Source organism: Acidobacteriota bacterium, from assembly GCA_038040445.1.
Classification (GTDB): Bacteria; Acidobacteriota; Blastocatellia; order UBA7656; family UBA7656; genus Onstottus_A; species Onstottus_A frigus.
Genome location: JBBPIG010000001.1, coordinates 88,073 through 145,743, shown reverse-complemented (window position 1 = coordinate 145,743; position 57,671 = coordinate 88,073). Strand labels below are relative to the sequence as shown.

General features: G+C 57.5%; 51 protein-coding genes (1 of these 51 cut by a window edge). 26 read left to right on the top strand and 25 right to left on the bottom strand.

Annotation, left to right across the window (positions count from 1 at the left end; translation table 11 throughout):
* Window positions 1-1,353, top strand: the 3' portion of a protein-coding gene (locus tag AABO57_00620) for an FdhF/YdeP family oxidoreductase (GenBank protein ID MEK6284224.1). 888 nt of this gene lie to the left of the window's left edge; 1,353 of the gene's 2,241 nt are visible here — the last part of the coding sequence; the start codon falls outside the window, past its left edge; its stop codon occupies window positions 1,351-1,353.
* A gap of 201 nt (window positions 1,354-1,554) precedes the next feature.
* Here AABO57_00620 and AABO57_00615 read toward each other — a convergent pair whose 3' ends face one another.
* The gene (locus tag AABO57_00615; protein ID MEK6284223.1) at window positions 1,555-2,358 is read right to left on the bottom strand and encodes an alpha/beta hydrolase; all 804 of its coding nucleotides are present in this window, start codon (window positions 2,356-2,358) and stop codon (window positions 1,555-1,557) included.
* A gap of 258 nt (window positions 2,359-2,616) precedes the next feature.
* Between AABO57_00615 and AABO57_00610 the strand changes: the two genes are divergently transcribed.
* From AABO57_00610 to AABO57_00585, 6 genes are all read left to right on the top strand, one after another.
* On the top strand, window positions 2,617-3,285 hold the full coding sequence (locus tag AABO57_00610) for a hypothetical protein (GenBank protein ID MEK6284222.1): 669 nt from the start codon (window positions 2,617-2,619) through the stop codon (window positions 3,283-3,285).
* On the top strand, window positions 3,282-3,989 hold the full coding sequence (locus AABO57_00605; GenBank protein ID MEK6284221.1) for a uracil-DNA glycosylase: 708 nt from the start codon (window positions 3,282-3,284) through the stop codon (window positions 3,987-3,989). Before AABO57_00610 ends, AABO57_00605 begins: the two co-directional genes overlap by 4 nt.
* 99 nt (window positions 3,990-4,088) lie before the next feature.
* Window positions 4,089-5,375 (top strand): amidohydrolase family protein, encoded by a 1,287-nt coding sequence (locus tag AABO57_00600; protein ID MEK6284220.1) that lies wholly within the window; start codon window positions 4,089-4,091, stop codon window positions 5,373-5,375.
* Between the two features lie 130 nt (window positions 5,376-5,505).
* The gene (locus AABO57_00595) at window positions 5,506-6,075 is read left to right on the top strand and encodes a hypothetical protein (GenBank protein ID MEK6284219.1); all 570 of its coding nucleotides are present in this window, start codon (window positions 5,506-5,508) and stop codon (window positions 6,073-6,075) included.
* Between the two features lie 150 nt (window positions 6,076-6,225).
* The gene (locus AABO57_00590; GenBank protein ID MEK6284218.1) at window positions 6,226-7,419 is read left to right on the top strand and encodes a thiamine pyrophosphate-dependent enzyme; all 1,194 of its coding nucleotides are present in this window, start codon (window positions 6,226-6,228) and stop codon (window positions 7,417-7,419) included.
* A gap of 34 nt (window positions 7,420-7,453) precedes the next feature.
* A complete protein-coding gene (locus AABO57_00585) occupies window positions 7,454-8,242 on the top strand; it encodes a hypothetical protein (GenBank protein ID MEK6284217.1) in 789 nt (262 codons plus the stop codon).
* Between the two features lie 73 nt (window positions 8,243-8,315).
* On the opposite strand, the gene AABO57_00580 is transcribed toward AABO57_00585, so the two are convergent.
* Window positions 8,316-8,987, bottom strand: a complete 672-nt coding sequence (locus AABO57_00580; GenBank protein MEK6284216.1) for a transglutaminase family protein — start codon at window positions 8,985-8,987, stop codon at window positions 8,316-8,318.
* Window positions 8,988-9,076: 89 nt separating this feature from the next.
* Here AABO57_00580 and AABO57_00575 point away from each other — a divergent pair, with 89 nt between their 5' ends.
* Window positions 9,077-9,358, top strand: a complete 282-nt coding sequence (locus AABO57_00575) for a hypothetical protein (protein ID MEK6284215.1) — start codon at window positions 9,077-9,079, stop codon at window positions 9,356-9,358.
* A 5-nt stretch (window positions 9,359-9,363) separates the two neighbouring features.
* Here AABO57_00575 and AABO57_00570 read toward each other — a convergent pair whose 3' ends face one another.
* From AABO57_00570 to AABO57_00555, 4 genes are all read right to left on the bottom strand, one after another.
* Entirely contained in the window at window positions 9,364-11,196 is a 1,833-nt protein-coding gene (locus AABO57_00570; protein ID MEK6284214.1) for a chloride channel protein, read from the bottom strand.
* A gap of 216 nt (window positions 11,197-11,412) precedes the next feature.
* Window positions 11,413-12,255: a BON domain-containing protein gene (locus AABO57_00565; protein ID MEK6284213.1), complete on the bottom strand. Its 843-nt coding sequence runs from the start codon at window positions 12,253-12,255 to the stop codon at window positions 11,413-11,415.
* 81 nt (window positions 12,256-12,336) lie between these two features.
* Window positions 12,337-13,503 carry an N-acetyltransferase gene (locus AABO57_00560; GenBank protein ID MEK6284212.1) on the bottom strand — a complete coding sequence of 389 codons (1,167 nt, stop codon included), beginning with the start codon at window positions 13,501-13,503 and terminating at the stop codon, window positions 12,337-12,339.
* A gap of 57 nt (window positions 13,504-13,560) precedes the next feature.
* Window positions 13,561-13,947, bottom strand: a complete 387-nt coding sequence (locus tag AABO57_00555) for an aspartyl protease family protein (GenBank protein ID MEK6284211.1) — start codon at window positions 13,945-13,947, stop codon at window positions 13,561-13,563.
* A 202-nt stretch (window positions 13,948-14,149) separates the two neighbouring features.
* Here AABO57_00555 and AABO57_00550 point away from each other — a divergent pair, with 202 nt between their 5' ends.
* On the top strand, window positions 14,150-16,603 hold the full coding sequence (locus tag AABO57_00550; protein ID MEK6284210.1) for a Smr/MutS family protein: 2,454 nt from the start codon (window positions 14,150-14,152) through the stop codon (window positions 16,601-16,603).
* Between the two features lie 94 nt (window positions 16,604-16,697).
* Here the strand turns inward: AABO57_00550 and AABO57_00545 are convergent, their stop codons facing one another.
* Together AABO57_00545 and AABO57_00540 are read right to left on the bottom strand one after the other, a co-directional pair.
* On the bottom strand, window positions 16,698-17,456 hold the full coding sequence (locus AABO57_00545; GenBank protein MEK6284209.1) for a hypothetical protein: 759 nt from the start codon (window positions 17,454-17,456) through the stop codon (window positions 16,698-16,700).
* A gap of 261 nt (window positions 17,457-17,717) precedes the next feature.
* Window positions 17,718-18,242, bottom strand: coding sequence for an ankyrin repeat domain-containing protein (locus AABO57_00540; protein MEK6284208.1), 525 nt, complete (start codon window positions 18,240-18,242; stop codon window positions 17,718-17,720).
* A gap of 283 nt (window positions 18,243-18,525) precedes the next feature.
* Here AABO57_00540 and AABO57_00535 point away from each other — a divergent pair, with 283 nt between their 5' ends.
* From AABO57_00535 to AABO57_00525, 3 genes are all read left to right on the top strand, one after another.
* Window positions 18,526-19,719: an acyl-CoA dehydrogenase gene (locus AABO57_00535; protein MEK6284207.1), complete on the top strand. Its 1,194-nt coding sequence runs from the start codon at window positions 18,526-18,528 to the stop codon at window positions 19,717-19,719.
* Window positions 19,720-19,822: 103 nt separating this feature from the next.
* Window positions 19,823-20,986: an acyl-CoA dehydrogenase family protein gene (locus tag AABO57_00530; protein MEK6284206.1), complete on the top strand. Its 1,164-nt coding sequence runs from the start codon at window positions 19,823-19,825 to the stop codon at window positions 20,984-20,986.
* A gap of 135 nt (window positions 20,987-21,121) precedes the next feature.
* Window positions 21,122-22,438: an AMP-binding protein gene (locus AABO57_00525; GenBank protein ID MEK6284205.1), complete on the top strand. Its 1,317-nt coding sequence runs from the start codon at window positions 21,122-21,124 to the stop codon at window positions 22,436-22,438.
* Between the two features lie 483 nt (window positions 22,439-22,921).
* On the opposite strand, the gene AABO57_00520 is transcribed toward AABO57_00525, so the two are convergent.
* The 5 genes from AABO57_00520 to cyaY are packed head-to-tail and all read right to left on the bottom strand — an operon-like array spanning window position 22,922 to window position 27,879.
* Complete coding sequence (locus tag AABO57_00520) at window positions 22,922-24,268, bottom strand: SpoIID/LytB domain-containing protein (protein ID MEK6284204.1); 1,347 nt, start codon at window positions 24,266-24,268, stop codon at window positions 22,922-22,924.
* Window positions 24,265-25,317 carry a DUF4922 domain-containing protein gene (locus AABO57_00515; GenBank protein ID MEK6284203.1) on the bottom strand — a complete coding sequence of 351 codons (1,053 nt, stop codon included), beginning with the start codon at window positions 25,315-25,317 and terminating at the stop codon, window positions 24,265-24,267. The genes AABO57_00520 and AABO57_00515 overlap by 4 nt, the downstream gene beginning before the upstream one ends.
* Window positions 25,317-26,798 carry a glycosyltransferase family 2 protein gene (locus tag AABO57_00510; protein MEK6284202.1) on the bottom strand — a complete coding sequence of 494 codons (1,482 nt, stop codon included), beginning with the start codon at window positions 26,796-26,798 and terminating at the stop codon, window positions 25,317-25,319. Before AABO57_00510 ends, AABO57_00515 begins: the two co-directional genes overlap by 1 nt.
* Window positions 26,786-27,532 carry an N-acetylmuramoyl-L-alanine amidase-like domain-containing protein gene (locus AABO57_00505; protein MEK6284201.1) on the bottom strand — a complete coding sequence of 249 codons (747 nt, stop codon included), beginning with the start codon at window positions 27,530-27,532 and terminating at the stop codon, window positions 26,786-26,788. Before AABO57_00505 ends, AABO57_00510 begins: the two co-directional genes overlap by 13 nt.
* A gap of 5 nt (window positions 27,533-27,537) precedes the next feature.
* On the bottom strand, window positions 27,538-27,879 hold the full coding sequence (cyaY, locus tag AABO57_00500) for an iron donor protein CyaY (GenBank protein ID MEK6284200.1): 342 nt from the start codon (window positions 27,877-27,879) through the stop codon (window positions 27,538-27,540).
* A 163-nt stretch (window positions 27,880-28,042) separates the two neighbouring features.
* Here cyaY and ndk point away from each other — a divergent pair, with 163 nt between their 5' ends.
* From ndk to AABO57_00485, 3 genes are all read left to right on the top strand, one after another.
* Entirely contained in the window at window positions 28,043-28,507 is a 465-nt protein-coding gene (gene ndk / locus AABO57_00495; protein ID MEK6284199.1) for a nucleoside-diphosphate kinase, read from the top strand.
* Between the two features lie 126 nt (window positions 28,508-28,633).
* Window positions 28,634-29,302 carry an HAD family hydrolase gene (locus AABO57_00490; protein ID MEK6284198.1) on the top strand — a complete coding sequence of 223 codons (669 nt, stop codon included), beginning with the start codon at window positions 28,634-28,636 and terminating at the stop codon, window positions 29,300-29,302.
* 38 nt (window positions 29,303-29,340) lie between these two features.
* Window positions 29,341-29,652, top strand: coding sequence for a hypothetical protein (locus AABO57_00485; protein ID MEK6284197.1), 312 nt, complete (start codon window positions 29,341-29,343; stop codon window positions 29,650-29,652).
* On the opposite strand, the gene AABO57_00480 is transcribed toward AABO57_00485, so the two are convergent.
* Both AABO57_00480 and AABO57_00475 read right to left on the bottom strand, forming a co-directional pair.
* The gene (locus AABO57_00480) at window positions 29,621-30,100 is read right to left on the bottom strand and encodes a peroxiredoxin (protein ID MEK6284196.1); all 480 of its coding nucleotides are present in this window, start codon (window positions 30,098-30,100) and stop codon (window positions 29,621-29,623) included. The genes AABO57_00485 and AABO57_00480 overlap by 32 nt on opposite strands.
* A gap of 53 nt (window positions 30,101-30,153) precedes the next feature.
* Window positions 30,154-31,305: a P1 family peptidase gene (locus AABO57_00475; protein MEK6284195.1), complete on the bottom strand. Its 1,152-nt coding sequence runs from the start codon at window positions 31,303-31,305 to the stop codon at window positions 30,154-30,156.
* A gap of 380 nt (window positions 31,306-31,685) precedes the next feature.
* Between AABO57_00475 and AABO57_00470 the strand changes: the two genes are divergently transcribed.
* The 5 genes from AABO57_00470 (at window position 31,686) to AABO57_00450 (ending at window position 37,831) form a co-directional block, all read left to right on the top strand.
* The gene (locus AABO57_00470; protein MEK6284194.1) at window positions 31,686-33,596 is read left to right on the top strand and encodes an ATPase, T2SS/T4P/T4SS family; all 1,911 of its coding nucleotides are present in this window, start codon (window positions 31,686-31,688) and stop codon (window positions 33,594-33,596) included.
* Between the two features lie 208 nt (window positions 33,597-33,804).
* Window positions 33,805-34,596, top strand: a complete 792-nt coding sequence (locus AABO57_00465; GenBank protein MEK6284193.1) for an SDR family oxidoreductase — start codon at window positions 33,805-33,807, stop codon at window positions 34,594-34,596.
* Between the two features lie 42 nt (window positions 34,597-34,638).
* Window positions 34,639-35,097 carry an N-acetyltransferase gene (locus AABO57_00460; GenBank protein MEK6284192.1) on the top strand — a complete coding sequence of 153 codons (459 nt, stop codon included), beginning with the start codon at window positions 34,639-34,641 and terminating at the stop codon, window positions 35,095-35,097.
* 484 nt (window positions 35,098-35,581) lie between these two features.
* A complete protein-coding gene (locus AABO57_00455) occupies window positions 35,582-36,829 on the top strand; it encodes a hypothetical protein (GenBank protein ID MEK6284191.1) in 1,248 nt (415 codons plus the stop codon).
* 141 nt (window positions 36,830-36,970) lie between these two features.
* Window positions 36,971-37,831, top strand: a complete 861-nt coding sequence (locus tag AABO57_00450) for a sugar phosphate nucleotidyltransferase (protein ID MEK6284190.1) — start codon at window positions 36,971-36,973, stop codon at window positions 37,829-37,831.
* 15 nt (window positions 37,832-37,846) lie between these two features.
* Here AABO57_00450 and AABO57_00445 read toward each other — a convergent pair whose 3' ends face one another.
* The 8 genes from AABO57_00445 to AABO57_00410 all read right to left on the bottom strand — a co-directional run bounded on the left by AABO57_00445 (window position 37,847) and on the right by AABO57_00410 (window position 45,255).
* Window positions 37,847-39,007, bottom strand: coding sequence for a cytochrome c peroxidase (locus AABO57_00445; protein ID MEK6284189.1), 1,161 nt, complete (start codon window positions 39,005-39,007; stop codon window positions 37,847-37,849).
* An 87-nt stretch (window positions 39,008-39,094) separates the two neighbouring features.
* Window positions 39,095-39,760, bottom strand: a complete 666-nt coding sequence (locus AABO57_00440; protein MEK6284188.1) for a hypothetical protein — start codon at window positions 39,758-39,760, stop codon at window positions 39,095-39,097.
* Window positions 39,761-39,880: 120 nt separating this feature from the next.
* Complete coding sequence (locus tag AABO57_00435) at window positions 39,881-40,549, bottom strand: DUF1326 domain-containing protein (protein MEK6284187.1); 669 nt, start codon at window positions 40,547-40,549, stop codon at window positions 39,881-39,883.
* A gap of 121 nt (window positions 40,550-40,670) precedes the next feature.
* Entirely contained in the window at window positions 40,671-40,904 is a 234-nt protein-coding gene (locus tag AABO57_00430) for a hypothetical protein (protein ID MEK6284186.1), read from the bottom strand.
* Entirely contained in the window at window positions 40,901-41,893 is a 993-nt protein-coding gene (locus AABO57_00425) for a xanthine dehydrogenase family protein subunit M (protein ID MEK6284185.1), read from the bottom strand. The genes AABO57_00430 and AABO57_00425 overlap by 4 nt, the downstream gene beginning before the upstream one ends.
* Window positions 41,880-44,027, bottom strand: coding sequence for a xanthine dehydrogenase family protein molybdopterin-binding subunit (locus tag AABO57_00420; GenBank protein ID MEK6284184.1), 2,148 nt, complete (start codon window positions 44,025-44,027; stop codon window positions 41,880-41,882). The genes AABO57_00425 and AABO57_00420 overlap by 14 nt, the downstream gene beginning before the upstream one ends.
* Window positions 44,020-44,667 (bottom strand): (2Fe-2S)-binding protein, encoded by a 648-nt coding sequence (locus AABO57_00415; protein MEK6284183.1) that lies wholly within the window; start codon window positions 44,665-44,667, stop codon window positions 44,020-44,022. Before AABO57_00415 ends, AABO57_00420 begins: the two co-directional genes overlap by 8 nt.
* A 102-nt stretch (window positions 44,668-44,769) precedes the next feature.
* Window positions 44,770-45,255 carry a hypothetical protein gene (locus AABO57_00410; protein ID MEK6284182.1) on the bottom strand — a complete coding sequence of 162 codons (486 nt, stop codon included), beginning with the start codon at window positions 45,253-45,255 and terminating at the stop codon, window positions 44,770-44,772.
* A gap of 338 nt (window positions 45,256-45,593) precedes the next feature.
* On the opposite strand from AABO57_00410, the gene AABO57_00405 reads away from it, so the two are divergent.
* The 5 genes from AABO57_00405 to AABO57_00385 all read left to right on the top strand — a co-directional run bounded on the left by AABO57_00405 (window position 45,594) and on the right by AABO57_00385 (window position 51,082).
* Window positions 45,594-46,808, top strand: a complete 1,215-nt coding sequence (locus tag AABO57_00405; GenBank protein ID MEK6284181.1) for a geranylgeranyl reductase family protein — start codon at window positions 45,594-45,596, stop codon at window positions 46,806-46,808.
* A 515-nt stretch (window positions 46,809-47,323) separates the two neighbouring features.
* Window positions 47,324-48,955: a D-alanyl-D-alanine carboxypeptidase gene (locus AABO57_00400; protein ID MEK6284180.1), complete on the top strand. Its 1,632-nt coding sequence runs from the start codon at window positions 47,324-47,326 to the stop codon at window positions 48,953-48,955.
* A gap of 6 nt (window positions 48,956-48,961) precedes the next feature.
* A complete protein-coding gene (locus AABO57_00395) occupies window positions 48,962-49,159 on the top strand; it encodes a hypothetical protein (protein ID MEK6284179.1) in 198 nt (65 codons plus the stop codon).
* 336 nt (window positions 49,160-49,495) lie between these two features.
* Complete coding sequence (locus AABO57_00390) at window positions 49,496-49,987, top strand: NfeD family protein (protein MEK6284178.1); 492 nt, start codon at window positions 49,496-49,498, stop codon at window positions 49,985-49,987.
* A 75-nt stretch (window positions 49,988-50,062) separates the two neighbouring features.
* The gene (locus tag AABO57_00385; protein MEK6284177.1) at window positions 50,063-51,082 is read left to right on the top strand and encodes an SPFH domain-containing protein; all 1,020 of its coding nucleotides are present in this window, start codon (window positions 50,063-50,065) and stop codon (window positions 51,080-51,082) included.
* An 86-nt stretch (window positions 51,083-51,168) separates the two neighbouring features.
* On the opposite strand, the gene AABO57_00380 is transcribed toward AABO57_00385, so the two are convergent.
* Window positions 51,169-51,546 (bottom strand): hypothetical protein, encoded by a 378-nt coding sequence (locus AABO57_00380; protein ID MEK6284176.1) that lies wholly within the window; start codon window positions 51,544-51,546, stop codon window positions 51,169-51,171.
* Between the two features lie 140 nt (window positions 51,547-51,686).
* Here AABO57_00380 and AABO57_00375 point away from each other — a divergent pair, with 140 nt between their 5' ends.
* The gene (locus AABO57_00375; GenBank protein MEK6284175.1) at window positions 51,687-54,995 is read left to right on the top strand and encodes an amidohydrolase family protein; all 3,309 of its coding nucleotides are present in this window, start codon (window positions 51,687-51,689) and stop codon (window positions 54,993-54,995) included.
* Between the two features lie 155 nt (window positions 54,996-55,150).
* Here AABO57_00375 and AABO57_00370 read toward each other — a convergent pair whose 3' ends face one another.
* Window positions 55,151-57,445 carry an EAL domain-containing protein gene (locus AABO57_00370; protein MEK6284174.1) on the bottom strand — a complete coding sequence of 765 codons (2,295 nt, stop codon included), beginning with the start codon at window positions 57,443-57,445 and terminating at the stop codon, window positions 55,151-55,153.
* Window positions 57,446-57,671: the final 226 nt, after the last annotated feature.

Sequence of the window (57,671 nt, the reverse complement as noted above, 5' to 3'; positions counted from 1 at the left end):
TTGATTGACCAGGGCTGGACCGATGAGGCATTCATCGCCGAACAGACCGCGGAATTCGACGACTTAAAAGCCGCCCTGCGTGACTATTCGTGGGAACTGCTCGAACCAGCTTCGGGCTCGACTCGAGAAGAGATGCTGCGGTTCGCCAGGATGCTCGCCGAGGCAAAGACCGCGGTGTTCGTGTGGTCGATGGGAATCACACAACATCGAGACGGAGTCGCCAACGTGCGTGCAATTGTAGACCTTGCGCTTGCGCGCGGGTTTGTCGGGCGCGAGAAGTGCGGACTCATGCCGATACGGGGTCACTCCGGAGTCCAGGGCGGTGCCGAGGTGGGAGCAGTGCCAAATCAGTTTCCCGGCGGCGCCGCAGTTGACGCTGACGGCGCGAAGCGGTTCTCTGAGCTGTGGGGCTTTGACGTATCAGCCTCGCGAGGACTGAATGCTGTCGAGATGATCGATGCGGCGCACGAAGGCAAGCTCGACGTGCTGTATCAAGTCGGCGGCAACTTTCTCGAGACCTTGCCCGAACCCGGCTACGTGCGCGAGGCGGTTGAGCGAATCCCGCTGCGAGTGCACCAGGACATCGTGCTCAGTCCGCAGATGATGGTTGAACCGGCCGACACAGTCGTGCTGCTACCGGCGCAGACTCGCTACGAACAGCGCGGAGGAGGAACTGAAACATCTACCGAGCGGCGCATACTGTTCAGCCCGGAGATTCCCGGCCGGAGAATCGGCGAGTCGCTGCCGGAATGGGAAATTCCAATGATGATCGCCGAACGCGCGCGGCCCGGCCTCGCTCACCTGATGCACTTCGACGACGCGCAAGCGATTCGCAACGAACTTGCCCGAGCAGTCCCGGCATACGAAGGCATTCAGCATCTGAACAAAGCTGGTGACCAGGTTCAATGGGGCGGCGAGCGCTTATGCGAAACACCAACCGCGGAGGGCCGCTCGGTCACTCACTTTCCGACGCTCGACGGGCGCGCCAGGTTTTCCGTCATCAAGGTCGAAAAAGAAGTCACCACCACAAAGTTGAGGCTTTCAACGCGTCGCGGAAAGCAGTTCAACAGCATGGTGCATAAGAACCGCGACCCGCTCACCGGCGCGCGCCGTGAAGATGTGCTGATGAGTAAAGAAGACGCCGGCCGAATCGGAGTCGCGGACGGCGACGAAGTCTTGTTGACCAGCACGGCGGGGCAGCTTCGAGGCCGTTGCCTGATTGCGGCGATTGCACCGGGCAACCTGCAAGTTCACTGGCCCGAAGGGAACGTCTTGATTGAACGCGGCGTGTCGGATCCTGAGTGCGGAATGCCGGACTTCAACACTGAAGTCGAGATCGAGCGAATAAGCTAGTCCCCTTGGCGGCTTTGCGGCTTCGCGCCTTGGAGTTAAAGAGCCACGAATCATCAATCAAAAATGAGGAACACATTCCGTGGCTAAGATTGAATAGACCGCGGATCGGACGGATGCGACCGATTCCCGCCGATCTGACAAGAACCCATCCGTCGCATCTGCCTTATCCGCGGTCTATTTCTTGTTGTCCTCCAGCGCTCTTCAGGCAATCGACGCTAGAAACTCAGTCGCCACTCGATTGCTCTCCGCTGCCGAAGCGCTCTCACTATGAGGGCTGTGCCCGCCGCCTTCGATGATCTCCATCCTCGCGTTGGGCAGTTGAGCCCGCAACGCGTTGATCTCTCCCGGCTCAGTGCGCGGATCGCGAGAGCCGTGAATGAAAAGCGTCGGCGCTCGAAGCTGGGACAACTTGCCTTCATACAGATCTTGCTTATCGCCAGTTGCTTCATCCGCAATCCGCAACCATGCACTTCCATTGATCACGATCAGCTTTCGCCAATGGTCTTCGCCGTGGTCACGAGCCAGCGTCGTCGCAACTCGCTCGCCCAGCAGGCCAGGGTCGCCTGCCATCACCTCAAAGAACTCTCGTGAACCGGGCTTCACTCGGTAGAAATGAAACGCTTCAAGAATCAACCCTGAGACTCGATCGGGCGCAGCGAGACCCATCAGCGCCGCTATCACAGCCCCATCGCTGTGTCCCCACAAGACCGAGCGCTCAATGTGAAGCGCATCAAGCAAGCGCATCGTCTCGATTGCGGCGCGCGCGTGAAAGTCAGCGGGAAGATGCTGTATGCGCAGCGACCGGCCGTATCCGGTGCGATCGGGTATCAGAATCCTGTAGCGATCGCCGAACGCTTCGATTTGCCGATCGAAAGGGTAAATCTCGTAGCCCCAGCCGCCGTGCAGAAACACCAGCGGCACACCCGAGCCTAACTCGCGGTAGTGAATCTCTACAACTCCGATCCCGGGAGCCAATGGCGATTCATCAATGGTTACGAATAGCAAGCGTTCCTCATCCACATCGCGCGATGCACGATTCAGACATACAGTAACTTGACTTCGCTCCGTTCACCAAGCGCCGGTTGAGCTTAGGCTGCGCGTCACGTTTTCGCGCATACCCACCGCTGGCGCGTGTGGGTATGCGCGAAAACCTGAGCGCACCCCTGAGCTTCCATTCTTGCCAAAGGACGATGCAACGTTTTCCTTGCAGCCGCCGCAAACCGTGCGCTATACATTGCTCTCGACTGAAAAGGAGGTGCGCCGATGCGACTGATCGTAGCCGCCGCGCTGTCGTTTCTCGGACTGTTCTCATCCACTGTTCAATCTCCGGTGCCTGTTGCCAGCGAACCACGGCATCATCTGAAATTTGAGAACGAGTACGTGCGAGTCTTCGACGTTTTCGTTGCGCCGGGTGACGCGACTCTATTTCACATTCACGCGAACGACTACGCATTCGTCACAATCGGCGACGCCGGCTTGGACGCCGAAGTGATGGGCAGTCAGCCGGTCGAGCTCAGCCTGAAGGACGGCGAGGTCCGGTTCACAAAGGGCCCCGTCACTCATCGTGTGAGCAATCCCTCCATTTTTCGGTTTCGGAACATTACGATCGAGATCCTCGGCTCGCCGGGTCCGGCCGGAGCCTCAACGCCCGACACCTTACCCGGCCACTCGATCGTGCTCGACAACGAGCGCGTACGCGTCGAGCGCTTGATACTCGACCCTGGCGAGTCCACAAACATGCACACTCACAATCTCTCGGCGCTGAGCGTGTTTATCTCGCCGGCCAAGGTACTCGTACGGTCGCCGGGACAAGAGCCACAGACGATCGAGTATAAGCCTGGCGACTTCCGCTGGCGCGCGGCGCCGGTCACTCACTCAATCAAGAACATCGGCAAGACGAGGTTCGAAGCTGTGGGCATCGATTGGAAGTGACCAACAAAATGCTGGCTGCTCTCACATCAGACTCGCTGGTTTCGTTGCAAGAATGCATAGTCGCGTGCCGGCTCTGCCCGCGGCTGGTCGAATGGCGCGAGAGAGTCGGCCGCGAGAAGGTTCGCCGCTTTGCCGATCACGGCTATTGGGCCAGGCCGGTCCCGAGCTTCGGCGATCCTCGTGCGCGATTGCTCGTGATTGGTCTCGCGCCCGCGGCTCACGGAGGCAATCGCACCGGGCGCCTATTCACCGGGGATCGAAGCGGCGACTGGCTCTTTCGCGCGCTGCACAAAGCGGGTTTCGCGAATCAACCGACATCGGTTGATCGCCATGATGGGCTTCGGTTGCGGGACTGTTATGTGACCGCGGCGGTTCGATGCGCGCCTCCGCAAAACAAACCTCTGCCTCAGGAGATTGCCAACTGCAGACCATACTTGCTGAGAGAGCTTGAATTGCTCGGGCGGGTTCGCGTGATTGTGGCGCTGGGACGATTGGCATTCGACGTGGCGATTGCTTCGGTCGGGTTGGAGCAGCCCGTTTCGCGCCGGCCTAAGTTCCAATACGGAGCCGAGTGCCAACTGCAGCACGGAATGGCGCTCATAGCCTCGTTTCATCCGAGCCAGCAGAACACGTTCACCGGGAAGCTAACCGAACCAATGTTTGATCGAGTGTTCACCCGGACGCGCGAGCTGATTGATGCCTAAAAGAGCGTGGAGTTCAGGCTTTAGCCTGGTAGTACCATGCTCGATAAACGTACGACCAAGCTAAAGCCTGAACTCCCTCTTTTCCGGAGGACTTGAAAGATGCAAAAAACATTATCGACACTCGTAGCACTCATGCTATTTCCTGCCGCGTTCCATGCGCAGTCTCCGGCTAAAGAGATCGTGCTCATCAAAGCAGGGCGGCTCATCGACGTCCGCGCGGGCCGCGTGTTGACCGATCAGGCCATTCTCATCGAGGGTGATAGGATAAAGCAGGTTGGCCCAGCTCAGTCGGTTCAGGCGCCAGCCGGCGCTCGGGTGATCGATCTGTCTAACGCTACCGTGCTTCCCGGGTTGATCGATTGCCATACCCATCTGACTTTCGACCCTTCACACATGGGCTATTCATCGTTGGGGATATCAACGCCGCGCGAAGCTCTCTACGGGGCGAAGAATGCGAGACTGACTCTGGAAGCCGGTTTCACGACAGTGCGCAACGTCGGTGCGAACGGCTATTCCGACATAGCTCTGCGAGATGCAATCAACGCGGGCGACATACCGGGTCCGCGGATCGATGCTTCGGGGCCTGCCATTGGAGTCACCGGAGGCCACTGCGACGAAAGCCTGCTCGCCCCCGAATTTCATCACAAAGCCGACGGCGTAGCCGATGGCGTACCGGCGCTGATGGCGAAGACCAGAGAGATCGCCAAGTACGGCGCCGACTGCATCAAGATATGCGCGAGCGGCGGGGTCCTGTCCAAAGGTGATTCTCCCGAGGCAACTCAGTTCAACGACGACGAGATTCGCGCGGTCGTCGCTGAAGCTCACCGCCTCGGCCGCAAGGTCGCCGCTCACGCGCACGGCGCGGCCGGAATAAAACAAGCAGTGATGGCCGGCGTCGATTCCATCGAGCACGCATCGTTCATCGATGACGACGCTATGCGTCTTATGAAAGAGAAAGGTACCTACCTTGTGCCGACGATCTACCTTGGCGATTGGTTTATGGAGAACTATCAGCGGATTGGCGTGCCCGAATTCATGGTCGAGAAGGCTAAAGTCGTCATGCCGGCGGCTCGGCAAAACATTGCTCGCGCATTCAAGGCCGGAGTGAAGGTCGCCTTCGGAACCGATGCGGCGGTTTATCCCCACGGCCTGAACGCTCGCGAATTTGCTGTGATGGTGAAGCTCGGTCTGACCCCAATGCAGTCAATACAGGCGGCTACTGTCAACGCCGCGGATTTGCTGGGCTGGTCCGACCGTGTGGGCGCAATAGAGCCTGGACGCTTCGCGGACATCATCGCGGTCAACGGCGATCCCACCGCTGACGTGACGCTTCTCGAGCACGCGGTTTTCGTAATGAAGGGCGGTCAGGTTGTGGTGAAGCGCTAGAATCGAATGCCTCAGCACTCGCGCCTTCGGGTCGATTCGCGCGCATGACTGATCACGCCAGCCGTGTATAATTAATCTTCGTGGCGCGACAGGCACTTGCACTTCTCAACGCAGACACAAAGGAGATGGTATGAAAGAGGCGAAAGCCGGCTCAAAGAAAGGGACCGTGACCAAGTCAGGTCGCAAAGCCACATCAACCAAGAGCACGGAAAGCGAATCAAGCGAGCCCAAGGGTCCGATTCAACCGGCTGCCGAGGCTTCAGCGCCAAAAGCTCCAGCCGTTGACGAGCAGCCCCAGTTGCCAGCCCTTCATGGGAAGGCTGGCGTATTTGGCGGGCCTAAGGATCGCGGCGTGAAGCCCGAGGATAAGCTTGCGCTGCCAACCGGTCCGCACGGAGTTTACGAGCGAGTGCGCAGCCTCAACCCTAAGAGCTTCTATTGTGCGATGCGTTGGAACTATCACGTCGAGCACCTGACTCCCGAAGAAGTGAAGCGCTGGTGGGCAAACAAGAAGCTGCTGGTGACCAATGCGAAGAACGGCAACGCCGTTGTCGTTCGCGCGGTGGACTACGGACCGCACGAAAACACCGGGCTCGACATAAGCATCTCGCCGGGCGCCGCCGAAGCTCTTGGGGTAGAAGTTGGCGACGAAGTAGACATCGCACTGGCAGACCCAAAGTTGCCGCTAGGATTACAATAGTTCAGGGTTCAGGGTTCGGGTTTCCGAGTTCAGGGTTCAGAGTTCCGGGTTCAGAGTCCCGAGCGTGCAGTTCGACAGTCGAGAATGGTCGACATATCAACGGAAACTCTGAACCCGGGACCCTGAACCCTGAACCCGAAACCATTTTCTATGATCCGATACCCGGCATTCGATCCACCCGAGTACATCGACTGGAAGCCTGATCCCGAGGTCGTCGCCGGCTTCGCGCGAACAATCGATCGAGACTCGGAGCGAAGTGCGATCATCAGAGCTTTGGAGCCGGGTCAGTTGCTTGCGCTTTACGAAGGTCTGGTTCGCAATCGCCTCCACGACATCGCGCTGAAGCGATGGGTAAAGCAAGGAGTTATCTCCAAGGCATGGCTCGGCACCGGCGAGGAAGCGGCTACAATAGGGCCGGTCCACGCGCTCGATCGTTCGGTCGCGCCCGACGGACTATCATCCGACTTTATTGCCCCGATGATTCGCAACGCCGGCGGTTGTCACGAAATGGGGATGACCGTCGCCGATATGTTACGCGGCTATCTGGGCACGGCCGACTCACCGAATGGCGGCCGCGATCTTCACATTGGAGAATTCAAGCGAGGCGTGCTCGCCCCAATAAGCCACGTCGGAGACATAATGGCGGTTACCGCGGGCGTGGCGCTGACCTTCAAGCTCAGACATGAGTCTCGTGTTGCTCTCACCTGGATCGGCGACGGTTCAACCAAGTCCGGAGTGTTTCACGAAAGCATGAACTTCGCAGCGGTTCAGCGGCTTCCGATGATCGTCATCATTCAGGACAACAAGGTCGCGCTCGGCACAAGGCTGGACCAGCATCATCGAGGCTCGTTCATGGATTGGCCCGCGGCGTACGGGGTTGAAGGCGGCGCGTTCGATGGCAACAACGTACTTGACGCTTACGCCGCGGCGAAGCTTGCCGCTGATGCGTGCCGCGCCGGGCGAGGGCCGGTTCTGCTGATTGCGGATACGTTCAGGATGGGCGGGCACGCTACGCACGACGAACGCGAGGCGCGAGCAACCTTTGACTCGACCCTTTTCTCACATTGGGGCAAGCGAGACCCGATTGGGGTCTACGAAACTTATTTGATCGAGGGCACGCTGGACCTTGAAAGCGGGCGCCGCTTAGAGCGCACTGAAGCGCTTCGTGAAGGCAATGCCGAAGTGCTCCGCCGCCTTGAAGCGCGAGCGACTCGGGAAATTGAACAAGCAGCCGAGGCAGCCCTCAAGAGCGGCCGCGCCAATATGCCCAGAGCCGAATCGGCAGGCGAAGGCGTGTATGCGGAAGCTCAATTAGTTCTCGAAGAGGCGGCAACCGCTTTCTAGCAACCGTCAGTTGAAATAAGAATAAAGGTTGAGTATGAAATCCATCATCGCGAGCTTGATCATCTCTCTGTGCTTCTCTTTGTGCTGGGGCGCCGCGCCGGGGGCACAGACGCGCAAGAAGAAGCCCACGCGTTCACGCGCGGCTAAGAGCCAACCGCCAGCCGCGACCGTAACGAAGCCGCGCATCATCGGTTCGACTGTTTCGATCGTCACCAAGAACGGGGACCGCATCACCGGCGAGCTGCTCGACCTGACCGCCTACAGCGTTCGCTTCAAAGCGGACAACCTGGAATCTACTCTTGCTCTCGACACGATCGCTTCGTTGTCGTTTGGCGTCTCAGCAGCGGCTGGCGCGCGGATCGATCAAACAGTTGGCCCGGTGCGAGCCGACTTCTCTCGAGACGCAGACGCGGCGTTAGGCTTCTTCCAGAATCTGGCGGCGAGCTTAAAGCCGGGCGTCGATTACAACGAGTACGGACGCCTGGTGACTGAGTTGCGCCGGGCGAGTGAACGCTTCGTCGCCAAATACAGCTCGACTGACAACGCGACGGAAGCGCGAGTCGTATCGCTGATGGCCGGAGCGCTGACCGACTATTCCTGGGCGAGAACGATCTGGACGCTGAAGTTCGGGCGGTCGAGCGATGGCACCATCGCCGAGACAGACTCACCGGTGGTGAGCGATGCGCTGGCTTTGTACCCCGACCTGCGCGAAGCGGCCGCTTCCGGAAACAGACTGTCAGCCGAAAAACTGCTTGCGGGAATATGGAGGAAGGCTTCGGAAAAAGTAGCTCGCGCTCGAACGCTGGTCGCGGCGCCGCGTTGATCAGAGGACAGTTCCCTCTTTGACGGCAGGCTTCAGCAAGCCGGCCGAAGCCCGATGGCAACCGTCGATGTTCTCACAGACCCTTCTCACGTTCCACATCCTCATCAAAACTCGCCGTGTTAAGCTCCGACCGCTTGTCTGCAAAGGCGTACTTCTCCTGGAACGTTCTGATGATCTCCTCCAGCGGAAGATCCGAATAAGTTCCCCGGTGGCTAACATACTCCATGTGCCGATTGCCTTCCGCGTCGAACGGATGATAAAGCGAGTCGTTTCGTCCATCGAACTCCAGAGGCAAGAGTCGAAACTTCTCGCACAGCTCGATGTTGAAAGCCGGAGTCGCCTTCACCCAGTTCTCGGCAATGAGCATCTCGGTGTAGCCGTGCCAATAGAATATGTCGGTGCGCATCCTTTGTCGCATCCGCTCGGTCGATAAATGGTTTCGCACGTCAGCGAATCCGAGTCTCGCTGGAATCCCAAGCGCCCTGCAACACGCCGCCAAAAGAATCGCCTTGGACACGCACCATCCCCGCTTGGCGACGAGAGTCGTACTCGCTTTCATACCGGCTATTGTCAGATCAATCTGATACGGGTCGTATCGAAAGCCATCTCGGACCGAGTAGAACAATCTGACCACCCGCTCGACATCCGAGACCGCGTCCCCGGCGTGCAGCCTGGCGAAGTCAACCACGTTTGGATGTGTCGATTCGATTGTCTGAGTGGAGGAAGTGAGGTCGACGTCGTCCATACTGATGAAGTTTAGCCGAACATATGTTGCTGATCCAGTGGCGCCCGATTTATATTCTCAACGTCAGGTGAAGTCGTTCGGGAGCAGTTATGATCTGCCATCAATGTCAGCGCGAGCTGAAGATCGAAGGCCACATTTCGCGGACCGACGAGTGCCCGCATTGTGGCGCGGACATTCACTGCTGTCTGAATTGCACAAACTACGATCCGCATGCTCATAACAAATGCCGCGAGCCGCAAGCTGAGTGGGTGACTGACCGCGAGAAGGGGAACTTCTGCGACTTCTTCATCCCGAATAAGCTGAGTTCGGGCGGAGTCAAAGGCCCCGCCTCCGATCCGCGGTCGGCGTTCGATAATCTATTCAAGAAGTGAGCTGGTTAGTACATTGACCGGTCCGACGCCCTTCCAACATTGGCGGGCTGAATCGTATCGTCGGGTCCGAGTGAGTACTGCTGCGCTGCCAGCTTCGCTTGCGCGCGGGCGACGTCGCGAAGTGTGATGATCCCAAGCAGCCGCTTGTCATCGGCACGCGAAACCACCGGTAGCTGAGAAAGCTCGCGCTGCGCCAGCTTCAGCACCACCGTGTCGAGCGTTTGATCCGGGTGCGCGTGAACGATCTTCCTGGTCATTACGGCGTCGATCATCTCGTCCTGCCTCCCATCCGCTTCGAGCCGCCTCAGGTCACCCGTAGTTATCAATCCCGCAATTCCGCCGTCGCGCAACACAGGAAACCCGTTGAACTCGAGCCCGCCAACGATGTTGAGCGCCTCACCGACCGTAATGTCGTCCGGCAGCGTGACCACGTCTTGAGTCATCACCGACGCCGCGGTTACCCGCGATAGCACATCGGTGTTCGGCGCGCGGCCCAGACTTATTCCGTCCTGGAACAGAAAAGCCTCGTAGATCGACAACGGCGTCAAGCGTGAGGCGACCGCATACGCGATTGCGTTGGCGATCATAAGCGGCAAGATGATCTCATAGTTGTAGGTCATCTCGAATATCAGCAGGATAGAAGTGATCGGCACGCGAACCACTGCCGCGAACACCGCGCCCATGCCGACAAGAGCGAATGCGCCTCGAGCGATTGCCGCATCCGGTTCCACGAACATGAGCAAGTGCCATACGGCAACCCCAAGCATGCAGCCGACGAACAGCGAAGGTCCCAACACGCCGCCCGACATCCCCGACCCGTAGCTGAACGCCGAAGCAAGTATCTTTGCCAGCATCAGCAGCACGACGGCTTTCAGCACGAGCTGATCCTCTCCTCTGAGCACGGTCCCGAGAAAGTCGTAGCCGATTCCAAGCGCGTGCGGCTGCCACAGACCGATCACGCCGATTATCGCGCCGCCCACTGCGGGTTTTGACCACCCCGGCACGTGTACTCGATCGCGAAACACAAAGCGCAGCCAGAGGATGAGCTTCGAGAATACGACGCCAACAACTCCCGCGGTTATTCCAAGCGCACCGTAAGCGATCAGCTCTTTGGCATCGTTGAGCGCGTAGATGTTTGCGCCGGTGAACAGCGGGTTCTTGCCGAGCAGCGTGCGCTCGATCGTAGCCGAGATGACCGCGGCAATCACTATCGAGGCGGCTAGTTTTTGATTCAGGTCCCCGATGATTTCTTCGAGCGCGAAGGTCACCGCGGCGATTGGCGTGTTGAACGCGGCGGCGATGGCGGCGGCCGCCCCGACGGGTAGCTGGTTCATCTGCTTGCGCCGCGGTATCGAAAACATTCGCGCGATCGCGTGAGACAACGCCGCGCAGATCTGAACCGTTGGGCCTTCGCGTCCCAGGCTCGCTCCCGAGCCAACGCACAATGCCGAGATGACTGCTTTGCCCGCGGCCGTTCGCATCGGGACTCGACCGTAGTTCATCGTGTAGGCGATCTTCACCTGCGGAATGCCGCTGCCCCGCGCGTCGGGCACGAAGTGATGGATCAACAACCCAGCGGCCAGTCCTCCAGCGGTCGGAATGATCAGAATCCAGGCAGCCCGGCTTGGTCCCTGAATCGCGATTGCTCGTTCGATCAGGTTCGCAGAAATTAGCTTGATAAGGAGGTGGTAACTGACTGCGACAAGCCCGCAGGCGATGGCTATGGTGATGGTAAGGACAAAGTATTTCTGATTGGTAGGGAGGCGAAGCCGCTGGAATATGCGGGTCGCGTTAAGCTCGACGCGGCGCCACTTTTTTATGAACTCTGCTCGTTCCACCTTTGCCTTAGCCGGACGGTTGCGGACGGGAGGACTTCCTGCCCGGAAGCCCGTAAGCGCGATGATACATCAAACGTTTGAGTACGGCCATTTCTTAATAGCCAGGAGTTCGTAGTTCAGAGTTCAGAGTTCAGAGTTCAACCTTTAGGTTGCCAGTAGGTTGCAAGCGCCAGCAAGCTGAAGCTTGAACTCTAAACTCAAGCTGAAGCTTGAACTCTAAACTCCCGGGCGCCCAGCCGCAGCCATCACCTTCAGTTCGTTGATCACCTTTATGACTCCGGGCACGCTTTGCGCGACGCGTTCCGCGAGCAACTGTTCAGCGCGCGACCTAACAGTGCCTGAAAGAGTCACCGTGCCGTCCTCAGCCCTGACTTGGATCGCGCGGGTGTTGAAGGCTTCCGTCTGGTACAGCTCGAACTGAACGCGCCTGGCAAGGTCGGTAGTCGATTCTGCCGGAGGCGAACCTGCTGTCGGCGGTTCGGTTGCCGCTTGCGGGTTTGTGACGACCAGGTTGTTAGTCACTCCCGCAACACCATCCACCGCGCGCGCGATCTGTTCGACGCCATTCCGTTGCGTCGGAGTCTCGACCGATCCCGACAAAGTGACCGTTCTATTTTCAACCTTGACGTCGATGTTCTTGCCTCCAAGCTCACGGCTACGCGCAAGAGCTTCGAGGATTGCCACGCGAATTTCGAGGTCTTCCACGTGCACGCTTTCGCTGGAGGGCTGCGCCGCCGGATCAACCGCGATCTCATTCTTCACATCCGTAATGCCCGGCGTGTCGCGCGCGATCGCGCCGGCGAGCGACTTTATGTCTTCGGAGGGGACCTGTCCGGTGAGAGTGACAACTCCATCGCTGGCGTTCACGCCGATGTCAAAACCCGCCAGACGCTTCGAGAGCCCGAGCGCCGTCGTTACCTTTCGAGTAGTGGCCGGATCACCCGACGACGAGAAGAGCGCGCGGAAGCTTTCGGGCTTTTTCCATCCGTGCGTGTAGACGTAGTACCCAGCCGCGGCGATGACGACCAGTAGAATCAGAACGGCGATGAGCTTGCGCATTGATCAGACCTCCGCATTCTCAACCTGGAAACGAATGATAGCAGAAAACCCTTCGACGAAGGTCCAGCGCGTTTCAACTTCTCACGCCGGCATCTCATAAATCCGGTAGGTCTTCGAGCGGCGGCCGCCGATCAAATCAGCCGCCCGGTTCATCATCACATTGTTCTCCAGCACCCAACTCATTTCTCCCGTGGGAAAGCCAGCCGCAGGGCCACGGCGATATATCTCATCGAGCAGGATTCCACCCATGCCCAGGCTTTGGTACTCGAGAATGCCGCCCATCGTAATGACGCGGATCGAGTGGATCTTGCGCGAGTGCCACAACAGCTTGAGCAGCCCAAACGGCAGCAAGCGCCCTTTGATTTTCTTTAGCGCGCGATTGAGATCGGGCACCGCAAGGAGAAATCCAACCGGCCTCGGCTTTCCTCCGTCAGTCGCCTGCTCGGCGATCATGACGACACGCGGATCGACGATCTGCTTGAGGTCTTTTGCCAGATGGTCGAACTCTTCTTCGCTCATCGGCACAAATCCCCAATTGCGGCTCCAGGCATCGTTGTAGATCCGGCGAACTATCTGGACTTCGTTCTTGAAGTCTTTCATGTTGACGGTTCTAACGCAGATGTTGTTCTTCTTCCGGAGCCGCTCGGCAACGCGCTGGAGCTTGTCCGAATGGTTGAAGTAGTCCGCCGCGATGTCGTACGCGTAAAGATCCATCGCCTTCTTCATCCCGTAGCTTTCAAGCAACTTCGGGTAATAAGGCGGGTTGTAGGTCATCATAATCATCGGGTCCAGATCGAAGCCTTCGATCAGCATCGCGCACTCGTAGTTAGTCGAAGGATTCACCGGACCGCGAAACGATTCGGCTCCGCGCCCGCGAACCCAATCTCTCGCGGCATTCAGAAGCGCCGCTGCCGCCTGCTGATCATTCTCGACCTCGAAGAAACCAAAGAAGCCCACGCGTTCGCTATGGAATTCGTTATGCGCGTGATTGAGGATAGCCATAATGCGGCCAACGACGCGATCATCGCGCCGGGCCAGAAACATCTCGACGTCTGATGTTTTGTAGAAAGGGTGGCTCTTTGTGTTGAGTACGTCCTTTTGCGCGATCCTCAGCGGCGCGATCCAGTGCGGGTTGCCACGGTAGAGTTTATAGGGGAACTCGATAAACGCACGCCTGTCGCGTGAACCACGGACGGCACGGATTTGGGTTTCAGGGGCCGGTTGTATGACACGCTTTGAACTGTTCATTTTGTTGCGTCGGTCAATGAGATCACGGGCTCTCGTCGGCAACTCAGGCTGAACTCGTCAGGCCTTCTCGGTACCAGCGACACCGTAAGCGAGTATCATCGGCAGCGACCTCAGTTCTCGGCGAAGTGGATCAAGGACTAGCCCAAGCGATTCAAGCGTAAACGCGCCCAACAGCACACTGTCCCCTTCCAGGCCGAAGATGACGTCTGCCACGCCGATGTTATCGTCGTACTTGAAAAGAGCGCCTCCCTTCTTTCGAACGATCTTACTTCCGTCCGCCAAGCGAAACTGTTGCTCTGCGAAAGGCTTGATGCCGAGTCGTTCCAACGTGGGAGTTGGAACGACGGAGTAAACAGCCCCTGAGTCGATCAAAAACTCAAGCTTCTCTGTCACATCAGGGTTAGCAGGATTTCCTACTTCAACCTCTAAAACGGTCAGTCCCATGTGAGCCTCCTCCCGGCAACTGCGATCTCAATCAGAATGCGCAGCGATTATAGGTAATCCAGTGCCCGCGTACAACGAAACGCCGATGCTCTTCGACGCTGATGAGCCTGCGGGACGATCAATGCGTTCACGAAAGCTCACGTTGACCGGCTTCGGACGCGCGGCTAAGATTTTGTTTTCCTGACAACACGGAAAAGCTGTCATGGATGAACGTACTTTCAGAACTCTCGATCTCGCAGGGCTCGTCGCCCTGTTAGCGCGGCACGTTCAGACTCCGCTCGGCCGAAAGCGGGTGATGGCGGTCGTGCCTTCCACTAATCGCGATCACATCAATGTCGAACTGGATCGAACCACCGAGTGCGTCAATTATCTCGCGACCGGCGGCTCCTTTGGGCTTAGCGATGTGGCCGATCCTGAGGACTCCCTGGCCGAGCTCCAAGTTCAGGGGACCAGTCTGGAACCGCTGCAGATACTCGCGCTTCAGCGGTTGGTTGCCGCCGGCATGGATGTGCGAGACCAGTTCGCCGATACCGAGATCAAGAGCCGCTACCCTCAACTGTCGGCAATCGCCGGGCGGGTTCCCGATCTCAGGCGAATGCTTGCTTCGATTCGCGGCAAGATTCTACCCACCGGCGAGATCGACGACAGCGCCAGTCCAGTGCTGCGCCGCATACGCCGCGAAATCAACGAGCGCCGCTCGCGAATCTATCGCAATCTGGAATCGCTCATGCACGAGCGCGCGCCGTCGGCGATCCAGGAAGACATCGTCACCGTTCGCAATGGACGGTTTGTGATTCCGGTGCGCACGGACTCGCGCGGGCAGGTGCCCGGCGTGATGCACGGTCTCTCCTCGAGCGGCCAGACGACATTTATCGAACCGCTCACGATCATCGATTCCAACAACGAGATGGTCCGGCTTCGCGAGGAAGAAGAAATCGAAATCGCGCGCATCCTCCTCGAGATCACCGAGGCATTCAGAGTGAACCTCAGCGGCATCGCGGCTGTTGCCGATTCGCTCGCCGAGACCGACTTCACACACGCTAAGGCAAGGCTCTCTGCCGAATTCAACTGCGTGCGGCCTGAGATGACTGAAGGCTGCTTGATGATTCTCGAAGACGCGCGTCACCCGCTGCTCGATCACACGCTCAAGCGATCCGGCGGAAAGGCCGTGCCGATCTCGCTCGAGATGGATGACGCGCACCAAACCGTAGTCATCAGCGGGCCGAATGCCGGCGGCAAGACAGTCGTCGTCAAGACCGTTGGTCTCATTGCGCTGATGGCGCAGAGCGGACTGCACGTTCCGGCAACTCGCGCGGTGCTGGCGGTCTTCGGGCAGGTGCTTGCGGACATCGGCGATCAACAGTCGATAGCCGCGAACCTCTCGACCTTCACCGCTCACATGCGCAACATCGCCGAGATGGCCCAAAGCGTTTCAGCGCCCGTTTCACCGCCCGCCTTGATTCTGCTCGACGAAGTTGGCACCGGAACGGACCCCGACGAAGGCGCGGCGCTCGGCGTTGCAATCGTGGATTTCTTTCACCGCGCCCGAGCGACGACGATCGCCACGACGCATTACAACCCGCTGAAGACCTGGGCTTCGCAGGCCGAGGGAGTGCTGAACGCTTCGGTTGAGTTCGATGAAGTGACGTTGAGGCCGACTTATCGACTGATCGTTGGAGTAGCCGGCGCATCGGCCGGTCTTGATATTGCGCGTCGAATGAATCTTCCGGACGAGATCATCGACGAGGCGACCACCTTGCTGGATCCGGCTCACACTCAGGCAAGCGACTACCTCAAACAACTCAAGAGGCTCGTCGATGAGCAAGAGGCTTTGCGGGCGGCGCTCGAAGACGAGCGCCAGGCGACGGCAGACAAGTACGCGCGTCTCGATATTGATTTCGCTCAGCGAGAGACTGAACGACAAAGCGCATTCGAGAGCCAGCTTGCGCAGGTGATCCGCGACTTCAGCCTCGAAAGCGAGCGCTTGCTCAAGACCGTCAACGATCGGGTCACTGCCGCGAGGTTGAAGAAAGAAGCAGAAACACGTGGGGCAGAGCTACGCCGCTCGGCGGGCGTCAGGCTGCGTAAGCAAGTTGCGAGCGCCCCACACTCGAATGCCCCGGCCGCTTCTGTGGCGCTTACCGCCGAAGTCCAGCCGACGACCGGGATTGAATTTGAATTAGACCTCGCCGAGATACACGAACGCGACCGGGTAAAGATAAAGACGTTGGATCAAGAAGGCGCCGTTGAATCAATTAACGGCGATGAATACACGGTGCTTGTCGGCTCGCTGCGCTTTCGCGCGAAGCGTGATGAAATTCAACTGCTGAGGCAACGCCCGGCTCCGGCATCGAAGCACGCCGCTGCGCTGCCTCGCGGCGTCAGTGCAGATGTAAGCGTCGACGAGCATTTCTCACCCGAAATCAACGTGATCGGCGCAACGGTTGACCAGGCCACCGATCGCGTAGACAAGTTCTTAGACGAAGCGTTTATGGCCGGCGCCGAAACTGTACGCATAGTTCACGGCCACGGCAAGGGCGCGCTGCGTAGAGCAATCGCCGAGCTTCTAACCGGTCACGCTCACGTCGATCGCTTTAACCCGGCGCCCCCCAATCAAGGCGGCGCGGGCGCTACGATCGTGGCGCTCAAGAAGTAGATGTGCCTAGGTTCAGAGTTCAACCTTTAGGTTGCTCTTCGCCTAGGTTGCTCTTCGCCTACCGCAAGCTAAAGCTTAAACTCTGAACGTTTCATCACTTTGGCTGGTAGATCGGGGATCGCGCTGTAGCCGTCTGACCCTTCAAATCCTCGCCGTGAACGCCGTTGATATCTGCGTAGAAAGAAACCCTGCCTGTCTTGCCGTACATGGTTGGTGATGCAGTGGCGAAGAACGACTTTTCGTCCGCGCTAACAGTCAACGCGAACTTATAACCGCCCGCTTCTCCATCTTCGATGTCCCTGGGCACACCGCCCAGTCGTATCAGCTCCTTAAGCGATGCGTTCCTTCCCTCGAACTTCCGCGAGTAGATTATCTCGGCGCCAATGATGCGCTGCAGCATCTCAAACGCTTCTCCCTCGTTCACCAACATTCGAGCGTTGAAGAAGAAAGCGCGGCCCTGCGCATTCACCAGCGTCAGAGTCTCCTTATCGCCGACCAGCCACTCAGCGCCAATGCGCACGAGCCCAACCTGCTGAGGTTCATCCGCGCCTCCGAATTTCAACGAGACCGTCGCCGTCTCGCCGGTTATCTGCTCGCCGCTCGGCTCGATCTTGTCCGGAATCGCGGCGAACGTTCGCGCGAAGTCCGGCTCGAGATCTTTGAGCTCCGAAGGCGTCAGGCCGTCGATCGCGTTCCGATAAACGGATCGATGGAACCCCTCGACATAGCGCTTCTCTTTAAGCGCGCGATAGAAGCTGATGACCGTATCGGCAGGCGACCCGATTGTTTTCTGGGAGTGCGCTACAGCGGCAAGCGCTACCAGGGCGATGATCGAGATAACGGTTCGTCTCATGATGCTCCGGTTCTTTTGTTAATTGGCGATTGATCCCTGCGTGATACTCAGAACCAATTCTGGGGGGGCACCGCCGGGTAGCAGCACACTAAATATAGAACCACGCGTGGCTGTGTTTCAAGATTAATGGGCGAGGCAAAAACTTAAGTCTGTGCCCGTTGTTGAATCAGTACGGAGGTAGCACAGACTCTGGTCTGTGCCCGCGGTCTCGTCTCAACGAGCGCACAGAGACCATGCGAGCAATTTGCCGTTCATTCGTTCTCACTTCTTGCCGGCGCTTTTCGGCCCCATCTTTTGTTCTATAAGCTGCACGATATCCTTGTGATTGTGCTCTTCAGCGTAGGCGCTCGCGGTCCGGCCGCCGGTATCTTTCACCGAGGGGTCGGCCCCGGCATCCAATAGAATCTTCACAATCTCAATCTGCCCCGTCAGCGCTGCTTGCATCAGAGGCGTGTAGTTCCCCGATGTTCGGTGGTTCACATCGGCGCCCTTCTGTATCAGCAGCTCGACGGCTTCCCTGTTCCCCATTCCCGCTGCGTTCATCAGCGGCGTGACTCCGGAATTGCTGGCTGCATTCACGTCGGCTCCAGCTTCAACCAACCGGCGCAGCTCTGTGGTGTCGTTGCTGTTCACCGCGCGGAGAACCGGAGGATTCCCTTCTGCGTCCTTGGCATCCAACGCAGGTTGAGAGGATGCAGTCTGCGAGTTCTTGTTGGCCGTCGATGAGTTGCTGCAAGCAGCGAGTAAGAGCGCCAGGAGCAGCGGAAACAGTTTATCTTTGCGCATCGCGATTATTCCTTTCAGTCGTCCGAGGGAGTCCAGCAGCCGCATTGAACTCGGATTGTTATGAGCGATAAATCTACCATGATGGCGTCGCGGCCTCAAAAAGCTGAATAACCGCTTGCGCCGGTTGTGTACCGTAGACTGTCCAGTCTGCGGCGTCAATCCCATCTTGAGGAATACATCCGCAGACTGGACAGTCTACGGTACATCCGCCGGTTGGTACATCCGGGTTGACGCGCTATAATGAGCGACCCACATCAACCAATGAATCATAGCGAGGAAAATCATGGACCTCAATCCGACGCCAGCCGAGCAGCGCTTTCGCGATGAGTTTCGCGCCTGGCTTCATGCCAACATCCCTGAAAGTTGGGACCCGGCCGCCTTTCACGACGAAGACTCGAGGCAGCGCTTCGAATTTCTCCGCGCCTGGCAGAAGCAGATGTTCGAAGCCGGATGGGTCGGCATTAATTGGCCTAAAGAATATGGCGGCCGGGGCGCGACGTTGATCGAGCAGACAATCTTCATCGAAGAGATGGCCCGCGCCGCAGCGCCTTCGCTGATAAATGTGCTCGGGGTGTCGCTGCTAGGTCCGACGCTGATTGCCTACGGCAGCGAAGAGCAAAAGAAACGCTTTCTTGCACCGATCCTCGCCGCCGGCGAAATCTGGTGCCAGGGGTACTCTGAGCCAAACGCCGGTTCTGATCTCGCGGCGCTAAGGTCGGAAGCAGTTCTCGAAGGCGATCACTTCATCGTGAATGGCCAGAAGACGTGGACGAGCTTCGGACATTTCGCCGACTGGTGCTTCGCGGTCGTGCGGACGGACCCGGATGTTCCCAAACACAAGGGTCTGACCTACATGCTTATCGACATGCACAGCCCGGGAATCAGCGTGCGTCCGTTGAAACAGATGACCGGCGACTCGGAGTTCAACGAGGTCTCTTTTCAGAACGTGTCGGTGCCGGTTGAAAATGTTGTAGGCAAAGTAAACGACGGGTGGAAAATCGCCATTGCCACGCTGATGTTCGAGCGCGGAACGTTGGGCGCGAGCCTTCAGATCACCTTCAAGCGCCAGATCGAGAGACTGATTGAGCTGTCTCGCACTACTCATCGCAACGGCCACATGGCAAGCGACGATCCGATCATTCGCCAGAAGCTTTCGCAGATCTATGCCGAGATCGAAATCTTCCGGCTGAATCAAATGCGCGCGACCACCAGAATGGCCAAGACCGGCGTGCCAGGTCCCGAAGGCTCGATTCAAAAGATATTCTGGAGCGAGATGAATCAGCGCATGCAGCAAGTGGCTATGGAGATGCTCGGCGATTATGGTCAGTTGACGAAAGAGAGCGAGTACGCGGTCGACCACGGCCAGTGGCCGCATGCTTACTTGCGGTCCAGGGGAAACACGATCGAAGCGGGGACGTCTGAAATACAGCGCAACATAATCGGCCACTTTGTGCTCGGTCTGCCGAAGAGCTATTGATTCTTCGCGGTCTTTGCGAGTCTTTGCGTTCTTTGCGGGAAATCGGGTTTCGCGCAAAGGAAGCAAAGACTCGCAAAGGACGCGAAGAAGATCAGGAGATGAAATGGAATTCGAACTAAACGAAACTCAGAAACTCTTTCAGCGCTCCGCACGTGAACTCTTCGCGCAGGAATGCCCGCCGGCGCTTGTGCGCGAGATGATCGAAAAGAGCGCGCCTTACTCCGAAGCCGTTTGGAACAAACTGGTGGAACAAGGTTGGACCGGTTTGATCTTTTCTGAAGAAGACGGCGGGCAGGGGCTGGGCATGGTCGAACTGGCTGTAGCCTTCGAAGAAATGGGTCGCGCGCTGGTGCCGGGCGCGTTTCTGTCGACCGTCGCGCTTGCGGGCTCGCTGATTGAGAAGGCTTGTTCCCGAGACTATCGCGCCAAGCGGCTGAAAGCGATCTGCGAGGGCGAATCGAAAGCGACTATCGCGTTGCTGGAAGAGAGCGCCAATTGGAATCCCGATGCGGTTAAGATGGCCGCGACTCCGGTCGACGGCGGCTTCAAGCTCAATGGCGCCAAGCTTTTTGTGAGCGATGCCGGGGTGGCCGATTGCATCATCACGGTGGCTCGCGCAGGTTCGGACCTTGTGCTCGCGTTTGTGGATGCAAAAGCAGCAGGCGTAACCGTGAAGCCGATGCCGGGTATTGACGCGACCCGCGTGCTGTGTGCGGTTGAGTTCAACGACGTTATGGTTAACACCGAAGACGTGATCACCGACTCATCGAAGGCGGTCGTGGCGCTCGATTACGCGCTCGACGTAGGAACGCTCGCGCTCAGTGCGGAGATGGTCGGAGGAATGCAGTTGCTGCTTGAAGCTTCGGTCGAGTACGCCAAGACTCGCAAGCAATTCGGCAAACCGATCGGTCAGTTTCAAGCCGTTCAGCATCACTGCGCTAACATGCTGTTGATGACCGAAAGCGCGCGCTCGGCCGTTTACTATGCAGCGTGGCTCATGGGCAACGACCCGGAACACGCCCCTCTAGCCGTTTCGGTGGCGAAGGCGTACGCGAGCGATGGTTATCGCGAGGTCGGCAACCTTGCGGTTCAGGTGCACGGCGGAATTGGATTCACGTGGGACGAGAACATTCACTTCTACTATAAGCGATCCAAAGCTTCGGAGCTGATGTTTGGCGACGCAACCTATCATCGCGAGCGCATCGCAAGCTTTGTCATCGATCACGCGCGCGCGCCAGTCAAAGCAGCAAGCGAAGCGGCCGATTGAAGATTGAGGATCGAAGATTGAGGATCGAAGATTGAGGATAGAGGATCGAAGATTAGGCCATCATCTATCCTCAACCCTCCATCGTCAATCTTCGATCTTCGATCTTCGATCCTCAATCCTCGATCCTCGATCCTCATGAGTGATCCCACTCCACACCTCGAACGATTCGAAGGCTACGAGCAAGCCTGCCGGGAATTTTGCTGGGCGATCCCTCCCCGCTTAAACATCGCCAGCGCTATTTGCCGCAAGCACGCCGACGCCGTCGCTCGCATTGCGATTCATGACGTGAAGCACGCCGGAGCCAACACATACACCTTCGGTGGGCTCGATTTCTTATCCGACAAATTCGCGGCGGCCCTGTCGGAATCGGGTATCACCCCGGGAGACTCGGTAGCTGTCATACTGCCGCAGTCGGCTGCGCTGGCCGTTGCTCATCTCGGCGTTCTTAAGATCGGCGCGGTGGTCGTCCCGCTATCGATGTCTGCCGGCCTCGGCCTGTTGGAATATGCTTTGACGGACTGCCGCGCTAAAGCTGTCGTAGTTGACGAGTCGATCTACGGTAGAGTTGGAACTTCTCGACATCTGCCGAATCCCGCCTCTTGTTTTATAGTTCGCGACGACAGGCCGGCCAATGCGAGTTCCGGGCACCGAGACTTTTGGAGCGAGGTCGATCGCGGGTCATCAGACTTCGATGACGTGCAAACAGACGCGAACTCGACGGCCTTCATATTCTACGTCGAGTCGCAAGGTGAGATCACAGGCGTCGTTCACAGCCATCGCTCCGTCATCGGTCAGTTCACCGCGTTCGAGATGTTCTTCAATGCAGGGCACGAGGCCGACTCGGTGTTTTGGACGCCAGACGATTGGTCCTCGCCAGCCGCGGTGCTCGGAGTTCTCTACCCTGCGTGGTGGTACGGCTGCTCATTGGTCGCGAGTACGTGCGAGGGCCGTGGCAACGCACTGCGCTTGATGGAGCGCTTCGAGGTCACTCATGCTTTCGTACCTTCCTCGACGCTCAAGATGTTGGCTGAGTCTGACCCCGAACCTGACGAGCGCTCCGAACTCAAGCTCCAAACCGTGGTGAGCGAACGCGTGCAGTTGCCGGAGTATTGGGCGAATAGCGATTCGAGCGTGACGGTGAACGAAGTTTACGGCAAACCAGAAACCGGCTGGATAGCCGGAATGTGCGATCGCTGGTTCAAAACGGCGGTTGGTGGTTCTGTGGGACGGCCCGCGCCCGGCCGCCTCATTGAGATCATTGATGAAAGCGGCAACGTTCTTCCACCACTGAACGCGGGCCGCATTGCCGTTCACAAGTCCGATCCAGCTCTCTTCAGCGCATTTCACAACGCCCAAAAGAGAACTGCCGCAGCTTTCATTGGAGACTGGTTCCTCACGGGAGACGCCGGATACAAAAACGAGGATGGCGATCTCTACATCCTGCCAAACTAAGAAGCGTGGTAAGAGCGGGCTGGTTTTCAGGGAACGCCGCCGCCCCAAAACAATAACGGGTGTTAGGTGTTCGGCCGTGTGCCCAGAGCCTGACACCTAACACCCTTCGTAACGCCCGTCGAAGAGGCGGATTCTTAGAGCGTTGTTACGCCGGTTCAATAACCAAGCGGCGTGCCAGAGGGGAATTGCGGATTGCGCATTTAGCATTGCGGATTGATGATCAATTCCCATACCTCTAAGTCTAAGTCAAACCGAAGCCTTCCCTCTCAGACCGGCCGGCACAGCCGAGCGACCTGGCGGCCCCACACGATAAACGATTCAAAACTTTGAATCTTTCCGTGTTCGGTTGTGGGATCAGATTTCCCAAGTGCGCGCACCCGGTCAGCGCTTCAAGCGTCACCGCCAGCGGAGCCACCATCTCATGGAACATCTGACGAAAACTTTTTTGAGAATTCAGACAGCAACGAAAGAATGCGCTGATGCTCAGTACAACCCTGTGACCGTCGCACCACGGAAGTAATGGGCAAGTATCTCTCGGTGACCATGGCCGCGCTCGGCCATCACGGCCGCTCCGATCTGGCACAGCCCGACCCCGTGTCCCCAGCCCGCGCCAACAAGGGTGAATCGGGCGGGATACTCTGATAGGTGGCCGCGCACGGATCGAACTATGAACGCGGAGCTGTATAGGTGCGAGCGCGACAACGCGCGCCGAATCTCGAGTTCCTTGCCGATGACCAGCTTTCGTTTCTCGCCAATGATACGGAGCTTGATTATCCGCCCCGACTCTCCACGTTCCAGAGGTTCCAATCCGCGGATTCTCCCGAAGTCCACTCCGAGCCGCGCGCGCAGGATTTCACCAAGTTCCTCTTGCGAGTAGTCAACGTGCCATCGATAAAAATCCGGCGTCTCTTGATCGAAGGCCGGCACGATGCGCGCGAGAAGTTCCCCGGTCACCACGCCGCAGTATGCCGGTGGCGATGAAGTTATCCATGCTTCAGCGTTGGCTTCGACAGAGAGCGGCATCCGATAGCCGGAAGGCTCGCTGCCGGGCACATCGTATACCGAGCTTAGATACGGCACATCTTTGTCATCCCAGGCCGCGCGATAGATCTCGGTCATCCCACCGCAGCTTTTCGAATACCTCGCGTCACATATCTCACCCTGGTAGCCCAGCACTTCGCCTCGCGTTTCACGGACGGCATCAAACGAGGCTTGGGAGAATGCCTTCGAAATGCCTTGATACCTCTGGCAATGATCGTCGGCGCACACATCGAAGCCCTGATGGCTTTCGCGGTCGTACCAGCGAATGTGTTGGCCGGGCGAGTCGTTGGTCTGGTTAGTAGCTCGCTCCGATGTGCTCTCTGCATCCTTGAGCTGCGCCAGCAGCCAGCTACGCGATACGATGGCGTGAGCCCGAAGAAGCTCGGGCGGGCAAGACGCGCTCATCTCGGATGAAATCACGCTAACCAGATACGACTCGAGCGGCAATTCGTTGATCAGAGTCAAGCCTTCGCCATCGACTACCAAGTTCAGCGCGCCTTGAAACTGTTGTGACTCCTCGCGCTCCCAGTGAAAGTCGATGCCAATCTTGACGCCGTGGACGGTGAAGCGGCACGAATCGAAATCAGCGGGTGAGAGCGCAATTTCCGGCGCTGTCACCGCGCTGTTTCCTTGCAACCTCACCGCGCCGTTCGCGGCCGACGCCGTGTAAGCGCCTTCCTGGATCGGTTCGCCTCGAGCGTCGGAGAAAGACCCCTCGAGTACGAGCCTCACCTTGCTCACTCCGGACATGAGCCCGACTCGGATTGTTGGCTCTTGATCGATAGTCACCAGCCCAACTCCTCGGGTTCCGCCAACGAGCAGACGCCGTCGACCAGGTCGTTTACAAGCTCGTTGCTCATGCTCACTTCCGAAAATATTGCCGCGAGGTGCCTGTCGTCGATCTTTTCGAAGTGCTCCCGCTCTGGAACGACCACTACGCCGGCCATGTCTATTGCGCCGGGACTCACGACGAGGCGTGATTCCCCTTCGGCGTAAAAGCTCGCCGGGCGGTGCCTCGCCCGCGGGAACAAGTACACCGTCCACAGCTTTGGATCGTATGTGCAGATGATGTTGATCAAAGGCTCGGATCTGTCAGCCTGCGCCGCAAGCTGGCGGATGACTTCATAGACCCAATGCGCGACCTCCTCGGGATTGCCTCCGCGAAAGACCACGACGCTCCGGCCACATCCGCCGAGCGTGAACAGCTCAAAACTATTCCGCGCGGTTTCTTCGCAGTAGGAGCAGTCCTCGGCCAGCACCGGTTCGTCCTTGAACAGGTTTTCTTCGATCGGCAGGATCGCGCGCGAGCACGCTTGAAGGTGCAGGTGGTCAGGCGCCGACGCGCCACTCTCGGGCCCGTTGTACAGGACGAAGTAACTCGAGCCTAGATCCGCGGCAAGAGAAAGCAAGGCTTCAACGTTGCCTTCGATCTGTTGGGGCACGTGTTCGCGATGGACGATTGAAAGATGTCGATCCAACACGGGAAAAGGATTGCACAGGATGACCAGATCGTCGCCGTAGGCGATTCCCTTCTCTTCGGGTGGGAGGTTCTCGGCGCACAAAAAGCAGCGCCGATTCTCGACTGATGCTTTGTCTACTGAAGCAGCGGTGCTGCGAATGCGCCGAGCGTTGTGCTGAACGATCACTTCACACTCGTCGATCGCCACACGTTTGGTTTCGATCTGCGCAAATGCACCGCGGCCTTCGCCAAACACCGGCCACGTGTCGCATTGTTGGTCGATCAGCGCTGCGACCCGAGCTTCGAGACTTTGATCGGTTTCGTCCTCCTGATAGCCGCGCAGCTCTCGCTCGTCGATTATCTTGTCGTTCCAGGTCATCACCGGCTCATCCTCTTTCGCGCCAGTAGCTCGACAGTGCGCAGATGGTCCTTGTACGCGTCGTAGCGGTTTGCGGTTGCAAGCGGAAGTGCCGCGTCTGAGTTACCTTCCCATCGCCGCGCGAAATAAATCGGCTCATAGACGCGGCCAATCTCATACTCACGGCTGATCCGCAAAGCGACCGCGTAGTCCTCGCCGTAGCTCGCGTTGGGAAAGCCAATCTGCCGGAGCACCGGCACGTGAAACGCTCGCGGCGCGCCAAGTCCGTTGATCCTCATCGCGTTGTTGCGGCCGTTCTCACGCGTCCACTCGCGATGATCGATCAAGCCCGGCGGTATTTCTCGAAGCTCGAAATCGACGATCGTGTACGACCCGATGACCATCGCATAAAGACCTTCGCCGAACTTCGCGATAATCTTTTCCAGCGCGTGTTCATCCGAGTAAAGATCATCAGAATCCAACTGCACCGCGTACTCACCGCAGCGCAAAGAGTAGATCGCTTCATTCCAGCAGCCGCCGATGCCAAGGTCAGTCCGGGCAGGTTTGAGATGTATGAGCCTGTTATCCTTCGAAGCAATCTCTTCAAGAATCGCGGTGGTTCGGTCGGTCGAGTGATTATCAACGACGATGACGTTGAAGCCGAATGAAGCTTGCTGCGACCGCGCGCTCTCAACCGCGTCTGCAATCGTGCGCTCGCGATTGCGAACCGGGATCACTATGCTCGCTCGCACGGGAAAGTCTTGCCCGGTCCGAGGACGGGTTCGAAACTCCGGAGGGAGATAAGCGCCGATGCGTTGGAGATGCTCCGTCGCTACTCGCTCCATCTCGACCTGGTAGTCACGCTGGCGCTGATCGACATAGTCAAACTGCCGCTCGCCGCTCGTTCGGCGATCCGCGGGAACGCGGGTGTAGAGAGGCTCCTGAATTCGCAACGTCGTCGAGTAGACTGAGAGCTTCAGCCTTAGATCGTACAGCCCCGCCCACTTCAACGACTCATCCACTCTCCCGTAATCGCGAATCGCGAAGCCGGCTGCGCGTTTCGAGATAAGAATCATCGACCCAAAGTCGAAGCTATCGCGAATGCTGCCCAGTTGATAATCGATCAACGGATGATCCACTAGCTCACTTCCAAGATCTTCCTTGAAATCCGAATAGACCAGCCCCGCGCCGGAGTCTTCCGCGACCGCGATCGATCGTTCTACCGCCCGCTGTCCGAGTTCAACCGGCCCACCAGGCAACAAGAACAGCAGGTAATCGGTCGTGGCTCCATCGAGTAGTTGATTGATCGCCGGACCGCTGAAGAAATCATTCTGGACAACACGAGCCTTGCTTTGAGCCCCCGGGGAGAGACCGGCCGGCGCCGCTGACTGGTTACTGATCAGGACGAGCTTCGTCACGGCAGCGCTCGCGGCAAGCGACTCTGTCAGTGCGCGCGTTCTGGAATCGTTTTCGTAAATCAGGGCTACGGTTACCGTGGGCATAAGGGTCTCAACAGAATGAATCCCGCCATTTCGTTCCGGCTCATAAACTCACTCAGGCCTTGTTCAATCACAGCGTTGGCGGTTCGAGCAGCGTGCCTCAACAGAAGGTTCCCCTCGTGCTTCACCAACAGTCCCGTATGAAACACATCGAGGTTTTCCTTGGTCGAGACAAAGAATATCAGATCACCTGTTTCGACCAGCTCGGCAACGTCGACGCTAGCCTGCTTCGGAAAGTATCGGAAGGTCGCCGCCTTTGTGGGAAGCCCCGCGATCAGGTCAAGCGTACAGGTCTTCTCGACCGTAGCCGGAGCCTCGGTCAGGCTGGCGACGAAGCCGCGCTCTTCGTTGTTCCGAGCCCAGTCCACCATATAGTGATTGCGATGGACCCAATCAACCGTGCCGCCCTGATAGCGAATCCGGCGAATCGTGTCGATGAATTCATCGGTCGTTCGCGCGAGCGCCAGCGCAAGCACTGTCTCGATGTAAGTGACGCAGTCGAACGCTTCAAGAGACAGCCTCAACTCTTCGGGCAGGTCCGGCCCCCCGCCAAGCGAGCCTTCCACGTAAGGCCGGCCGAGGAAAAGCCTGGAGATGCGCGCTATGCGCTCGCCAAAGCCTGTCTCCGCGCCAAGGTTGATCAAAAACCGCCCGGCTTCGGAGCGGTCCAGTCCGGAAGGAGTCTTTATGTTATTCAAGGTCGCGTTTGGCTTCACCTTATGCAAAGACGGATGCATCGGCTCTACAGCACCAGCTCGCTATCGCCGAGTTGTTCCTGAGTAAGCCGCGTCATCACCTGCTTCAACGTTTCACTCGTGCCTGCGAGCACGAACTCTCCATCTTCGGACCAGTCGAACTTGTGACTGGACATGCGCGCTGAAACCCATAGCTGGCGTGTGTAAGAGTTGGGGCTCACGATGAACTTGCCCGGATCGCCCTCTTCGAAGTTGACACTTAACACGCCGCCTTCGACTTGCACATCGATGTCGCGCTCTTCGGCAAGCTCACCGAATGAGCGTTCCAACTCGGCTATCGCCTGCTCGGCGCGTTGCTGAAACTCTGCTTCGCTGATTCGTTCGCTCATCGGTCGCTCATGGACCTCCGGTCTGAACTGCGGCGGAGGTTCATTATAACGATTGCCGCGGCATATTGCTCGCGATGTAACGATCAATTAGTTGGCTGCTTGTCGGTGCGACAACCTCTCCGCTATGATTCTGAATTCTCGACTTCGACATTAAGGAGACAATATGGAAAGGACTCTAATCTTAATAAAGCCGGATGCTATTCAACGTGGACTCATAGGCAAGATCATCACCCGCTTTGAAGAAAAAGGGTTGAAGCTTGTCGGGATAAGATTCTTGAAGCTCACCGATGCCCTCTTGAAAGAACACTACAGTCAGTATGTGGACAAGCCCTTTTTCGGCGGGATCAAGCGCTTCATGCAATTGACCCCGGTTATCGCGATCTGTCTTGAAGGACTCGACTGCGTGGAAACTGTTCGCACCCTCTTAGGCATCACCAAATCGCGCCAAGCCGCGCCCGGAACGATTCGCGGAGACTGGGCCATGAGCATCCAGGCCAACCTCGTTCATGCATCCGATTCGGTCGAGACCGCCGGTAAAGAAGTCGCTCGGTTCTTTCAAGACTCCGAGCTATTCGAGTACGAATCTGCGCTCACGCGGACCATTTATTCCGAGGATGAACTCGCGTAGCGCGGCATCCGAACTAACCGCACTTCCCTTTCATCTCAGGCGAGTATGCTGGCCTAATAGAAAGAGTCACCGCACTCTCATCCCAGTCGCAAACCGGCACCGGGCTAATCGAAAGAGCAGAAGCTAATGATAGAGTCGTTCGACATAATCACGTTTGACTGTTACGGCACTCTGATCGATTGGGAAAGCGGCATCATCGGTGCGTCTAAATCGGAAGCCGCAATCGATGGCGTTGAGCTTAGTGGCGAGCAGATCATCGCGGCATATGCCTGCGAGGAGCCTCGGGTTGAGTCGGCGTCCTATCGGCCTTATCGCGACGTGCTTTCCGAGACGGCACGTTGTGTTGCGGCGACGCTCGGGTGGAAACTCGCGCCTGAACGAGCCGGCTTTCTGGCGGCGAGCCTTCCTGATTGGAAGCCGTTTTCCGATACGAATTCAGCCCTCGAGAGACTCGGGCGCCGTTTCAAACTGGGGATTCTATCCAACATTGATGACGACCTTCTGACGGCTACGCGACGGCACTTGAGCGTGGACTTCGATCTGATCGTGACCGCGCAACAGGTCAGATCCTACAAACCGGGCTTTGCGCATTTCAAGGAGGCGATCGCTCGCGCCGGAGCGAAGCGATTGCTCCATGCGGCACAGAGCTACTTTCACGACGTGGTTCCGGCCGGCAAGCTTGGAATTCCGGCTGTTTGGATCAATCGGAAAGGCAGCCACGTCGATCAAGGCGGCCCGCTTCCAGAGTGCGAGGTTCGAAATCTGATTGAACTTGCCGATCTTATGGGAGTGTGAAAACCGAGTGGGAGCCCGGGTCCGTACTAGGAGAGGCAATGGCTGGTCTACACACACAGATTGAAGAAGACGCGGCGACCGGATCATCGGCGGCCCGATCCGGAGTTCCGCCTATTCGCAAACGGCGAAGAATAATCCTGAAGCTACTGCTGGCCATCATCGTTGCGCTGTTGGCTTACACGGCGTTTGATCTCCTGGCGCCGCGCTCTTCGCGAATGCGGAGCTTCGATCCCAATGAAGTCGCGCGGCTTGAGACGGCGATGGGCCATCCTCTTGCCCGCCACCCTGGAAACCACCTGACTCCCTCCTGCAACGTATCTAGGTCGCTGCGCTGCGAATCACCTCGATAACTTCATCATCCCCAGGGCGGAAGATTGGCAATATTGATTTGCGGTAATGAATCACGCCTTTGGGATTGATCACGATGACAGCGCGCTGTGAGCCTCCCAGCAGCGACTTCACATTGAAGAGTTTCGTCACCTCTCCGCGCTCATCCGCAAGCAAGCGTTGAGGCAGCCCGTGATGCTCGGCGAACCGTTTGTGAGATTCAACAGTGGCCACCGATATCGCGACCACCTCCGCGCCGGTTGTCTCGTAGTCTGTCCAGCGATCGCGCATACTGCACATCTGCTTGGTGCAGACCGGCGTTTCGTCTCTCGGATAAAAGACAAACGCGACGACCTTGCCGCGATGATCCGACAAGCGCCACGTTTGATTGTCACTGTCCTTGAGTTCGAAGTCCGGCGCAATATGGCCCACTTCAACTCCGATCTGTGGTTTGATTCGTGATGTGCTCATGGTTTGGATTGACCCCTTTTTTGAGTGCCCCGCCTTGTAGGTAAAATCAAATTCTATTTACCAATCACTCCGTACTTGCGCAGTATCTCCCTGGTGCGGTCGATTGGAAGCGCTTCGACCGTGCGGCCGCGACCCGTCGTAGTCGTAGCTCGAAACAGCGAGTTATAGACAGCTTCCTCGGTTGCCTCGATGACAGCCAGGAAGAGCGGAGACATCGCGTCGTTCGAAAGCAGCTTCGTCTCGCGCGGCGTGTATGTGTTTCCGGACTCTGATCTTGCGCGAGTCCTTACCTCCGCAGCAGTCGAAAACGCAATTGCATAGTCGCCGCTGCCGTTGCTTGCAGCCGATCCGGTTCGAGCGAGCCCCATCATCGATCGCGCTGCCATCCTTCGAAGGTTTCGAGCATCAACCGGCGCGTCGGTGGCGATGACTATTATGACCGAGCCATCGGCGGCATCCGGACCAGCCGAGTCTGCACCCTTGCCGCCCGGTGACTTGTTCTCTTTTCCTCGCTGAAGCTCCTGCTTAAGATAGTAGCGGCCCAACTCCTGACCGACCGGCGCTCCGGCAATCGTGAGCACGCCCCCGAAATTCGTCTGCACGAGAACGCCTACTGTGTAGCCGCCGAGCGACGGCGGCAACTTTCGCGATGAAGTGCCAATGCCTCCCTTGAACCCGAACGCCACTGTCCCCGTGCCCGCGCCCACCGCTCCTTCCTCAACAGCCCCGCCCTTCGCATCCTTGATTGCGTTCAACACATCGTCGCGAACGATGTGACGCCCCCGAATGTCGTTTAAGTAACCGTCGTTTGTTTCGCCGACCAGCGGGTTGATCGATTGAACGTCTTCGTTGCCCGGAAGCGCGAGCACGTAGTCCAACACGGCGTCGGCTACGCGAGGCACACTGAGCGTCGAGGTGAGCAAGATTGGCGTTTCGATTTCGCCCAGTTCGTTGACTTGAGTCGAGCCCGCCAGCTTACCGAACGCGTTGCCGATGAACACCGCGCCTGCGACTTTCTCCCGAAACAGATTCCCGGCGTGCGGCAGAATGGCTGTTACGCCGGTGCGGATGCTGTCTCCCCGAATGATCGTGGTATGGCCGACCTGAACGCCCGGCACGTCGGTTATGCCGTTAAACTGTCCGACGGGAAGTACTCCGACAGTAAGCCCTATGTCGCGCGCGCGAGGTCGCTCGTTCTTTTGCATTGCCAGTCCAGAGCAGCAAGCACAAAGCGTAACGGCAATCAGAAGCGATTTCAATTCACCTCCTCAACAATGTCCGACCTTCACCGTGTTGCGAAGCCCGCGCCTCGCGGAGCTGCCGCGACAAACGGAAGCACTTCGGACACCCGTCGAAAATTACTGATGATTTCAGGCTGCCCATGATCTATCATTTCAGCGCTGGTAAATCAATTTTGGATTTTAGATTTGGATTTGGATTGCCTACCGCTTTGACCTGGTAACTCAAAACCGCAACTTTTAGAATCCAAAATCGTCCGTCCCTTGCCCTGCTCCCAATCAGATTCGAATTCGGCATCGTGGCCGATCTAGAATCTACAATCCAAATCCACAAACGAGACGGCAGGATGCTCCAATACTCGCTTGACGAAGCAAGCGAAAGCGCTCTCATAAACGAAGGGCTGCTCACTCAGGCGCAGCTTTCAAAAGCGCGCAACATCGCCGAACACCTTGGCGGACAGAAAAGCTTGAGCGACGTTTTGCTCGAGATGAACTGGATAAGCCGCTCGAGTCTTGACGAGCTCGTGCGCCGCTGCCGCAGCAGGCTCAGCATCGGCGACATACTTATTGCCCGCCGTCTGGTCACCGAGCACGACGTGATGGCCGCGCGCAAGATCCAACGCAAGTCCACCTCAAAGCCAAAGCGTATCGGGGAAACGCTCGTGGAGATGGGTCTGATCGAGGAGCGCCACATCGTCGAAGCACTTGCCGAGAAATTCAACCTGCCGTTGCTTGACCCGGATATCACCGAGATCGACGCCGAGCTTGTGCGCAAGGTCTCGCTGAAGTATCTCCGCCGTCAGGTAGCGCTTCCGGTGAGGCTTGAAGAGGGAACGCTACAACTGCTGGTCGCCGATCCTACGATGAGTCACTTCTTCGTAGAGATCGAGCGCTTGTTCAGTTGTCAGGTGCGGCTGGCGCTTGCGCCGAGCGCGATCATCAGTCAAAAGCTCGACCTGGTAGACGCAGTGCTTGTGAGCAAAGACGCGGGAATCGCCGACTACCAGAAGGTCAAGTACCACACGCTGGAAGCGCAGGCTCAAGCAGGCGAGGACCGCGTCGTCCCGATGGTCGATCAACTAATAAGGTCGGCAATCGAAGAGGGCGCCTCCGACGTTCACCTCGAGCCTATGGCCAACAAGCTGCGCATTCGATACCGAATTGACGGAGTCCTCGTTCATAAGCTGGACGTCCCGCGTGACTACACTCCTCGAATCATCTCGCGCATAAAGATTCTCGCCGATGCAGACGTGGCCGAACATCGCAAACATCAAGACGGCCGAATTTTCGTCAAGACGGACAAACAGGAGATCGACATCCGCGCGTCGTTTTACGCGACCGTGTTTGGTGAAAACGTCGTGCTCAGAATCTTGAACAAGGCTTCGCTGATCGGTCTTCAAGAGCTTGGCTTCGCGCCGAACATTCTGCGTTTGTACACTGAGGATGTGCTCGCGGTGCCGTCTGGCATCACGCTGATCACTGGTCCGACAGGGTCAGGCAAGACTACGACGCTCTATAGCTCGATCGACCACTGCAATGACCCAACGGTCAAGATCATCACCTGCGAGGACCCGGTCGAGTACGTCATCGACGGCATTTCGCAATGCTCGATCAACGAGAAGATCGGGCTTACGTTCAATGAGACCCTGCGTTCGATTGTGCGGCAAGACCCGGACATCATCGTTATCGGAGAGATCCGCGACAAATTCTCCGCCGACGTTGCCGTGCAGTCCGCGCTGACGGGACACAAAGTGTTTGCCACATTTCACACCGAGGACTCCGTGGGTGCGCTGGTTCGCCTGGTCAACATGGAAATCGAAACATCGCTGATTGCCTCGACCATTGGAGCGGTGCTGGCCCAGCGGCTGGTGCGCAAAGTTTGCTCGAGCTGCCGGATGAAGTACTCGCCCGAAGACCGGGTGCTTCGTCGTTTTGGGTTGAAGCGCGCCGAGCTTGATGAGTTCACACTGTTGCGCGGCAAGGGATGCTCGGCGTGCAACTTCACAGGTTATCGCGGACGGCTTGGGATCTACGAGTTGCTGGTTCCCAACGTCGCGATTCGGGACGCGATCCTCCAGAAGCGCACGATGCAAGAGATCAGGCAAATGAGCCTGGAGTCGTGCAGCTTGTGCACGATGCAAGAAGACGGGATGGTGAAGGCGCTTCGTTCAGCGACCACGCTTGAAGAAGTGTTAGAGAACGCGCCGCGAGTGTTTCATCAAAGGCCGCTGCAAACCCTCCTTAGCATTGTGGGCTGAGCCGCGCAACGTTGATCAAAATGTTGGGGATGCACAGGACATCGCGCAAGAAGCTCAGGATGCTCCGGCTGGCCTTCCTTCGAAAAAGTATGGCTGGATTTTCCTCTTGTGAAAAGCCCGGCCGGAGGCGCCGGTAGTTCGTGACAATTACTCACAGCTAAACAACCGGGGCTGTTTCCGTTATCCTTGTTCTCCCAACGGAGGAGCGATGGACCTCGGTCTAAAGGGCAGAGCGACAATTGTCACGGCCGCATCGAGCGGGCTGGGCAAAGCCACGGCCATGGAGCTTGCGGCCGAGGGCGCACTGATAACCATCAGCGCTCGCGGCGAGGAGGCGTTGCATAGCGCGGCGGACGAGATTCGTTCGGTGACCGGAACAGAGGTCCTCGCAATCGCCGGCGACGTAACCGACGAAGAGCACGTTCGCAAGCTAGTACAAGAGACCGTACAACAATTCGGCAGCGTGGACATACTGGTCACTAATGCCGGAGGTCCCCCCGCCGGGTTCTTTGACGACTTCAACGCCGGGCATTATCGCGACGCCGTCGAGCTGAACCTTATCAGCACGATTAACCTCTGTCGCGAAGCCGTCCCTCATATGCGAAAGCGTGGATGGGGCCGGATCGTCGCGATCACTTCGATTGCGGCAAAGCAGCCCGTGGACAATCTGATACTCTCAAACACTGCCCGCGCGGGTGTGCTCGGCTTCATGAAAAGCCTGTCTCAGCAAGTGGCATCGGACGGCATAACTGTCAACACGGTGTGCCCCGGTTATCATCTGACCGAACGCTTGAAGAGTCTCTCTTCAGCGATCGCGAAGAACGAGGGCGTCAGCGTCGAAGACGTCTATGCGCGCTGGGCGTCGTCCACTGCCGTGAAGCGAATCGGCGACCCAAGAGAATTCGCCGCCGTCGTCGCATTTCTCTGCTCCGAGCGGGCGAGCTACCTGACCGGCACAGTGATCCAAATAGACGGCGGCGCGTACCGGGCTTTGTATTAAGAGCTAACTTCTGAACCCCAGTTTGTTTTTCATTGGATGACGGTGGAGATTCGCGAATACACAACTGCGGACTTCGCGCGGCTCTATGAAATCGACCACCTCGCCTTCAGCGAGGACATCGCGTATTCGCGCTTGGAGCTTAAGTTCTACACGCGAGCGCGCAGTTGTCGGACGCTGGTAGCGGAAGAAGCCCGCGAAATCGTCGGCTTTGTGGTCGGCTGCAGCGAGCCACGCCAGCTTGGGCACATCATCACGATAGACGTGATTCCGCATCGACAGCGCCAAAACATCGGCAGCCGCCTGCTTGCTGAGATCGAGAATTGGTTGTGGCAGCAGGGAGCTGAAGCGATCTACCTGGAGACGGCTGTCGATGATGCAGGCGCGCAAGGATTCTACGACAGGCACGGATATTTCGTGTTCGAGCGGATTGAAGGATACTACAACGGTTCGCTTGATGCGTTCGTGATGATGAAGACTGCTAAACGGGCACAACATTCTTAAGCGAGCATCGGAAGTTACGCAACTTTCGAACAGATGTCATAGCGTGGTATCCGGCTTCAAACCAAATAGGTTCAGTCCAGAGTTCCAAATGCTTATTCACAGGATCCAGGATCGGTACGGGATTTGTTGAGCCGTCTTGTTCGAAGCGGTGCTGAACGTCATCGTTCCTTTTCTCCAATGTACAATGCGTGTAATATGCCCTATGAATTGGTTTTTAGGGTGGCCTGAGACATGAACTAGTGAATCGTTGAACAAAGAGCGGACTTCCAAAACGCAGATAGTAAGGTTCGAGTTTTCTCTTCAAGTATGCCGGTTTTGCACTCGCAGGACGCGCTGTAATTTGATAGCTAGAAGATCTTCGACCCGAACTTGTGCAACATTCAGGATCCTAAGGGCTTACGGCCAGCCGTCGGCAATAAGAGATGTTACATAATTCGTTGTCATTTATTAAGAACGTGAGCCAACGAAGGAGGATAAGTAAATCATGTCTAAGACGATTCTGTTTGAAGTAATTCACTATTCGGACGGCACTTTCGGTAGAAAAAGAATCCTCGAATTCTTCCCTACCGAGGGTGAGCACCTATTCCTCAGCTATTCAGTAGGCCGAGAGCACGGGCCGGGTATTGTTCGAGACGGGATTGGATCGCCGAGAATGGAGATTATCGGCCAACCCTGGAAGACAACCACGGATGCCAGGGAGCAACGCTACGGAACTTGGCATATTTTCCCCGAACCCACCCCAGATGAGCCGGATGCCAAGAGCCATGTCGGAGAATTTAAGAAGAAGTATCCTAACGCCGAAATACTATCCGTTGCAGGTTTTGGCGACCTGACAATGAATCTTTGGAATACAGGTTTTGTGAATAATCCGCTCACCGAGGAGCCGCGTTTGTTACACCTCTGGGATGAGCCAATCAGCAGTCGAATCTACACCTGTTTAGTCAAATGGAATCAGGGCGGATATACAATCAGCCCTGTTCGTTTCAATCGCAACCTTACTGGTCTGAACCGGAGAGACCCTGAAGTTGTCTTAATTGATGGTAAGCCGGTGGCCGACCAGATTGAGTTCGCTGTCTTTGGACAACAAGTTGTCCGCAACGGAGCGGTTGTCGACGCCAGACAAATAGTCCACCAGTTCTCTGACATCAGGCATCTCTTGGCTATACCGAATCTCAACCCAAAGTCGAACAGCCCGCGCTATTTCTTTGGAGCGCAACGTACCGACGATGTTTGGCTAGGCGAGGCGCAGTTACTAGACGACCGAAACCTGCGCCGCGCTGCGTTATCTGGCTCCGTCGAGCTTCATAGATTGTATAAGGGGCTGGGCTGTTCTAAGCAGGAACTTGAAAGCACCTTACTTCAGTACGGTGCGAACCGAAGCAATGAACCCTACAGCATTCTTGAGCCGGGTGAGTGGCGCTGGATACCCGAAGATGACAACTTAGTGGAGATTTACCTCCGCAGGAGTATATATCCCTGCACGATGTTTGGAGTCACTCAGAACGGTAATCTTCTCTCTCTGGCCTGGGAAGGAAAATACAATAGCGAAGGTGGTTGGACCATCGAGGCAGCGGCCAAGGCACTGACCAACCACGGTGCAAAGGACGCAATCTTATGCGATGAGGGGGGTGACGTGATGCAGCGCGGCTTGTCGCTGAACAAAGACTTTGATCTGGTGAATGAGAGAGCGCAGATCAGAGCGATCCTCATCTTTGCCAACGAGAAGCCTTAGGTCGGGCAGCACTCTCTTGCCCAATTCCGTTACAAGAGGACGATTGAGCTTGCTCCAGCTACCCGCAGCTTGTGAGAAGAACTTGTGCGTGATACTTTGAGAGCGAAGAAGTTCGGCTGACTCGATCTGGAGAGCGAGCGAATGAGCGTAGAAACGGGGGTGATTGCTGCAGCCGGTTCCGGTACACGAATGCTGCCAATCACGCTCGGCTATCCCAAAGAGCTTCTGCCAATCATCAACAAACCGGCCATTCAGCTCATCATCGAGGAATTCATTGACTCCGGAATTGAGCGCATCATCATTATTACCGGCGAGAACTCAGACCCCCTACGCCGCAAGTACGAGCCTGAGACGCCCATCGAGCGTGGACAGTATAAGTCCCTTGACGAGTTCATCGATAAGCTGGCGAATGTGGAGATCATCATCGAAATGCAGGAGGGTCCTTACGGTAACGGTACCCCGCTGATCGTGGCAAGCCCACACCTCATCGGAGACGACAACTTCATCTACGCCTACGGTGACGATCTCATTAAGTCTGCGATCCCCTTCACCCACAAGCTGATTGAGAAACACGAGCGTACCGGCGCACTTGTTGTAGGCACCCAGGAAGTGCCCTGGGAGGACGTCGTCCGCTACGGCATCGCGCAGATCAAACCCAACAGTGTTGAGCGGGAACTGGACGACGTGGTTGAGAAACCTTCACGCGAAGAGGCACGTTCAAACCTGGCAATCTTTGGGCGATTTCTGCTTTCGGATGAAATAATTCGAATACTGAAAGAGATACCGCTTGGAAAGTCCAACGAACTTTGGTTGACGGATGCGATTCGTGAATACATTCACCGCGGCGGCAGAGTCGTCGCCGAATCGGTTGCGGATGGGCAATGGCTCACAATCGGTGACCCGATCAACTATCTCAAAACGGTTAACGAGTATGCGCTCGCGGACCCGGAAATACGCAGAGCACTCGAGCCGCGTCTACGCGAATTGCTGGGCATAAAGTAGGGGACGCCAAGGCGTTCAGTGGGCTTCGGCCATGCGGCGGGCATCGTCGGCGGTCAGGGCCTTAAGGAATTCAATAAGGTCACGCTGTTCGCTATCGGTAAGCGAAACAGCCTCGAGTTGCCAATCGCGATTCGGATTCTCATTGCCGCCCTTTACGTAAAAGCGCACGACGTCTTCAAGCGTAGCCGCACTGCCGTCATGAAAATAAGGCGCCGTCAGCGCGAGGTTCCGAAGCGACGGCGTGCGAAAGGCGCCGATGTCCAGCGTGTTGCCGCTGATTATGAAGCGGCCCAACTCAGTGGCGCGCTCAGATCGCGTCAACTCGCCGATCGCGCGGGCACTCTCATCGCGCGATGCCGCCATCGCTCGGCGAGCGAGCGCATTGAAGCCCGTGAAGTTCGCCGCCACGCCCGTATTGCGGTAGTTTCCGTCGGTGAAAAAGGGGAACGTCGCAAACGCTGCGAAGTTCTGATTGAAGGCGTGGCAAACCCCGCAGCGCGCCTTCCCGCGGAAAAGGCTCAGCCCGCTTCGCGCCGAATCGCTTAGCGCGTTCAAATCGCCGCCCACATAGCGATCGACCGGCGAGTCTCCGGAGATCAGGGTCCGCTCGAAGGCGGCAATCGCCTTGCCAAACCCGTCTATCGTAACAGGCCCGCCAAACACTTCCTGAAACCGCCTTGCGTACTCCGGGAGCGCGGCAAGTCTTGCGACTACCGAATCGTGGGACTGATTGCCCATCTCATCCGGGTTGGTGAGCGGCATCTTCGCCTGCTCTTCAAGCGTCGCCGCGCGTCCATCCCAGAACTGACCGGTGTTGAACATCGCGTTGAGCAGGGTTGGCGAGTTGCGCACTCCATGCCGCCCGCCGATTCCCTCAGCGACGGTCCTGCCATCGGCGAACGCACGCTTCGGATCGTGGCACGTTGCGCAACTGACTGTGCCGTCGGCGGAGAGCCGCGCATCGAAGAAGAGAGCTTTTCCCAGCTCGACCTTGGCAGCGGTCATTGGATTGCCGGTGGGGATGAAGTAAGACCAAAGCTCTTGCGGGATTCCCCGCGGCATTTGAATCTCGAAGGTCGATGAGTTCGCAGTCGAGTCGGCCGCGCGGACCATCGCCGGCAGGACCAGCGCGACAGCGCCAATCACGGCTAGCTTGATGGTCGAGGTTCGCTTCATCGCTGGAACTTTAGTCTTCGAGTTCAGAGTACCGTCTTCACGCGGGAGGTCGCTACGGACTTCCGCCGAAAGGTGGGACAATGAACGCTACTGCTCTGCGTGGCCTTTCACGACAAACGCGATCGGCATCGTCGCTCCAGACTTAGTCTTGATCGCTGCTGAAAACGCTACGTGGTTATTCTCATCGGCTTCGAGCCTCGGAGCCGCTTGCGCACTCGCTAGCTGGACTAGACTCAGAATAGCAGGATGACTCGTGCCGGTCACCTTGGTGCTCATCTTCGTCAGCTCTTCAAACTTGAACTGTGCGTCCGGGCTTGAATCCGTCGCAACCGGCAACAACACCAGAAAGTCACGAATGGGCGAGATCCCCATGTGATTTCCATCCGTCGGGTGGATCGCATAACGCATCGTGTAGGAGCCGGCTTTTACCGACTGTCCTCGGAAATCGGTCGTGGCGTTTGCAAAGGTTATCACGCCGATCAGCGTCGAATCGCCAATCCAGGTGTAAACCGCTCCCAGAGCGTCGGTCTTTCCCCCGGGCACAGCATTTCGCAACCAGATATCACAATACGCGGCGCCGGAAAGGCTAACGTGCCAGCCTTTTGCTTCCAGTGCTTTCTTCAAAGCGTCCGAGGCGCCGGGATCGGCGAAAGCTCCGGTTGCTTCAAGTTTGTTGTCGGCCGCCAGCACGCTTGCGCAAGACAAGAGTGCGACCGCGATTAGCAGAACGAGTACTTCGAATCTTCGTGACATTGTAGCTGTGAACTTCTCCATCGGATATCACAAAGGCACAAAAGCCACTGTGTGGTCTTTGTGCCTTTACAAATGAGAATTACAGGTTCGCGCCAAGACCGCAAAGGGCGCAAAGAAACATCAGCGCGCGAAGGTGCCCACAAAAGCGCTGCGCTTGCCGTGAACAGTCCACGATACACCGAGGCCTGCCCCTTCGTACTGGTCGAGCTCGGCCACTGCCGGCATCGAGTGCGTCATCTCAGCAAGCGGCCGATAATAGACTTCTTCGTTGCCGCAGAGGTGGTCCTTGCCTCCGATGGCTCGAGTCTGTATCCCCGCAAGTTTTCCGGCTTGCACAAGCGTCTTGCTGTAATGACCGTCATGGCCGGTCACTTGAATCTTGATCGGCGCGATCTCGACTCGCACGACGTTATTGAGCAGCTTACCGGCCATCGCTTGCGCGAACTCCACCAACGCCTTCTGCTGTTCCGGACACGCCCGCTCGTCGACGATGACCACTGCCTTAGCCGGGTAAGGATTGTTGTACTGATCGCCGAGCGTCGCGCTGGCCTTGACGACTCCCACTACGCTAAGCCCTTCGAGCGAGACTCCCTTCCACTCGCCTTTGTTGACACGCCAGGCAAGAATTGCTTGATCGCCGGCGAGGTTCATTTCGCCGTTCGCCACGCACGTTCCAGTCCAGACGTCCGCGCTGCGTGTTTCAATGTAGTCGCCAGAAATACTCTGAGCTTTGCCGGTCGAACTCAAGACAATCAGCGCCAGAGCGGCCATGAACATCATTCTTCGCATCGTTGATTCTCCTTCCAAATTCGTGTTCTTTGCGGGTCTTGGCGTTCTTTGGGGCGAAACTGATTTCTCGCAAAGACCGCCAAGACTCGCAAAGAGCGCTAAGAACTTTGAATCGATCTTATCATACGCGGCCTGTTCCGTAACAGGCTCGACTCTCCGACGAACAATCGCCCGGTTCGGCGAGCTGACCATCAGGTCCGATGCACGTCTGCGTGTACACGCACCAGAAGTGTCCTGAGTTAGAAGGTGGCACTGACGGGTCGTGCGCGACGCCAATGAACAGTCCCTTCCATCGCAGGCACTCGCAGAGGCCAGGATGGTTGATGTTGAAGCGATCTGCTTCGTTGATCATCATTTTGCACCTCCTCCGGCGGCCGCGAGCACGGCACGCTTCACGGCAACGCGCGCGAGTTGAATCTTGTAGGCGTTGCGGCCCAGACTCTTTGCGCCGGCTACCGCGGCGTCACCGGCGACCTTTGCAGTCTCTTCGGTGATAGCTTTGCCAACAAGCGCGTCTTCGGCTTCCTTTGATCGCCAAGGCACTGGAGCTACGTAGCCCAACACAACCCTTGCCGAGCGCACTTTATTGCCGTTGAGGGTTAGCGCGACCGACGCGAGCGCAAGCGGCCAATCCATTGCATCTTTCTGCCGTACCTCATAGGTGGCAGCTTTGGCCCCGGCCAGAGGCGGCAGCACGATCTCCGTGACGATCTCGTTAGGCCCCAGATCGTGCTCGCGCTGGTTCTCGCTTTGTGGAATAACGAAAAACTTCTCCACAGGAATCTCCCGCTTTCCTTTGGGCCCGAATAGACGCACCGTGCCTCCCAGCGCGCTGAACAGCGTGCCCAGCGTTGAGGGGCTGACGAAATAAGCGGGCCCGGAGTTGCCGAGGATTGCGTGATAGCGATTGTCACCTGATGGCACGAGCGCCTCACCGCTCTTATCCTTTGCCAGCAGACCGTAACCGGCTCGGTAGTACCAACATCGTGGACGCTGGCAAAGATTCCCACCAACCGTTCCCATGTTTCTGATCTGAGGACCCGCTATTTCGATCGCAGTTTGTCCAATCACCGGAAACGCTTGGCGCACATGGGGATTGTCAACCAACTCCTGAATCGTGACGAGCGCTCCGATCCGTAAGCTTTTGTCCTTGCCCACAGTAATGCCGCGCAGCTCTTGAATGTCCTTTATGTTTACTAACCGTTTGGGCGCGACAACATCATCCTTCATCAGAGCGAGCAGGTCGGTTCCTCCAGCAAGTATGTCAGCATCAGCCCAGTTGTTGCCCAGCAGGCTGACGGCTTGCTCTTTGGTTGTAGGGCTGGCGTATTCAAATCCTCGCATTGTTGCCTCCCTTCTTTTCAAGCGCTGCCAGAACTCGATCCGGCGTCAGCGGCAGATGCGGCACCCGCACCCCGATTGCGTTGGCGACGGCGTTCGAGATCACCGCCCCCGGAGAAACGGCTGGAGGCTCGCCAAGTCCGATTACGCCGCGCTCGTCGTAGCCCTTGCCCGTCATCATGTGAACAACCAGCTCGCCGATGTCGGCGATGCCCGCCAGCCTGTAGAACTCCATGTTCGGATTGAGCATCCGGCCGGTCCTGGCATCCATGATCTTCTCTTCGTAGAGCGCCCAGCAAACGCCCATTATCATAGCGCCGTAGACCTGACTCTCCGCGGTCTTGAGATCGATGATCAAGCCACAGTCCTGCACGGCCACGATCTTGTTGATGCGCACGATGCCCGTCTCGATGTCGACGGAGACATCAGCCATCTGGGCTCCGCCCACTCCCTGATCCATCAATTTGCCGGGTCCGGGATTCTTGCCACGAACAGTGAGTGGTGTCGCACCGAGCTTCGAACAAGCCTGCGCCCACGTGAGCGACTTGCTTGGATTGCTCTTGACTCGAATAGTCCCGCCGACTGCCTCGAGATCTTCGGGGGTCGCGCCCAGAGCGGGAGCAGCCTTTGCGAAGACCTGGTCGAGCGCATCGAGTGAGGCGCGGCGACTCGAGGAGCTGATGCCTCCGATTGTCGTGCTGCCTCCCGAACCTCCCGACGCGGGATATCGGCTATCGCCGATGCTTATCTTGATAGCGTTCATCGGCAAACCGAGCGTGTCGGCAACGATGATGTTCAACGCCGTGCGTGTTCCCGTACCGAGATCCTGCGTACCCATTTTCAGTTCAATCGAGCCATCAGGCTGAATCGTGAGGTCGCAATCGCTCGGATGCCCCCCCCCGCCCCACGTATGAATAGATAGACCAAGGCCTCTCTTGATGGGGCCGGCGGTCTTATCGCCGCGTGGATGCCAGTTCTTCTTCCATCCGATGAGCTCAGCCGCGATCTTCAGCTCGTCGGTGTAGATTGGCGCGCGCTGGCCGGTCAAGGCGATGTTCTTGATGAAGAAATCGTATGGGTCCATTCCGATAGCAGCGGCGGCGTCTTCGAGCGCTGCCATTGTGATCGAACAACCCTGCGGATGGGCTGGAGCGCGCCAGGCGCGAGCGCTTCCGATGTGGTTGACCAGGGCTGTGTGCTGCTTCCGCTGGTTCGGGATGTTGAAGACATAAGGCAAAGGCGGCGAGCCTCCGCTGCCTTGCCCGCCGCTCGCCCAGGATTGAGACTCCCACGCTGTAATCGTGCCGTCCTTCTTAAGACCGATCTTCACCTTCGCATAAGCCGAAGGCCTGGCGCCGGCGACCATCAACTCGGCGTCTCGCTCGTTGAACATCTTGACCGCTTTTCCGCCAGCCTTCTTCGACAGTCTGGCAGCAGTGATATCCCATTCGTCCGGTCCGAACTTGCTGCCGAATCCGCCACCGATGTGATCTTGCTTAACTCGAACGTTGGTTGCCGGAATCTCGAGCGGTCGCGCAATCTGAGCGACCGAACCGGTGACTGCCTGAGTTGAAAGATGCGCAAGAACGTTCTTGTCGTCTTCCCACTCCATTACAGAGCCGTGCGGCTCGAGGCAGCAGTGCGTGATAACCGCCAGGCCGTAGTTGCCCTCGACGGTGACTTCGGCCTCGCTGAAACCTTTGTCGGGGTCGCCAACTTTGTTCTCGTTGGCCGGTTTCGCATACTCGCCGGCATTCTTCACATCAGTGTCGATCACCAGGTGAGGAAGCACGTCGTATTCAATCTTGACCGCGCGCATTGCGTCTTCGGCGGTAGGCTCATCGACCGCCGCCAGCGCGACCACTGAAGCCCCAGCCCAATAAAGCTCAGTGCCGACGTCCGAGACGACGTGGATGGCCTTCACTCCGGGCATTCGCTCCGCTGCGCTGGTGTCGATGCTCTTGACCTTTGCGTGAGCGTGCGGGGAACGGACGATCTTGCCAAATAGCATCCCCGGCCGATTAATGTCCATCGAGTACTTCGCGCGCCCTGATACCTTCTGCGCCCCGTCTATTCTGGAAATGCGTTTGCCGATGAAGGTCCGCTTGTCGGCGTCGGGCCACTTATATTCAGCCATTGCGCTTCCCTCCTTTTTGCCCATTCTGCGCCGCCTGCGCGACCGCTGCTCGGACGCCCACATACGTACCGCAGCGGCAGAGATTGCCGCCGAGCCCCTTCTGAATCTGTTCGGCGGTTGGGTTCGGATTCTTGTCCAAGAACGCCTTGCAGGCAACCACGAAGCCCGGGGTGCAGAAGCCGCATTGCTGAGCGTCGTTGTCGATGAAGGCTTGCTGAACCGGATGCAGATTGTCGCCTTGCATCAAGCCTTCGACGGTCGTAATTGATTTACCTTGAGCTTCAATTGCGAGCGTCGAGCAAGAGTAAATAGCCTTGCCATCGACGATCATCGTGCAAGCTCCACAGGTCCCGCGGTCGCAGACGCGCTTGGCTCCGGTTATATCCAGCTCATTGCGCAGAGCCTCGAGCAGCGTCACACGCGGCTCGACCTGGGCGTTGTAGCTCTTCCCGTTGATTTTGAATTGGAGCGGAACTTTGCCCGGGCCGTAGAGTTTGACTTCGGCGCCGGACACTTTGATCACTCGATAGCCCATCACGAGCGGGACCGACAGCGAGATGCCGGACACCTTAAGAAAATTACGTCGCGATAGCTCCGAGCCTTTCTCGTTCAATTTGCCATCATCATCTTGATCTTGCATCCCTCGCCTCCTTCTGGAGTTGCCGATTGCCGACTTGCGATTGCGGATTGGCGGAAATGAAAGCGTTTCATATTCGGCAATCGGCAATCTAAAATCGGCAATCTATGGCGGTGTTTCCCTGAACTCCAGTTCGTTGCGGCAGCACGGGCACAGACCCGGCGTATAAGCCGTGATGGTGCAGACTTCGCAGAAGTAAAAGATGTCGTAGAGCTTCCCTTCTTTGACCGATTGCACCTTGATTACCTCGAGTTGGCCGCCGGTGTGCAGCCGCGCGGTGAGTTGAAGCTCGCGCTGGCGGACCCTTACGTCGGTGAAAACCGGTGTCATTGGATCGGCCGGCAAGAACTTGTACAGCCTCCCGTCCTTACTCGCAAATCCAAAACGCTGACTCGCTTCGCTGCAACCAAAGAGCGTCTCAACCTCACGGCCGGCGGCATCCAGACACAATGCCCGCCCTCGAATCACGGTCAGTGTATAACCTTCGGCTTGGAGACTGATTGGGTTCGCGGCGGCCGCCGAGGATAGCGTCGCCGAGAGCGTCGCCGAAAGCAGAACCGTTACCAGGAGCGGACCCAGAAACCGACTCATCTATGCAATCCTTGAAACGATCAGCTCGCGATCCTGTGGTCTGAAAATCATGAAGAGAACAGGAATGTCCACTGGGAGCCGATCCACCGACTGAAATACTTTGCTTCTCTTCCGCCTCGACTTGTTTCGGCCGCTACCTTACCATAGTCACGGTTAGTCGAGCAATGAAGCGAGGGCTCGGGCAGAAGTCATGTTTGAGCAATTGCGTGGACGATTCAAGGAAGACGTAACGGCTGAGAACCTCAGCACGTAATGTGTTGTTTGTTGATTGCGTTTCAATGTGGGGGGGCGACCACTCCGCAAATCTAATTGATGACGGGCACAGGAAGAACTGGGACGTGAGTGAAGAAGTGAAACATCTGGACGTCGCGGCGGCGGCGGAACTCGAGTGGGATGTGGTCGTGGTCGGGGCAGGGCCAGCCGGCTCGATGGCCGCGCTTAACCTCGCGAGGCGCGGGCACCGAACCCTGCTGCTCGACAAAGACACTTTCCCGCGGGACAAAGTCTGCGGTGACGCGCTTATCCCAGATACAATCCGCTCATTAAAACGCAGCGGTCTGCACGCGGAAGTCTGTGGCCGAGCCCTTCAAGCAAGTACTAGCACCTTCTACAGTCCATCGAGAATAGAGTATGACGTACGAGGCGAGTTTCTCACTCTGAAGCGAATTGAACTGGATGCACTGATGGTTCGAGGAGCAGTTGCAGCGGGCGCGACGTTCTCCCGAGCGAAGGTGACAAACCTCTCGGTTCAACCCGACGGGACTCTCCGACTCGCCACCGAATCTACTGAGACGCGATTGGCGGCGCGCGTAGCACTTATTGCAACAGGAGCCAATGTCGAGATGCCATCGAGGCTTGGCTTAGTGACTCAGCACGGCCCAAGCGCGGTTGCACTTCGCTGTTATGTTCGCTCGTCTGTTGACCTCGATCGGCTCGTCATCTCGTATGACCGTTCGATAACCCCCGGTTACGCTTGGATATTCCCTCTCGCCAATGGTGAGTTCAACATCGGGTGCGGCATCACGTACGGAAAGCAATCGAGCTCGCCTATTAACCTGCGAGAGACGTTCAGATCCTTCACCACCAGCTTTCCGCTAGCTGTCGAAATAATGCGTTGCGCTGAAGCCGTGTCGCCGCTCCGGGGCGCCATGCTTCGTTGCGGACTCACTGGTACGCGCGCGCAGGGCCCGGGGAATGTCCTTGTGTTGGGGGAGAGCATTGGAGCAACTTTCCCACTTACGGGTGAAGGAATCGGAAAGGCGATGGAGACGGGCGAACTGGCAGCCGATGTTGTGCACGAGGCTCTGGCATCTGATGACATGCGCCGCCTGAGCGATTTCCCGCTCCGAATCGAGCGCGAGTTGAAGCCGAAATTCCTTGGGTATAGAATCGCGGAGAATTGGTTCTCCCGACCATGGCTGAACGATTTCGTCGCGCGTCGCATTCGCAGCAGCCGGTTCTTGCAGGAACTGGTTGCGGGAATCGTGAACGAGACGGTCGACCCGCGGGAGGTCTTCTCGCTGCGCGGCATCCTCCGCTCCTTTGTACGGTGAAGACTGCCAACAGGCTCAGGCAGAGAACGCAGGCCTCCCGCGTCGACCTTCCGGGAGCTGGCGGCGCGTAGCTGAACTCAGTTCCTCCGCGAAAAGTGTTGTATATTTGTTAACGTCGTAGACCTGCTCTAAGACCTGTGCTATTGTTAGGGCGATGCGAGATGCGTGAAGGTCGCAGCCCCCCGTTCAACAAAGTCTATGAACGTTAGTGAGTCACTCTGGCGGGTTTCGTCATCAGACCTATCGCAATTCAAGACGACGAATCCGCTGAACCCGTGGGCGCTGCAACGTTGAGAACAGGACGCGCATCGGAACGCACAGATCGCGCCAGGATGGTAGTTCAATCCAGGATGGTAGTTCAATCAATGATGCCCGTATCCCTTCCCAGGCTCAAAATCCTTTCAGCATTGGTCGCGGTGATCTTCATTTTCTCCCTCTTCTCAGTGGAGCCCATTAGCGGGAGCCCTAAATCGAAGAGGTCAGCCAAGTCTGTGAAGCGAGGCGCCAGGAGCAAAGTGCAATCGCGATCAGCCCGAAAAACCGCGCGCCGGGGCGGATCGCGGTCGTCACGGTTGAGCGCGCGCTCATCCAGACGGGGTGGCCGCTTATACTCTCGGGGTCGCGGCCGTCGAGGACGATCGCGATGGCGCAGTCAAGTAGCCACCAGCTCGCACAGCGCCGGGGTACACAAGTTTCTAAGCCAATCTTGGACTGAGCCGCTGGGCCCTGCCGAGAAGACCGCCAACGACGCGGTATCTGGCAATCCAGCGCCGGGTACTTCAACTGCCGGCGCCGATGCCAGGCCTCCGGTTGAAGGCATTCCGCACGCAGCCGAAGAAGCAACGCGACCGAGGCTTGCCAATGCCGCGACGCCAGAGCCGGCGCCGATAAATCCGCTGGTAGCCGCCTACGCTGACAGTCTTGCGGCTTTTGGTTTTAGCGCCGAGAACCAGGGATTCATAGTAACTACCTTGAAGGGCGAAGTGCTGGCGGAACACAATGCCGACCGGCTCTACAATCCGGCGTCGGTCACTAAAATCGCCACGTCACTGACTGCGATATCGCGGCTCGGTCCTGACTTCAAGTTTCGCACTACGATGTACACGGATGGCACCCTCGATCCGTCCACTGGAGTGCTGCACGGTTCGCTGTACGTGATAGGGAGCGGCGACCCCGCTTTCTTCTCAGAGAACGCGATGATGATCGCGGACAAAATGAATCGCAGCGGCATTCGCGAAGTTGACGGGAACCTGGTAGTGCTGGGCCAGTTTTTTTTCAACTTCTCCGCGTCCCGCGAGGCCTCGGCGAAAGCCTTTCGCGCGACGCTTACGCCTGAAACCTGGAACGCCCAGGCAAAGACCTCTTACTTGCGATTCCTCGCCATCCGCGCAGCGGAAGATCGAGTGAGCGACGTCGGCCGCTTACAAGGCGAGCCGCAAGCCTCGCTCGCTCCGCCGCTCTTAGGTCCTCCGTCGCTCAAGATCACCGGGCAAACGATCACCGATCCGAACGTAAGCACAACTAAGCTGACGCCGCTCGCGGTGCACACCTCGCTTCCGTTGTTGCGAGTGCTTAAGGGGCTGAACGATTTTTCAAACAACTGGATGGCGACGATTATCGGAAACCTGGTTGGCGGACCTGACGCGGTAGTGCGATTCCTGCAGACCGAAGTCGGATTCAAGGAGGACGAGGTTCGGTTCGCGACTTCGTCGGGATTAGGCGCCAACGCCATCTCTCCGCGCGGCACGATTACGATGTTGCGCAAGCTGATCGCTTATCTTGAAAGCAAGAATCTCGGCGTTGAGGACGTTCTGCCAATAGCGGGCGTTGATGCGGGGACGCTCGAGAGGCGATTTAACGACGCTTTCCGCGGGTCGGTCGTCGGCAAGACCGGAACGTTGAGCAGTGTGAGCGCACTGGCAGGCGTTGCCTACACCCGCAATCGAGGCCCGCTGCTATTCGTAATCTACAATCAAGGGGGTTCGACTCACCGCTTCCGCGCAGCGCAGGACGAGACAGTAAAGAAGCTCATCACGCTCTACGGCGGACCGGCTCCCGTTCGGTACGCGACAGCAAGTCGGCCCCAGATCTCCGAGCGGGTTCCCGAACAAAGCACCGGGCCGCGCGGCTCCTCCAATCCGAGGTGAACAGCGATGATGTCTGGCATGGATTTGTCGAAGGCACAGAAGGCCCTGTTGGCCTGGAGCGCTGGCTTCCTGCTTCTGGCGGAAGGCGTAAAGCGAATGCGCATCGAAGGCAGGGCCGCTACTATTGTTGGGCTGATTGAGCTGCTTCTCGCGATCGCGACCGGAGTCGCCTTTGGATGGGCCACGACGGCGAACAACGAGTAACGAGAACAGCCACCCCCTTGACGCCCGTCTCGCGCGCCACTGGGGCGTTCCTCTCTTTCAACCTATGAATTGATCGATAGCGATCAGTTGCCCTCATTGCGAATCGTCGAAACCTCAAGTTCAGATCCGATCAAGTTCGTGTCTCAGATTTGAGATCTGAAATCCGGCTTGCCTGGATCATCCAGCGTCTTTCATCGAGCTGCCCAAGCTTGCTTTTTGCCATTCGTCAAAACATAATCCGAGCCGAGGTTCAAACAGCGAAATCGAAAAGCAAATCAAGAACAAGTGTTTAGCGATTTGAAGTTCTCAGCCTGAGCCGACCGAACAATCAACGATATGTTGGACATCTGGTACATCTGGCTAATACTCGGCGCGTTGTTTATCGTCGCCGAGATTTTCACCAGCGGGTTTGTGCTTCTGTGGTTTGGCATAGGCGCGCTCGTTGCCGCACTGCTTGCATTGACTGGCCTGGTCGGACTGCCGCTTCAGATCTTAGCATTCCTGGTCGTCTCAATTGCGCTGACCATCGCATCGCGTACGATCTTCGAGCGCTTCCTTATGCGCGGTTCGCCCGGAGGCGAGTTGAAAATGGGGATGGATACATTGCCCGGCCGGATCGGCGTAGTGGTCGAGCCCTCTAAAGGCGCAATGCAAGAAGGAGCCGTTCGCGTATTTGCCTCGACGTGGCGCGCGTTCCCTGCAGAAGGCGAGGAACCGTTGCGCGAGGGCGAGCAAGTTCAGATCGAACGCGTCGAAGGAGCGTCAGTCTACGTCAGGCGAGTTGAAGGCGAGCCGTCATGGCGTCCGCAACAACGACTGAGTCAGTAGCGCGAAGCAGCGGTAGCGTCTTCTTCATCCGCCGAGTTGCGCGGGCTGGCCTCATAAGAAAAGGAGCGACTAAACATGGAAGCAATTGTACTTCTGGTTTTCGCCTTCATGGCGCTAGCCGTGCTCATCACCGCTCTCAAGTCTTTTCGAGTTGTAGGCCAGGCTTCGGTGATGATCATCGAAAGGCTCGGCAAGTTTCACAAGATGGCGGGTAGCGGGCTGAACCTCATTCTGCCGTTTATCGATAAACCGCGATCGGCTTACTGGAGCGGCATAAGACCGGGCCTCTCGACGCTCGACCTCCGCGAACAGCTTCTCGAGTTTCCGCCGCAGCCGGTTATCACTCGCGATAACGTTACAGTGAATGTCGACTCGGTGCTCTACTATCAAATCACCGATCCCATCAAATCCATGTACGAGGTCGCCGATTTGACGGGCTCGATTATGCAGCTTACGATCACGTCGATGCGTTCGATCATCGGCGATCTCGATCTCGACCACACCTTCTCTTCGCGAGATTTGATCAATAGCAAGCTGCGAATCGTGCTGGACGAAGCGACCGAGCGATGGGGCGTGAAGGTGACACGCGTTGAAGTGCGAAACATCCATCCTCCCGAGGACGTTCGGGTGACGATGGAAAAGCAAATGACCGCCGAGCGCACTCGCCGGGCGCTGATACTTCAGGCAGATGGTGAGAAGCAGGCAGCAATCGCGCGCGCCGAAGGTGAAAAGCAAGCGGCGATCGCGCGCGCTGAGGGCGAGAAGGAAGCCGCCGTGCTTCGCGCCGATGGTCAGGCTACGGCGCGATTGCGCAACGCCGAAGCGGAGGCTCAAGCGATCAAACTGATCTCCGGCGCGATCACCGCTGGTCAGGGAAACCCGGCGCAGTACCTACTGATGCAGCGCTACATCGAATCGCTGACCAACATGGCTACGAGCACCAATGCGAAGGTGGTCTTCATGCCGGTCGAGACGAGTTCGGTGCTTTCGTCGGTGGGCGCGTTGAAAGAGGTCTTCGGCGAGATTGGCGGACAGAAAGAGTCCGTCGACTACCGAGGAGAGCACATGCTGCCGGCGGGGCGCACGCAGCGATAACGTTTGGAGTTTTAGGCCGTTCTGAGTTCAAACTTCAGCTTGCCGCAGTACGATAGAAAGCAACCTGAAGGTTGAACTCTGAACATTCACTCTTCCTCGGCGTACACGGTTCCCTCGTCGCTCTCAAAATAGGCTTTGTACAAAGCCTGGGCGTATGCAAGCTGATTGCGCCCTACCATCAAGCGCAACTGCCCTCCGAATGCCAGGTACGGCATGACCGACAGCGAGTGCATCCCCTGGATCAGGACAGCGACGTGGTTCTGTTCAAGCGTTTGCTTGATGAACATCGCCTCCGGGTGTGATTGCGGGCGGCATAACTCGACAAATTCAACGTCCCTTTCTTCGCTGGTTCCAACCACACTTCCCGCCTCGTCGTTCAGCGTGCTCGCGACCAGTTCACATCCGCAACTCAGGCACCTGCCTGCGTTGGTTTCAAACTCTTCGGCGCAGATAGGACAAAGCATCAACATCGCCGCTGAATCCTAGCACAACCTCGTTAGAACATTGCGGGATTTCACGTAGTATTGCGGTCGATTTTGTTTTATATTCTCACTCTCGTTTTACTCCCAGTGGAAAGCTGACGTTTGATTCTCGGAGGATTCCCATGACTCTCATGTCCGCCTTTAAGCGCTTCCGTGTGGCCGTGTCTTTGTTCACTATTCTTTTCGTGTCCCTGCCCCTCGGGACATTCGCGCAGGACCCGAAGAAAGACGACGAAACGAAAGAAGACAAGAAGGAAAAGAAAGACGAAGAGCTGCCGCTAAAGACGGACAAGAAGATCGAGTTCACCACAGATGAAGGAACGTGGATGTCTCTCGATGTTTCGCCCGACGGCAAGACGATCATCTTTGATCTGCTCGGTGACGTCTACACGCTGCCGTCAACCGGCGGCGAAGCCCGGCGCGTAATGGGCGGTCTGTCTTTCGAGAGTCAGCCCAGGTTCTCGCCCGACGGCAAGAAGATCGTGTTCATAAGCGATCGCAGCGGAGCCGAGAATTTGTGGATCGCCGACGCGGACGGCTCGAACCCCAAGCCGCTGACCAAGGGACGCAACACATCGTTTCTGTCTCCGTCGTGGACCGCGGACGGTGATTACGTCATCGCGTCGAAATCAACCGAAGGGCTCGGCACCTTCTCGCTGTGGATGTATCACAAGGACGGCGGCTCGGGAGTAAGCCTGGGGCCGCCGCCACCGCCGCTTCAACCTTTTGGCTCGGGTCAACCCCAGCCGCCCCGGCAAAACAAGTACGGCGCGGTAGCCTCTGCCGACGGGCGATTCGTCTACTATGCTCAGCGTAACGGAGCATTCACCTATAACGCTCAGTTTCCGCTCTGGCAAATCATACGCTTCGATCGCGAGAGCAGCGAGACTTCGACGATAACCAACGCGCAAGGCAGCGCGATGAGACCGGTGTTGTCACCCGACGGCAAGAAGCTCGTCTACGCCACCCGCTATGAGTCGGGCACGGCGTTGCGCGTGCGCGATCTCGAAACCAGCGAAGAGCACTGGCTGATCAATCCGGTCACGCGCGATGATCAGGAATCGCGTGGGACTCGAGACACGATGCCCGGCTACGCTTTCATGCCCGACGGTAAATCCCTCATCGTTCCAATCAACGGGAAAATTCAGCGCGTCGATATCGAGTCCTGCAAAGCCACGGTCATTCCGTTCACCGCCAAGGTCGAAGCTGAACTGGCGCCGCGAGTCTATTTTCAAAATCGCGTCGATGACAGCTCGACCGTGCGCGCTCGGCTGATTCGCTGGCCTGCGCTCTCGCCGGACGGCAAGCGTATTGCCTTTAGCTCACTGAACAAGCTTTGCGTTATGGACCTGCCGGCGGGCACGCCGCGCCGCTTGACCGATTCGCCGCTTGGCGAGTTTATGCCGTCGTGGTCTCCTGACGGACGCTACGTAGCTTATGTGACCTGGTCGCGCGAAGGCGGGCACATCTATCGAGCCGCGGCCGGCGGCAGCTCGAGGCCTGAACAGCTCACTCGGCGGGCCGCGCACTATTCAAACCCCGTTTACTCCCCCGACTCGTCGAAGATCGTTTTCGGATCGGGTGCGACCACCGACCAGCTCTTCGCGGATCTTACGATACACGATCCGGACGTTCTGCCGGACGCAACGATGGATCCGAGCGAGATCACCGGCATCGGTCAGGGCACCGGTGTGGACCTCAGATGGATTCCCGCTACGGGAGGTGATTCGACGTTGATCGGCCCCGCTCAAGGTGGACGCTCGCCGCATTTTACCAACGATCCGAACCGCGTCTATCTCACAACCCAGGCCGGACTCACCTCGGTAAGGCTTGACGGCCTCGATCGAAGGACGCACTTCAAAGTCACCGGCACCGGTACCGGCCCGAACCCACCGAGTGCCGACGATATCAAGATCTCGCCCGACGGCCAGCGTGCATTCGTGAGCCTCCAGGGCAAGCACTACATGGTGAACGTTCCAAAAGCCGGCAAGGAGACGGTGGCCATCAGCATCACCAGCGGGCCCTCATCGGTTCCAGTCAAGAAAATGTCGCTTGAAGGAGGCGACTATCTCACGTGGTCAAACGATGGCAAATCGGTGACCTGGGCCTGGGGCGCGAAGTTCTATCGCCAGGACGTGAGCGCCGACAAACCCGATGTAACCGATGTCGTCGTCGAAGCTCCTCGCGCTCGACCTAAGGGCACCGTTGTTTTAAGCGGCGCCCGCATCGTCACGATGAAAGGCGATGAGGTGATCGAGCGCGGCGACATCGTGATCACCGACAATCGAATAGCGGCAGTGGCAGCGAAAGGCAAAGCGCAAATACCTGCCGGCGCAAAAATCATCGATGTGACCGGCAAGACTATCATTCCGGGATTCGTAGATGTTCACGCGCACATGTGGCCGCCGCGCGGGGTGCATCAAACGCAGGTGTGGCAGTACCTGGCGAACCTTGCTTACGGTGTGACCACCACTCGTGACCCACAGAGCTCGACGACCGATGTGTTCGCCTATACCGACCTTGTCGAGACCGGCGACATTCTTGGACCGCGAGTCTACTCCACGGGGCCGGGGGTGTTTGCTCAGTCAGGAATCGAGGATAAAGAAGCGGCCCGCAATTTCATCAAGCGGTACAAGGAGGCTTATCACACGACGACGCTCAAGCAGTACGTTGTCGGCGATCGCATCGTGCGCCAGTGGGTGGCGATGGCTTGCAAGGAATTCGGCATCACTTCGACAACCGAAGGCGCGCTCGATATGAAGCTCGATCTGACTCAGATGGCGGACGGCTTCTCTGGTCACGAGCACTCGCTGCCGATACAACCGCTCTACAAAGACGTTGTCCAGTTTGTCGCCAAGACCGGCACGTTCTACACGCCGACGACGCTCGTCGCGTACGGCGCGCCGTGGTCCGAGAACTACTACTTCGAAAGCACGGACATTCACGGCAACGCGAAGGTTCGCCGTTTCATTCCGCACGAATTGATTGACACGATGGTCAAGCGCCGCGGCCAATGGTTCTTGCCTTCCGAATATGGCCACGTCGGACTCGCCAAGGCTTGCGCCGACATCGTTCACGCGGGAGGCCGAGTATGTTTAGGCGGTCACGGTCAGTTTCAAGGGCTGGGCTGTCACTGGGAAATCTGGAACCTGCAGTCGGGCGGTATGACTACGCTCGAAGCTTTGAGGGTGGCGACGTTGTTTGGAGCCGAGGCGATCGGTCTACAGCAAGATATCGGCTCAATTGAAGCCGGCAAGCTGGCTGATCTCATCGTGCTCGATAAGAATCCGCTCCTTGATATTCACAATACGAACTCGATTCGCTTCGTGATGAAGAACGGACAGATGTTCGAAGGCGACACGCTCGACGAGGTCTGGCCCGCCCGGAAGAAGCTCGAGAAGCAGTACTGGTGGGACCGGGACCCTCGCTGACGGGGGGGATTGAAAATTGAAAATTGAAGACTAAGGCGGCGGCCCGTCCCTCAATTTGCAATTTCTAATTTGCAATTTTCAATTTCTTGCGCTTTCCAATTTCAATGTCCTGCACAGTTTCAGTTTCGGCGCATCCACCGGCCTGACATCGCTTTCTACGCTGCTGCCCCCGCGTGCTGGCCCAGACCCTTGTGGTATATCTCGCTTATCAGTTCCCTCATGGCGCGGCCGTCTATCGGCTTCGACAGCAAATAGCCTTGCACGTACTCGCAATTCAACCCGGTGAGCTGAATTATCTGGTCGCGAGTCTCGACGCCTTCAGCAACCACGTCCATTCCCAGGTTCCTGGCCAGCGTCAAAATCGTTTTAACTATCTCCGCGTTCTTTGGCAGGCTGATCCGCGACACGAATGAGCGATCGATCTTCAACGTGTCGATCGGAAACCGGTGCAGGTAACTCAGCGAAGAGTAGCCTGTGCCAAAATCGTCGAGAGACAGTCGAACGCCGAGCGCTTTGATTCGCTTCAGCATCAGAGCCGCAGCGTCAATATTCTCGATGATGGCGCTCTCGGTGATCTCCATCTTCAAGCTGCCTGCATCCAGCCCCGTTTCATCCAGGATCTGAGAGATGCGATCGATAAGATCAGGCTGCGAGAATTGTCTGCCCGAAAGATTGACGCTGATGCTGAGCGGCGGGTCCGAGGGAAATTGCTCTTGCCACAATTTCAGTTGCTGGCAGGCTTCTCGCAGCACCCACTGGCCTATCTCGATGATCAGTCCCGTATCTTCTGCCACCGGGATGAACTTCAACGGCGAGATGTAGCCGTGTTCCGGATGGTTCCACCTTATCAGCGCTTCGAAGCCGCTGATTCGCCAGGTTTCCAGCGATATTATTGGCTGATAGTGGACGCTGAACTCGCCGTGCGCGAGGGCACGGCGCAGTCCGGACTCCAATTGCGAGAGCGCCGCGTTGCGGGCATGCATCCCCTGGTCGAATAGCTCGAAGCAGCCTCGGCCCTGATCTTTCGCGCGATACATCGCGGTGTCCGCGTTGCGAATGATCTCGTCAGGCTGCTCTGACCCGGTCTGGTTGAGCGCAATGCCGATGCTGGCCGAGATGAAGACTTCGTGGCCGCTAAGATTGAACGGCGAAGATAGGTGCTCGCGTATGCGTTCGGCGGCCTGAACACAATCGCTCACGTGCCTGACGCGGTCGACGATGATTGCGAACTCATCGCCTCCCAGCCTCGCGACTATGTCGCCGGGCCGCAGACATGATTCGAGCCTGCGCGCGGTCGCTACCAGCAACTGGTCGCCGATCTGATGACCGAGGCTATCGTTGACAACCTTGAAGCGGTCGAGATCCAGGAACAGCACGCCAAACGCATAGCCGTCGCCTTTTTTCACCTCGGCCAGCGAATGTTTCAGCCGATCCATGAACAATGCGCGGTTAGGCAACCCGGTCAGCGCGTCGTGAAACGCGTTGTGCAGCAACCGCTTCTCCGCTTGTTTTTGCTCGGTCACATCGGTCAACGCGCCGGTCATCCGATAAACGTGCCGGTTCGAGTCCATCACTGCCAAACCGCGGCTCAACATCCACCGATAGCTGCCGTCTTGTCTTCGCACGCGATGTTCACTTTGGTACTGTGGTGTCAATCCGAGCAGGTGGGACATTATCTCGGACTGCACCCGCTCGATATCTTCGGCGTGAACGCGATTGAACCACTCATCGGGCCGGCTGTTCAGCTCGTGCTCCTTGTAGCCGAGCATCGCCTTCCACCGCGCGCAGAATTGCATTTCGTTGGTCTCGAGATCCCACTCCCACAGGCCGTCGGTCGCGCCGCGCAGAAGCGTCGCGCAACGCTCTTCGCTGGCGGTAAGCGACTCGAACGCTTTTGCGCGTTCCGCCATCGCTTGATCCAGTTCAAGGCTTTTGCGCCTGACCTCGAGCCCGGCCATTGCGGCGTGAGCTAATGAGCTCAGCGCACTCGACTGAGCTTCGCTCAACGTGCGAGGCCTTTGATCGATCACCGACAGCATGCCGATCACGTAACCTTCAGGTGTAGTCAGCGGCGCTCCGGCGTAGAAGCGAACCGCGGCACTGTTGGAGTTCGGAGCGTCGCTGTTGAGCTCGCCAGCGGTTTGCGTATCTGATACTACGAACAAGCCGCCGGCTTGAATTGCCAGCGAGATGAGCGAGTCTTCACCGGCAGCGTCACTCGACAACGAGCCGGCTCGCGAGAGGTGTTGGACGCGGTCAGACCTGACGACGCTCAACAAAGCACCCGCCGCCCCGCAGACTTCAGCCGCCAGACGGGTAAGATCATCGAGCAGTGAGTCGGGCTCCAGCAAGTGAGTCTGATAGCTTTGCAGAGCATCGATTCTCGAAGCTCCGCCCTCCAGCGCCGGCGCTGGAATCTCTGACTGTAGTACCTGAAACTGTACGCTCAATCGATGCCTCTCTTCATCAACGGCATTTATTCGACGAACAAGAGACTGCAGTAGTGGGGCGGGCAGACCCTCTTCATTCGCAGGAATAGTGGCAAGAGCAATGCCACTGGGCAGAGCGCTTCAAGCGAGGCTAAATGCACCAGTCACGTCATATGGCCGAGGGATAAAACGGCATGGACGGTAGGAATGACTGATTGGCAACTATCATTATGAACGATGAGCGATT

Bases quoted from the DNA above. Each gene is read 5' to 3' on its own strand.
- AABO57_00565 (MEK6284213.1), bottom strand. From the start codon at position 12,255: ATGCGCAAGCTCATCGCCGTTCTGATTCTACTGGTCGTCATCGCCGCG.
- AABO57_00505 (MEK6284201.1), bottom strand. From the start codon at position 27,532: ATGCATCCGTCTTTGCATAAGGTGAAGCCAAACGCGACCTTGAATAAC.
- AABO57_00585 (MEK6284217.1), top strand. From the start codon at position 7,454: ATGAAATCCATCATCGCGAGCTTGATCATCTCTCTGTGCTTCTCTTTG.
- AABO57_00590 (MEK6284218.1), top strand. From the start codon at position 6,226: ATGATCCGATACCCGGCATTCGATCCACCCGAGTACATCGACTGGAAG.
- AABO57_00550 (MEK6284210.1), top strand. From the start codon at position 14,150: ATGGATGAACGTACTTTCAGAACTCTCGATCTCGCAGGGCTCGTCGCC.
- AABO57_00380 (MEK6284176.1), bottom strand. From the start codon at position 51,546: ATGCTTTGTCCTATCTGCGCCGAAGAGTTTGAAACCAACGCAGGCAGG.
- AABO57_00480 (MEK6284196.1), bottom strand. From the start codon at position 30,100: ATGAGCACATCACGAATCAAACCACAGATCGGAGTTGAAGTGGGCCAT.
- AABO57_00440 (MEK6284188.1), bottom strand. From the start codon at position 39,760: ATGTCACGAAGATTCGAAGTACTCGTTCTGCTAATCGCGGTCGCACTC.
- AABO57_00420 (MEK6284184.1), bottom strand. From the start codon at position 44,027: ATGGCTGAATATAAGTGGCCCGACGCCGACAAGCGGACCTTCATCGGC.
- AABO57_00530 (MEK6284206.1), top strand. From the start codon at position 19,823: ATGGAATTCGAACTAAACGAAACTCAGAAACTCTTTCAGCGCTCCGCA.
- AABO57_00485 (MEK6284197.1), top strand. From the start codon at position 29,341: ATGGCTGGTCTACACACACAGATTGAAGAAGACGCGGCGACCGGATCA.
- ndk (MEK6284199.1), top strand. From the start codon at position 28,043: ATGGAAAGGACTCTAATCTTAATAAAGCCGGATGCTATTCAACGTGGA.
- AABO57_00580 (MEK6284216.1), bottom strand. From the start codon at position 8,987: ATGGACGACGTCGACCTCACTTCCTCCACTCAGACAATCGAATCGACA.
- AABO57_00470 (MEK6284194.1), top strand. From the start codon at position 31,686: ATGCTCCAATACTCGCTTGACGAAGCAAGCGAAAGCGCTCTCATAAAC.
- AABO57_00515 (MEK6284203.1), bottom strand. From the start codon at position 25,317: ATGACCTGGAACGACAAGATAATCGACGAGCGAGAGCTGCGCGGCTAT.
- AABO57_00430 (MEK6284186.1), bottom strand. From the start codon at position 40,904: ATGATGATCAACGAAGCAGATCGCTTCAACATCAACCATCCTGGCCTC.
- AABO57_00465 (MEK6284193.1), top strand. From the start codon at position 33,805: ATGGACCTCGGTCTAAAGGGCAGAGCGACAATTGTCACGGCCGCATCG.
- AABO57_00595 (MEK6284219.1), top strand. From the start codon at position 5,506: ATGAAAGAGGCGAAAGCCGGCTCAAAGAAAGGGACCGTGACCAAGTCA.
- AABO57_00450 (MEK6284190.1), top strand. From the start codon at position 36,971: ATGAGCGTAGAAACGGGGGTGATTGCTGCAGCCGGTTCCGGTACACGA.
- AABO57_00540 (MEK6284208.1), bottom strand. From the start codon at position 18,242: ATGCGCAAAGATAAACTGTTTCCGCTGCTCCTGGCGCTCTTACTCGCT.
- AABO57_00490 (MEK6284198.1), top strand. From the start codon at position 28,634: ATGATAGAGTCGTTCGACATAATCACGTTTGACTGTTACGGCACTCTG.
- AABO57_00510 (MEK6284202.1), bottom strand. From the start codon at position 26,798: ATGCCCACGGTAACCGTAGCCCTGATTTACGAAAACGATTCCAGAACG.
- AABO57_00575 (MEK6284215.1), top strand. From the start codon at position 9,077: ATGATCTGCCATCAATGTCAGCGCGAGCTGAAGATCGAAGGCCACATT.
- AABO57_00555 (MEK6284211.1), bottom strand. From the start codon at position 13,947: ATGGGACTGACCGTTTTAGAGGTTGAAGTAGGAAATCCTGCTAACCCT.
- AABO57_00610 (MEK6284222.1), top strand. From the start codon at position 2,617: ATGCGACTGATCGTAGCCGCCGCGCTGTCGTTTCTCGGACTGTTCTCA.
- AABO57_00475 (MEK6284195.1), bottom strand. From the start codon at position 31,305: ATGCAAAAGAACGAGCGACCTCGCGCGCGCGACATAGGGCTTACTGTC.
- AABO57_00390 (MEK6284178.1), top strand. From the start codon at position 49,496: ATGTTGGACATCTGGTACATCTGGCTAATACTCGGCGCGTTGTTTATC.
- AABO57_00560 (MEK6284212.1), bottom strand. From the start codon at position 13,503: ATGAACAGTTCAAAGCGTGTCATACAACCGGCCCCTGAAACCCAAATC.
- AABO57_00455 (MEK6284191.1), top strand. From the start codon at position 35,582: ATGTCTAAGACGATTCTGTTTGAAGTAATTCACTATTCGGACGGCACT.
- AABO57_00410 (MEK6284182.1), bottom strand. From the start codon at position 45,255: ATGAGTCGGTTTCTGGGTCCGCTCCTGGTAACGGTTCTGCTTTCGGCG.
- AABO57_00425 (MEK6284185.1), bottom strand. From the start codon at position 41,893: ATGCGAGGATTTGAATACGCCAGCCCTACAACCAAAGAGCAAGCCGTC.
- AABO57_00535 (MEK6284207.1), top strand. From the start codon at position 18,526: ATGGACCTCAATCCGACGCCAGCCGAGCAGCGCTTTCGCGATGAGTTT.
- AABO57_00525 (MEK6284205.1), top strand. From the start codon at position 21,122: ATGAGTGATCCCACTCCACACCTCGAACGATTCGAAGGCTACGAGCAA.
- AABO57_00415 (MEK6284183.1), bottom strand. From the start codon at position 44,667: ATGCAAGATCAAGATGATGATGGCAAATTGAACGAGAAAGGCTCGGAG.
- AABO57_00435 (MEK6284187.1), bottom strand. From the start codon at position 40,549: ATGCGAAGAATGATGTTCATGGCCGCTCTGGCGCTGATTGTCTTGAGT.
- AABO57_00600 (MEK6284220.1), top strand. From the start codon at position 4,089: ATGCAAAAAACATTATCGACACTCGTAGCACTCATGCTATTTCCTGCC.
- AABO57_00375 (MEK6284175.1), top strand. From the start codon at position 51,687: ATGACTCTCATGTCCGCCTTTAAGCGCTTCCGTGTGGCCGTGTCTTTG.
- cyaY (MEK6284200.1), bottom strand. From the start codon at position 27,879: ATGAGCGAACGAATCAGCGAAGCAGAGTTTCAGCAACGCGCCGAGCAG.
- AABO57_00445 (MEK6284189.1), bottom strand. From the start codon at position 39,007: ATGAAGCGAACCTCGACCATCAAGCTAGCCGTGATTGGCGCTGTCGCG.
- AABO57_00385 (MEK6284177.1), top strand. From the start codon at position 50,063: ATGGAAGCAATTGTACTTCTGGTTTTCGCCTTCATGGCGCTAGCCGTG.
- AABO57_00545 (MEK6284209.1), bottom strand. From the start codon at position 17,456: ATGAGACGAACCGTTATCTCGATCATCGCCCTGGTAGCGCTTGCCGCT.
- AABO57_00395 (MEK6284179.1), top strand. From the start codon at position 48,962: ATGATGTCTGGCATGGATTTGTCGAAGGCACAGAAGGCCCTGTTGGCC.